The organism is Alteromonas sp. NFXS44, from assembly GCF_040148705.1.
Classification (GTDB): Bacteria; Pseudomonadota; Gammaproteobacteria; order Enterobacterales; family Alteromonadaceae; genus Alteromonas.
In genome coordinates, this window is the sequence record NZ_JAGDEA010000005.1 from 634,386 (window position 1) to 692,056 (window position 57,671).

At 49.6% G+C, this 57,671-nt stretch carries 46 protein-coding genes (2 of these 46 cut by a window edge); 18 read left to right on the top strand and 28 right to left on the bottom strand.

What is annotated here, in order from left to right; translation table 11 throughout:
- The 3 genes from J3369_RS08120 to J3369_RS08130 all read right to left on the bottom strand — a co-directional run.
- Positions 1-443 carry the 5' end (the start) of a hypothetical protein gene (locus J3369_RS08120; RefSeq protein WP_349585645.1) on the bottom strand. 466 nt of this gene lie to the left of the window's left edge, so 443 of the gene's 909 nt are visible here — the first part of the coding sequence; it begins with the start codon at positions 441-443; its stop codon lies off the left edge, out of view.
- 5 nt (positions 444-448) lie between these two features.
- Entirely contained in the window at positions 449-1,777 is a 1,329-nt protein-coding gene (locus tag J3369_RS08125) for a sialidase family protein (RefSeq protein WP_349585647.1), read from the bottom strand.
- 144 nt (positions 1,778-1,921) lie between these two features.
- Positions 1,922-2,368, bottom strand: coding sequence for a DUF3859 domain-containing protein (locus tag J3369_RS08130; RefSeq protein WP_349585649.1), 447 nt, complete (start codon positions 2,366-2,368; stop codon positions 1,922-1,924).
- A 146-nt stretch (positions 2,369-2,514) separates the two neighbouring features.
- Here J3369_RS08130 and J3369_RS08135 point away from each other — a divergent pair, with 146 nt between their 5' ends.
- Positions 2,515-3,372, top strand: coding sequence for an alpha/beta fold hydrolase (locus tag J3369_RS08135; protein WP_349585651.1), 858 nt, complete (start codon positions 2,515-2,517; stop codon positions 3,370-3,372).
- A gap of 112 nt (positions 3,373-3,484) precedes the next feature.
- Entirely contained in the window at positions 3,485-4,135 is a 651-nt protein-coding gene (locus J3369_RS08140) for a sulfotransferase family 2 domain-containing protein (RefSeq protein WP_349585653.1), read from the top strand.
- Between the two features lie 22 nt (positions 4,136-4,157).
- On the opposite strand, the gene nadK is transcribed toward J3369_RS08140, so the two are convergent.
- From nadK to J3369_RS08165, 5 genes are all read right to left on the bottom strand, one after another.
- Complete coding sequence (gene nadK / locus J3369_RS08145; RefSeq protein WP_119500923.1) at positions 4,158-5,033, bottom strand: NAD(+) kinase; 876 nt, start codon at positions 5,031-5,033, stop codon at positions 4,158-4,160.
- A gap of 71 nt (positions 5,034-5,104) precedes the next feature.
- Entirely contained in the window at positions 5,105-5,869 is a 765-nt protein-coding gene (locus J3369_RS08150) for a 3-hydroxybutyrate dehydrogenase (RefSeq protein ID WP_349585655.1), read from the bottom strand.
- Between the two features lie 9 nt (positions 5,870-5,878).
- Positions 5,879-6,877 carry an extracellular catalytic domain type 2 short-chain-length polyhydroxyalkanoate depolymerase gene (locus J3369_RS08155; protein WP_349585657.1) on the bottom strand — a complete coding sequence of 333 codons (999 nt, stop codon included), beginning with the start codon at positions 6,875-6,877 and terminating at the stop codon, positions 5,879-5,881.
- Positions 6,878-6,929: 52 nt separating this feature from the next.
- Positions 6,930-8,156: an E22 family MetX-like putative esterase gene (locus J3369_RS08160; RefSeq protein ID WP_349585659.1), complete on the bottom strand. Its 1,227-nt coding sequence runs from the start codon at positions 8,154-8,156 to the stop codon at positions 6,930-6,932.
- A gap of 20 nt (positions 8,157-8,176) precedes the next feature.
- Entirely contained in the window at positions 8,177-9,472 is a 1,296-nt protein-coding gene (locus tag J3369_RS08165) for a GntP family permease (protein ID WP_349585661.1), read from the bottom strand.
- Between the two features lie 188 nt (positions 9,473-9,660).
- Between J3369_RS08165 and J3369_RS08170 the strand changes: the two genes are divergently transcribed.
- From J3369_RS08170 to J3369_RS08185, 4 genes are all read left to right on the top strand, one after another.
- The gene (locus tag J3369_RS08170; protein WP_349585663.1) at positions 9,661-11,982 is read left to right on the top strand and encodes a TonB-dependent receptor; all 2,322 of its coding nucleotides are present in this window, start codon (positions 9,661-9,663) and stop codon (positions 11,980-11,982) included.
- A 119-nt stretch (positions 11,983-12,101) separates the two neighbouring features.
- Positions 12,102-12,743, top strand: coding sequence for a response regulator (locus tag J3369_RS08175; RefSeq protein WP_349586217.1), 642 nt, complete (start codon positions 12,102-12,104; stop codon positions 12,741-12,743).
- Positions 12,744-12,861: 118 nt separating this feature from the next.
- Positions 12,862-13,842, top strand: a complete 981-nt coding sequence (locus J3369_RS08180; RefSeq protein ID WP_349585665.1) for a DUF1852 domain-containing protein — start codon at positions 12,862-12,864, stop codon at positions 13,840-13,842.
- 20 nt (positions 13,843-13,862) lie between these two features.
- The gene (locus tag J3369_RS08185) at positions 13,863-14,903 is read left to right on the top strand and encodes a methionine synthase (protein ID WP_502877422.1); all 1,041 of its coding nucleotides are present in this window, start codon (positions 13,863-13,865) and stop codon (positions 14,901-14,903) included.
- Positions 14,904-14,928: 25 nt separating this feature from the next.
- On the opposite strand, the gene J3369_RS08190 is transcribed toward J3369_RS08185, so the two are convergent.
- Complete coding sequence (locus J3369_RS08190; RefSeq protein WP_349585667.1) at positions 14,929-18,321, bottom strand: PAS-domain containing protein; 3,393 nt, start codon at positions 18,319-18,321, stop codon at positions 14,929-14,931.
- A gap of 235 nt (positions 18,322-18,556) precedes the next feature.
- Between J3369_RS08190 and grpE the strand changes: the two genes are divergently transcribed.
- The 4 genes from grpE to J3369_RS08210 all read left to right on the top strand — a co-directional run bounded on the left by grpE (position 18,557) and on the right by J3369_RS08210 (position 23,306).
- Entirely contained in the window at positions 18,557-19,171 is a 615-nt protein-coding gene (grpE, locus tag J3369_RS08195; RefSeq protein ID WP_349585669.1) for a nucleotide exchange factor GrpE, read from the top strand.
- A gap of 110 nt (positions 19,172-19,281) precedes the next feature.
- The gene (dnaK, locus tag J3369_RS08200; protein WP_349585671.1) at positions 19,282-21,210 is read left to right on the top strand and encodes a molecular chaperone DnaK; all 1,929 of its coding nucleotides are present in this window, start codon (positions 19,282-19,284) and stop codon (positions 21,208-21,210) included.
- A gap of 181 nt (positions 21,211-21,391) precedes the next feature.
- Positions 21,392-22,522, top strand: a complete 1,131-nt coding sequence (gene dnaJ, locus J3369_RS08205; RefSeq protein ID WP_349585673.1) for a molecular chaperone DnaJ — start codon at positions 21,392-21,394, stop codon at positions 22,520-22,522.
- 151 nt (positions 22,523-22,673) lie between these two features.
- Positions 22,674-23,306 carry a class I SAM-dependent methyltransferase gene (locus tag J3369_RS08210; RefSeq protein WP_349585675.1) on the top strand — a complete coding sequence of 211 codons (633 nt, stop codon included), beginning with the start codon at positions 22,674-22,676 and terminating at the stop codon, positions 23,304-23,306.
- Between the two features lie 75 nt (positions 23,307-23,381).
- Here J3369_RS08210 and J3369_RS08215 read toward each other — a convergent pair whose 3' ends face one another.
- Positions 23,382-24,908 (bottom strand): DUF3369 domain-containing protein, encoded by a 1,527-nt coding sequence (locus J3369_RS08215; protein ID WP_349585677.1) that lies wholly within the window; start codon positions 24,906-24,908, stop codon positions 23,382-23,384.
- Between the two features lie 155 nt (positions 24,909-25,063).
- Positions 25,064-26,452, bottom strand: a complete 1,389-nt coding sequence (locus J3369_RS08220) for a GAF domain-containing sensor histidine kinase (protein ID WP_349585679.1) — start codon at positions 26,450-26,452, stop codon at positions 25,064-25,066.
- Positions 26,453-26,859: 407 nt separating this feature from the next.
- Here J3369_RS08220 and J3369_RS08225 point away from each other — a divergent pair, with 407 nt between their 5' ends.
- The 3 genes from J3369_RS08225 (at position 26,860) to J3369_RS08235 (ending at position 30,862) form a co-directional block, all read left to right on the top strand.
- Positions 26,860-27,195: a DUF3718 domain-containing protein gene (locus J3369_RS08225; RefSeq protein ID WP_119500934.1), complete on the top strand. Its 336-nt coding sequence runs from the start codon at positions 26,860-26,862 to the stop codon at positions 27,193-27,195.
- A 132-nt stretch (positions 27,196-27,327) separates the two neighbouring features.
- Complete coding sequence (locus J3369_RS08230; RefSeq protein WP_349585682.1) at positions 27,328-27,921, top strand: class I SAM-dependent methyltransferase; 594 nt, start codon at positions 27,328-27,330, stop codon at positions 27,919-27,921.
- Between the two features lie 142 nt (positions 27,922-28,063).
- Complete coding sequence (locus tag J3369_RS08235) at positions 28,064-30,862, top strand: rhamnogalacturonan lyase family protein (protein ID WP_349585684.1); 2,799 nt, start codon at positions 28,064-28,066, stop codon at positions 30,860-30,862.
- A gap of 17 nt (positions 30,863-30,879) precedes the next feature.
- On the opposite strand, the gene azu is transcribed toward J3369_RS08235, so the two are convergent.
- From azu to J3369_RS08270, 7 genes are all read right to left on the bottom strand, one after another.
- Positions 30,880-31,359, bottom strand: a complete 480-nt coding sequence (azu, locus tag J3369_RS08240; RefSeq protein ID WP_349585686.1) for an azurin — start codon at positions 31,357-31,359, stop codon at positions 30,880-30,882.
- 74 nt (positions 31,360-31,433) lie between these two features.
- Positions 31,434-32,108: a response regulator gene (locus tag J3369_RS08245; protein ID WP_349585688.1), complete on the bottom strand. Its 675-nt coding sequence runs from the start codon at positions 32,106-32,108 to the stop codon at positions 31,434-31,436.
- 2 nt (positions 32,109-32,110) lie between these two features.
- Entirely contained in the window at positions 32,111-33,718 is a 1,608-nt protein-coding gene (locus J3369_RS08250; RefSeq protein WP_349585690.1) for a sensor histidine kinase, read from the bottom strand.
- 18 nt (positions 33,719-33,736) lie between these two features.
- The gene (locus J3369_RS08255) at positions 33,737-35,254 is read right to left on the bottom strand and encodes a tripartite tricarboxylate transporter permease (RefSeq protein WP_119500938.1); all 1,518 of its coding nucleotides are present in this window, start codon (positions 35,252-35,254) and stop codon (positions 33,737-33,739) included.
- A gap of 3 nt (positions 35,255-35,257) precedes the next feature.
- Entirely contained in the window at positions 35,258-35,728 is a 471-nt protein-coding gene (locus tag J3369_RS08260) for a tripartite tricarboxylate transporter TctB family protein (RefSeq protein ID WP_349585692.1), read from the bottom strand.
- Entirely contained in the window at positions 35,725-36,687 is a 963-nt protein-coding gene (locus J3369_RS08265) for a Bug family tripartite tricarboxylate transporter substrate binding protein (RefSeq protein WP_303574580.1), read from the bottom strand. The genes J3369_RS08260 and J3369_RS08265 overlap by 4 nt, the downstream gene beginning before the upstream one ends.
- 11 nt (positions 36,688-36,698) lie before the next feature.
- Entirely contained in the window at positions 36,699-37,952 is a 1,254-nt protein-coding gene (locus J3369_RS08270) for an OprO/OprP family phosphate-selective porin (RefSeq protein WP_349585695.1), read from the bottom strand.
- A 259-nt stretch (positions 37,953-38,211) separates the two neighbouring features.
- On the opposite strand from J3369_RS08270, the gene J3369_RS08275 reads away from it, so the two are divergent.
- Entirely contained in the window at positions 38,212-39,714 is a 1,503-nt protein-coding gene (locus J3369_RS08275) for a carboxylesterase family protein (RefSeq protein ID WP_349585697.1), read from the top strand.
- Positions 39,715-39,812: 98 nt separating this feature from the next.
- Here the strand turns inward: J3369_RS08275 and J3369_RS08280 are convergent, their stop codons facing one another.
- From J3369_RS08280 to J3369_RS08305, 6 genes are all read right to left on the bottom strand, one after another.
- Positions 39,813-40,943: a ThuA domain-containing protein gene (locus tag J3369_RS08280; protein ID WP_349585699.1), complete on the bottom strand. Its 1,131-nt coding sequence runs from the start codon at positions 40,941-40,943 to the stop codon at positions 39,813-39,815.
- Between the two features lie 11 nt (positions 40,944-40,954).
- Positions 40,955-41,554, bottom strand: coding sequence for a gluconate 2-dehydrogenase subunit 3 family protein (locus tag J3369_RS08285; protein WP_349585701.1), 600 nt, complete (start codon positions 41,552-41,554; stop codon positions 40,955-40,957).
- Entirely contained in the window at positions 41,554-43,245 is a 1,692-nt protein-coding gene (locus tag J3369_RS08290) for a GMC oxidoreductase (RefSeq protein WP_303574575.1), read from the bottom strand. The genes J3369_RS08285 and J3369_RS08290 overlap by 1 nt, the downstream gene beginning before the upstream one ends.
- 348 nt (positions 43,246-43,593) lie before the next feature.
- The gene (locus J3369_RS08295; protein WP_349585703.1) at positions 43,594-44,778 is read right to left on the bottom strand and encodes an AGE family epimerase/isomerase; all 1,185 of its coding nucleotides are present in this window, start codon (positions 44,776-44,778) and stop codon (positions 43,594-43,596) included.
- 83 nt (positions 44,779-44,861) lie between these two features.
- Positions 44,862-46,208: a GGDEF domain-containing protein gene (locus J3369_RS08300; protein ID WP_349585705.1), complete on the bottom strand. Its 1,347-nt coding sequence runs from the start codon at positions 46,206-46,208 to the stop codon at positions 44,862-44,864.
- 123 nt (positions 46,209-46,331) lie between these two features.
- Complete coding sequence (locus tag J3369_RS08305; protein WP_349585707.1) at positions 46,332-47,519, bottom strand: LysR family transcriptional regulator; 1,188 nt, start codon at positions 47,517-47,519, stop codon at positions 46,332-46,334.
- A 132-nt stretch (positions 47,520-47,651) separates the two neighbouring features.
- Between J3369_RS08305 and J3369_RS08310 the strand changes: the two genes are divergently transcribed.
- From J3369_RS08310 to J3369_RS08320, 3 genes are read left to right on the top strand one after another with little or no spacing between them, the layout of a single operon-like run.
- Complete coding sequence (locus J3369_RS08310; RefSeq protein WP_303574571.1) at positions 47,652-48,344, top strand: 4-carboxy-4-hydroxy-2-oxoadipate aldolase/oxaloacetate decarboxylase; 693 nt, start codon at positions 47,652-47,654, stop codon at positions 48,342-48,344.
- Positions 48,341-49,438, top strand: coding sequence for a 4-oxalomesaconate tautomerase (locus tag J3369_RS08315; RefSeq protein ID WP_349585710.1), 1,098 nt, complete (start codon positions 48,341-48,343; stop codon positions 49,436-49,438). The genes J3369_RS08310 and J3369_RS08315 overlap by 4 nt, the downstream gene beginning before the upstream one ends.
- 15 nt (positions 49,439-49,453) lie before the next feature.
- Positions 49,454-50,473 carry an amidohydrolase family protein gene (locus tag J3369_RS08320; RefSeq protein WP_349585712.1) on the top strand — a complete coding sequence of 340 codons (1,020 nt, stop codon included), beginning with the start codon at positions 49,454-49,456 and terminating at the stop codon, positions 50,471-50,473.
- Positions 50,474-50,624: 151 nt separating this feature from the next.
- On the opposite strand, the gene J3369_RS08325 is transcribed toward J3369_RS08320, so the two are convergent.
- The 3 genes from J3369_RS08325 to J3369_RS08335 all read right to left on the bottom strand — a co-directional run bounded on the left by J3369_RS08325 (position 50,625) and on the right by J3369_RS08335 (position 55,958).
- On the bottom strand, positions 50,625-51,617 hold the full coding sequence (locus tag J3369_RS08325) for a patatin-like phospholipase family protein (RefSeq protein ID WP_349585714.1): 993 nt from the start codon (positions 51,615-51,617) through the stop codon (positions 50,625-50,627).
- A gap of 152 nt (positions 51,618-51,769) precedes the next feature.
- Positions 51,770-53,143, bottom strand: a complete 1,374-nt coding sequence (locus J3369_RS08330; protein ID WP_349585716.1) for an alkaline phosphatase PhoX — start codon at positions 53,141-53,143, stop codon at positions 51,770-51,772.
- 106 nt (positions 53,144-53,249) lie between these two features.
- Complete coding sequence (locus tag J3369_RS08335) at positions 53,250-55,958, bottom strand: M14 family zinc carboxypeptidase (protein WP_349585718.1); 2,709 nt, start codon at positions 55,956-55,958, stop codon at positions 53,250-53,252.
- Positions 55,959-56,168: 210 nt separating this feature from the next.
- Between J3369_RS08335 and J3369_RS08340 the strand changes: the two genes are divergently transcribed.
- Positions 56,169-57,473 (top strand): porin, encoded by a 1,305-nt coding sequence (locus J3369_RS08340; protein ID WP_119500953.1) that lies wholly within the window; start codon positions 56,169-56,171, stop codon positions 57,471-57,473.
- Positions 57,474-57,550: 77 nt separating this feature from the next.
- Here the strand turns inward: J3369_RS08340 and J3369_RS08345 are convergent, their stop codons facing one another.
- Positions 57,551-57,671 carry the end of a copper resistance protein B gene (locus tag J3369_RS08345; protein ID WP_349585720.1) on the bottom strand. It continues 632 nt past the right edge of the window, so only the last 121 of its 753 coding nucleotides appear in the window; the start codon falls outside the window, past its right edge; its stop codon occupies positions 57,551-57,553.

A 57,671-nucleotide genomic window follows, 5' to 3' on the forward strand; every position in this document is an offset into this window, starting at 1 on the left:
TGTAAGTAATCTTCCAGGCCTGCCTGTACATCTTCAAGATCCGTTTGCATGGGGGTGAAGCTTTTGATTTTGGCAAAGAATGCATCGCCAAGTATACGCTCGAAATCCCGCACAAAACTCAGGCTGTTTTGCATGCTCATGGGGGCCAGTGCATCCTGCGTGAATACGTTCAGCCGTGCAAGTACATCATCCAGTTCGCCGTTTTTTGCTTTTTCTCCCAGCAAACGGTGAAATGCCTGAGCGCCACGCCCGCCAAGCAGGGCAATGTTAATATCGCCGTCTTTGCCTTCTGCAGTTTTCAGTAATTCTTCCAGCATGGCTTCGCCCACTTCCGCTTCTGATGGCAGAACAACGGGGGAAACACCATAGTCTTTGTAGTTGCTGACGGTCGCTTCGTGCTGACTTAACCAGACGTTAGTTTGTTTATTTGCTTGCTGAGTCACTCATTTCACCTGTTAAAACGATTCGGTTCTGTACTTGCTGTATCGGTACACATAAAATTGCCACCGGTAGCATAGCATTGATCAGGGTTTGTTTCGAGGCTATCCTGAACGCGCAAACTACTCACCGGTATTCTGGTGACGGCTATATCTTCTTTGTTGACGGCATAGCTGATCCAGAGTGCATCACGCCAGACAATACTCTTCGGATAGCTGTAACCGGTGCGTTTATATTCTCCGGCGAATTTCATCGGCGGCAACGTAGATTCATCTCTGGCGAGCAGGGCATGATTAAAGTGTTTGCCGTCACGGCTGAGCGTGACAACCAGCGGCAGCCGGTCTTTTGTGCCGGAGGGATTATTAACCAGATAGGCGGTGCCATCGGGTAAATTACCGGCGCTCTGTTTTGCCCGTGAGTCAGGCATACCGGTAACCGCAGGCAAAGACCAGGTGTCACCGTTATCTTTACTCACCGATGCCAGCACCCGAAAGCTGCCGGCCTGATCGCGAAACGTCATAACAATGTTGTTGTCTGCATCAACAAAAGATGACGGTTCGAGCTCCCGGCTGATGGTGTCTTTGTGGGATAAATTAGTGAAATTGCCCGCTGTCCATCCTGACGTGGCTGAGGGGTCTTCAGTGTAATAAGGTGTCGCATGCAAACCCGGTTGCATGTGAAAAGCCGTAAGAATGCGGCCTGACGGCAAGGCTTTCAAATCCTGCTCAATAATACCTTGTACCGGGCGTCCGCCGGCACCGGTAACCGGTTTAAATGCACTCCAGTTCATGCCATCTGAACTTGTGGCATATTCAGTATGCCCCTGCTTTTGTGGTGTATCGTCAGGCCATACATTAATAAACGCAATTAAAGTATCACCCTGCGTCCACCAACCGCCGCTGGTAACAATGGCGTGCTTTCGGGCCGGTGCTAATACGCGGACCTTAGTCCAGTGTTCTCCGTCCTCACTGAAACTGTAAATGACATGGGTACCGGGTCCGTCTTCATCTTTTCCCGACGTTTGCCACTGGCAGAAAATTTGTCCTTTAAAGCCGGCGAGCACAGCGCCGTGGTTGTAGCCCGCCTGAGTTTGAACACCTTCAAATACGGTAAAGTGCTGTACGTTATCCGGCGATTTAAGAGCAGGGAAAGTGTTGCCGTGCTTCGTAAATAGAGTCGTATTGACGGTAAACGGCGCAGAGGGCTTAGCGGGTTCTTCTGAAAATGCACTGAACGGATAAGTGAGGACAAGTAACGCAAACAGAATACGTAGATCTACATAACGAAAAGCCGTCTGGCGGAATGCAAAGAGGGAAGCTGAGAATGGGGATTGAAACATGGCAGAAACTCATTAAAACATAACAATATACTTGCCGGAGTGTACCAATATGCCCTGCCTGCGTTTTTATTTCTGCCCGGGATGTTCAAATATCAACATTCTCGGGTATGTTCAGACCGGCTGTTGCAGATATCAACGGGCCGGTTACCAGCGCTTCAGTTTAGGTTTGCGGCGTTGCCAGAATTGAGCGCCTTCGTATGGGAGTTCATGTTCTACAGTGAAGGTTTTATCGGCAATAATGCTGCCGTTTAATTCCAGTGTCATGCGCCAGTCACCGGCTTTATCGTCAAGGGGCTCCCAGAGCGTATCCCCTAAATAAAAGTCCCAGTCGTTTGAGCGTACATATTCCTCACCGTCGAAGGGTGCCATGGGCTCTCCGTCTTTACCCGGTATGTCGGGGTGATAAATACAATACCGGACCTTCTGATTTTTCGCCCGCTTAATATTCACAATGAAGCCGAATTCAATATCCAGTTCAAGGGGGATATCAAGGGTAAACGTCTTTATCTTAGGCAACGCTTTGTCTTCAGCATCCCATTTTGAATGGATACCAAAAGTCAGCATTTCTACAACGGGTTCAGGTCTGGCCATGGTCTTATCCGGCTGGGGTAAAATCGCGGGAATGGTATCAAATCCCGTGCCGGTCTCACAGTCTGTTTGAACCCTGTAGAATGCTGGTGGCGATCAACTATACTGTGATAAATGTAGTAAACAGAGTCTGACAGGTGGTTAGCAGTATGAAAATGACAGGCATTGTGGCGGTGTGTGTTTTATTACTGACAGGGTGTGGTGGTTCGGGAGACAGCACCAGCCGCTCTGCGCCGGTTGTCAGTGAACCTGTCATAACAGTGACAGAAAATGTCAGTTACCGTCAGGTCCTGGCTCTGAATGCCACATCTCCTGATGCAAACATGGCTTATGGTCAAGAGCCATTGCAAACAGGCTATTTGTGGATGCCCGCAGACGTGGTATCACCGCCGCTGGTGGTTGTGATCCACGGCGGCTGCTGGTCAAATCAGTACGGACCGGAACAACTCTATCCTCTTGCCTCGGCGCTTCAGGAAGACGGTTTTGCTGTGTGGGTGCCGGGTTTTCGTCGCAGCGGGGATGAGGGCGGCGGCTGGCCGGGTACGCTGGAAGATGTCGTGCAAAGCATCAACTATATTTATCAGCAGAACAAGTTCCGGTTTGACGAAACCAGCGTTACGCTGGCCGGACACTCTTCAGGCGGTCACCTTGCATTGCTGGCCAGTCAGCAAATCACATTACCTGTGGCGCGTATCACAGGGCTTGCGCCCATTACAGACATCGTGGCTTACTCACAGGGCGCAAACAGTTGTCAGCAAGCTGTTAATTCATTCATGGGAAGCCGCCGGGAGGACGCTCCGCAGGCCTGGGCTGTGGCAAATCCTGTCAGTTACAGTTACGGTACACCGCTTTGGATCCTTGCCGGTGAGCAGGATATTACGGTGACCATTGAACAGAATCCCTTACCTGAGGCCACTTTTGTTGTAGTGGAACGCGCCGGACATTTCGACTGGTTACATCCTGACACGCCTGCTTTTCAGGTGTTTACCTCTTTGCTGGCCCGTTAGCCCCTATTACAATTTTCGTGTAATTTGCAGTGAATATGCATAAAGTGGCTTTTTTCTGTCATCTGACAACCGTATTCTGAGCCGTAATAAGAAAAAGAGTAAGGACGCTGTTTTGTTGTTATCCCATAAGCATCAGTTTTTGTTTGTTCATATCGCCAAAACCGGCGGTACCAGTGTAAGAAAAGCCTTATCCTCTCACCGTTGGGATGTTAAATACGGTCTGCCCCAGTTTGTAGTGAACAAGCTGAGTCAGTTCACCGGGCATAAACTGGGATGCCGTTTTCCCCGCCACAGCCGCATTGTGGCAGCCAGTGAAATGTTGCCGGCGGATTATTTTAGTAATCTGTATAAATTTGCTTTTGTGCGCAATCCCTGGGATTTGCAGGTCAGCTCCTTTTATCACATCAAGCGGGAACGCCCTCAGGTTCTGGAAGGGCATGACAACTTTAAAGATTTCATGCGTTTCAAGTTTGATCCGGCGCGGCCTTATCAGTATCACATCGATACTTCGCTGCAATTACAGTCTGACTATCTGGTGGATTTGCACGGCAATGTGCTGGTGAATAAAGTCGGCAAGTACGAAAACCTGCAAGGGGATTTCGATAACATCTGTGAGCATATTGGCCTGAAAAAAATCACGCTGCCCCACAAGCGTAAAGCGGATGACAGAAAACGCTACCGCGCTTATTACGATGATGACCTGGCGGAAAAGGTGGCTAAACATTTCGCCCGGGATATCCAAATGCTGGGGTATGAGTTTTAACCGGGCATAATGCCCGGGAGGATCAGTAAAGCTTGCTGCCCCAGCTCAGTTTATTCCGCAGTACATTGAAATAACTGTAGCCCTTAGGGTGCACAAGGCGCAGGGTATCCTGACTTTTATGCACGCGGATCTCATCCCCGGGCAGAACTGGCAATACGATGTGACTGTCACAGCTCACCTGCAGGCTGTCGCTGTTTACTTTTGACACCCGCATTGAAATTGTGCTTTTTGAGTCCACCACAATCGGACGGCTGCTGAGGGTGTGGGGGAACATGGGCACCAGGGTTAATGCATCCAGGTGGGGCACAATAATCGGGCCGCCGGCAGATAAAGAGTAGGCCGTGGAGCCGGTTGGTGTGGCAACAATCAGTCCGTCAGAGCGCTGACTGAACACAAACTGGCCGTCGATATAAATCTCAAACTCCATCATGTGAGCCACTTTGCCGTGGTGCAATACCACTTCGTTCATCGCGGCATTATTGCTTTTCAGTTTTTCGTGGCGATACACACACACTTCCAGCAGGAAGCGCTCTTCAACCACGGTTTCACCGGAAAAAATAATATCCAGTTGCTCTTCAATCTGGTCCGGGTGGATATCGGTTAAAAAACCCAGGTTTCCACGGTTTACGCCGACAACATGAATGTCAAAACGGGAGAGTACACGCGCTGCGCCCAGCATACTGCCGTCGCCACCTATAACCACGGCAAGATCGGCTTCTTTTCCGATAGTGACTAAGTTGGCGGCAGGGTATTTGTCATTATCCATCTCATCAATGATGGATTCTTCGATGAGTACGCGGCAACCACGCTTATCGAGCCAGGTCGCTATTTGTTTGAGACTGTCCTGAGTGCCGGTATGGTCAGGTTTACCAATCAGGCCAACGGTTTGATAAGTCATAATCTGGCTAATGCCCGCATGCTGCTACATTTTTTTGGACATTAGCACAGAGTTTGATAAAAAAGAAAGGGTTAGCGCGCCACCCAGCCGCCATCAAGTACCATGGTCTGACCGGTGATATTGCGGGCGCCGTCGCTGATGAGAAATTTCGCCGTCGCGCCCAGTTCGTCCATTGAAATAAACGCTTTCTTAGGCATGGGCTTGAGCATAATTTCATTTACCACTTCTTCTTCGCTGATCCCGTTTTCCTTAGCCTGGGCAGCAATCTGCTTGTCTACCAGCGGGGTTTTTACATAAGAAGGACAAATGGTATTGATGGTGACGTTGCAGTCGCCGGTTTCAAGCGCAATGGTTTTGGCAAAGCCAAGCAAGCCGTGCTTTGCTGCGACGTAAGCCGATTTAAAAGGAGAGGCAACCAGCGAGTGTATTGAGCCCACATTAATAATGCGGCCAAAATCATCAGCACGCATACCGGGTAAAAATGCCTGGGTAAGCAGGGCAGGGCCAACCAGCATAATGTTGATAAGCTGTTGCCATTTTTCGGCCGGAAAATCCTCAATTTTAGACACATGCTGGATGCCGGCGTTGTTGATAAGCACATCTACCTTCACGTCTCCCAGTTTGCCGGGAAGTGCTGCGACCTGCTCAGCATCGCATACGTTAACTTCAACGGCCTGCGCGCTGAAGCCGGCGTCTTTTAATTGCTGAGCAGCAGACTCAGCGGCATCAAGATTAATATCTGCAATGATTAAATGATGCCCGTCATTTGCCAGTGATTCAGCAATGCCATACCCGATGCCACTGGCACCGCCAGTGATAAAAATATTCAAAGCCATGATAGAACCTTAATTTGATGATAATCCAAGAACGATATCGCGGACGGCATTAATCTGCTCTCCGCTGCGTGTGGCGTAATCTTCTCCGGTGTAACCCCACCAGTCCCAGCAGCCCTGAGGATTTAAAGGCATGAAAAGCGATTTGCGGGTTTGCGGGTACACCACCACCATATTGTTAGTGTCGGCCCAGTTATTCAAGCCGGTTTGCTCTACGTAAGCTTTGCCTACTGCTTCTGCGTACTGATTACAACCATGAAAACTGACATGCACCCGGCATTGTTCACCTTCACGGCAACTGGCAGGAATATAAGCATAGCCGGTTTCTGCCATGGTAGACGCATTATCGCCGGCGAGTGCCTGCTGACTGAAACTCACCACCTCACCACTCAGCTTGTCGCTGGCGGGTTGTAAACCGTCCAGCAGAAAGTTGAGCATTTCACCTGCTGCATCATAGTCACAGCGGCCGATATAGGGTGAGTCAGAGGACATACACTGTCCGCCGTTGTTCTTTGTAGGGAATAAATGGGCAACCGGTTTACTGTTAACGTAAGTAATTTGTTCAGCCGGCATCAAAGCCGCATACTGTGCGTTCAGTGCGTCACTGACTGCGCTGTTTACCCTTACGTCACGAGTGCCGTGAAATAACCAGACCTTATCGTTTTGCAGTGCTGACAAAGGCGCCAGTTTTCCTTCCTGCGCCAGCGTTTTTACCTTTCCGGTGAGTGCATTCACATCAATAGCTGGTTCGGTTTTATCTACACACTGATTCAGCGCTGTGCTGATATCACCTTTTGCGCAGTAATAAGGGCCTGCCGCCAGAATACCCGCTCCGTCAATCCAGTCACTGTAAGCCAGGTGAAACTGATTGGCCATGTAACCGCCGGAAGACAAGCCTGACACTGTGATGTGAGCCGTATCGAGGTTAAGCGCCGGCACCTGTGCCATTGCGCCGGCGCTAAAAAATGCTGAGAGCAGGGCGGCGGTGGCGTTGTTTTTCAATCCGTGCATAAATCGTGTTTCCGTTTTGAATCGTGAATGTTTGAATGAGGAACCGGGTGCATCATTCAGTTTCGTCGTTTAAAAACCGGCGTAGCAGTTGTGCTTTTTGTTTGATGTCTGCCACTCCTTCAAGATGCCCCAATGCGCCTTTCAGATAACTGAGTTGCGTATTCTTGCCTTGTGATTTCAAAATACTATGGGGAGCTTCAGCCATGTATGGCATCAGCAGAAGATCGGTTTCAGCTGGCAAATACAGCGTTTTCGCCTTAACGTTCTTCAACCCCTCTTGCAAGGATCCCCGGTAGCCGGCAACGAACAATTGATTAGCGCGTACCAGGTAAAGCAGGTGGTTGGCATCCATTAAATCAGCACGGTCTTCTGCCCGGCTTCTGAGCCAGTTAATGATTGAATGGGTGGCATGAATATCCTCAAGCGGGCCTTTTTCCTGTGGTGTATAGCCCAGCGCTTTGCCTTGCTGATTGAAAAAATCCGGATGCAGCGCCTGCAGAGTAATGCTCATGAGTGCTGCGACCAGACCGTCTTTTGGCGGATTGTCACGGGTATAATCACCGTTATTCCAGTGTTTATCCAGCCGGACTGGCAAAGCCCACTGTTCCAGCGCGGCGGTGGTCCAGGCATCAGCCTGAGCCGCAGGGATCACGGCAACCATTCGGGGCACCCAGTCCGGGTAAGTCGCGGCCCATTCCTGTGCCTGCATGGAGCCCATAGACGGACCGGCAACGGCATGCAGCGATGAGATGCCAAGGCTTTCCAGTACGCGTTTTTGTACGTTTACAAAATCACGGATGGTCACCATCGGAAACGACAAACCATAAGGCTTACCGGTTTCCGGATTCATGGTGGCCGGGCCTGTGGTCACCACATTCGGGTCGTAAGCGGACAGGTTTACCAGAGAATCCACACTGATCACAAAGAACTTATTGGTGTCTATGGCCTTGCCGGGGCCGATAATGGCATCCCAGTATCCGGGTTCCGCATCATCTTCGTGATACCGGCCGGCGGCGTGAGAGTTTCCCGAAAAATAATGCGTGATAAGTATGACGTTATCTTTGGCGTCGTTGAGTTTGCCGTAACTTTCCCAGCCAACTTTCACTTCAGGAATAATTTCTCCGCCGTAAGTTTCAAACTGAGTAGTGGTGAAAACCTGCTTTTCTGTCATCAACATGGCTGTACCTGACTGGTTGGGCGGTGTGGCGGCACAGGCCGGTTGGACGGCTACCGCGCATAAGACAATTAACCTTACCAGTATGCTACGAAAATTAGTCATAAATGTAGTCATCATTTTCCTTAAAACAGACTGAACAGCGTAATGGCAATAGCTAAGCCAATAACCGGCACTACCACGGTCAGTGCGGCCATGGCACCGTATGCGGCTTTGTGGGTTTCGCGACAAATAGCACGGATGGTGGTAACAACGTAACCATTATGCGGCAATGAATCCAGCGCGCCGGATGAAATAGACACGATGCGGTGCAATTGTTCGGGCTGTACGCCCTGGTCAATATAATGCGGTGCAACCAGCGGTAAAACAATGGCCTGGCCGCCGGACGCCGAGCCAGTGAGTCCGGCAATGACACTGACCGCAATCGCTGCGCCAATCAGTTCATTGCCCGGAATATGTGTCATAATTTCAACGGTTTGCTGAAAAGCTTCTGTGTGTTTGGCGATGGCACCGAAACCCACCACGGCGGCGGTGTTGCCAATGGCGACCAGAGCACCGGTTGTGCCATCGTTAATGGCGGCGGATAAATTATGAAAGTAGCGGAAATTGATGATCATCAGCGTCAGTACGCCGCCTGCCAGTGCAACGATTAATGCCAGTTGCGCCATGCTGTCGTGGAGTAAAAAGGATAATGCCAGTACGACAAACAGGGGCTGTATGCCGGTAAGCGGACTGGGATATTCTCTGGCTTCAATTTCAGGATCGCCGGTGCGGCTTTCAAACTTTTCGCCGTTAGCGATGGCGCGGTTAATCATGCGCTTCAGCCACCAGTAACCGAATGTGGCCATAAAAACAGCAACCAGTAAGCTGACTTCCCATGCTGCAAAGGGAGATGTTCCCAGATATTTTATCGGGATCCAGTTCTGGATTTCAGGTGAACCTGCTGATGTCATGGTGAAGGTGACAGAGCCGAACGCCAGTGTAGCCGGAATAAAACGGCGGGGCAGATTGGCGTCTTTAAACAGGCTGAGCGCCATGGGGTAAACCGAGAATGCCACGACAAACAGACTTACACCACCGTAGGTTAAAATGGCGCAGGCAATCACCACAGCCAGCACGGCGTGTTTAAAACCCAGCTTATCGACTATCCAGCGGGCCACGGAGTCTGCCGCACCGGTATCTTCCATGAATTTACCGAAAATAGCCCCCAGCAAAAACATAAAAAACCAGGCTGCAATGAAGCCGGAAAAGCCACCCATGTACAAGGTGACAAAATTCTCTTCGCCCTGAAAAAGAGGAATACCGCTGGTAAGCGCAACAATGACGGCGCACAACGGAGCGGCAATAAATAAATTCATGCCGCGGATGGTAAGCACAATAAGGAGGGCAAGCCCGCCTGTAAGGCCAATCATACTGATCATATCGGGTTCCTTAATAACAATCTGTGACCGCAGACGCTTCAGGAACTGAAAAAGATTGTGTCGTTAAATCAGTAAGATGCCCATAGTACGATGGTACTACTTACTGCTACAAAAAATTAACATAGAGTTTACCTCAGACCGCAGCTTCAGTGCCGAACAGTTGAAACAGATAACAAAAGGGACACATCATGATAAACGCACAGAAACCCGTTAGCCGCTTTACCCGCACGCTAAGTGCAGTGGCGGTCACTGCCGCATGCTTAAGCAGTCAGACTGCTTTTGCGCAGCAAAACAACGATGAAAGCAGAGGCAAATTAGAGCGCATTGAGGTGACGGCCCGTAAAACGGTAGAGTCATTACAGGAAACGCCTGTTGCTATCACTTCAATCGGTGCAACTGAATTAACGGAAAAGGGCATCAGCGTGCTGACGGAAATTCAGCAGTTCTCACCGAATACCACTATGCAAACCAGCCGCGGTACCAACTCTACCTTAACAGCATTTATTCGCGGGCTGGGTCAACAGGATCCGCTTTGGGGTTATGAGCCCGGTGTGGGGATTTACATTGATGATGTGTATATGGCACGGCCACAGGGCGCGGTGCTGGATTTACTTGATGTACAGCGAATTGAAGTGCTGCGGGGGCCGCAGGGCACACTGTACGGTAAGAACACCATTGGTGGTGCGGTGAAATATGTCACGAAAGAAATGACCGGTGAACCTCAGTTTAACGCTGAGGTGACACTGGGCAATTACAGCCGCCGCGACATGAAATTAACCGGTCAGATGCCGCTGATTGAAGACAAAGTTTACCTGGGTGTGGGTTATGCAAACCTGAACCGCGATGGTTACGGTGAGTTTCTGATCTCTGCACTGGACGGCCAGGATACAGAAAACTACAACAAAGATCTGTGGGCTGCCAGACTGACACTTGAAATTCATCCGTCTGATAACCTGTTTTTACGTTTCGGCTGGGATAAAACCGAAGATGATTCAAATGCCAAAGGGGGTTACCGGTTACTGCCAAGCTTACGTACCGATGCACCGCAACCGGATTCTGTTTTCGACTCTTACACCAGCATGCCTACAGACAACTATGTTGAACTGGAAGGCTTCAGCTGGCTCGCCAGATACAATGTGAATGAAAATCTGGAACTGAAATATATCGGCTCCCACCGTGAGAGCTTTTCTGATACCAATATCGATTTTGATAATACTCAGCTGGATATTTTTGACGTACCGGCCATCTACGATGATTCTAACGATACCCACGAAATTCAGGCGAACTATACCGGTAGTGCGTTCAGCCTGGTGAGTGGCCTGTATTATTATGACGGTGAATCCTGCGGTGTATTTGATGCGGTACTTGGTGTGCTGGGGCGGGACTACGCGGCGCTTGGCATCTTCCCTGAAGGTACGCCGGGTTTCACCCGTGAAGTGTCCGGTTGTAATAATAGTGAAAGCTGGGCGGCGTATACCCAGTTAAATTACGATATTACCGATAAACTCTCTCTGTCTCTGGGGGCCCGTTATACCGACGAAGAAAAACAGGCAACGGTAAATAACGGCACGGTATTGTTTAATCTGTATCCTGAATCCGGCTGGATTGACGGTTATGTCCGTCCTGATGGTCTGACTATGCCGCAGGTGCTGGGCAGCGATTCCGACGGCGACGGCGTGCTTGATGCGCCGGCAACAGAAAGCTGGTCACGTTTTACGCCGCGGGTCGGGGTAGAATATCAGTACACTAGGGACACCATGTTCTTCGCCAGTTATTCTCAGGGCTTTAAATCCGGTACATTTAACCCCCGCGCGACAATCAATGAACCCGGTGTATCACCGGAAGTGGTGGACTCGTTTGAACTGGGCGTGAAAAGTGATGTAACCAGTCAGTTCCGCGTTAATGCCACGGCTTTCAGCTACAACCATAAAGATCGTCAGTATATTGGTATTGAAGGCAATTCCGATGATCCCACAGCATTGCTTCAGCGTCTGAGAAACGCCGCTGAAACTGCCGCCTCGGGTATTGAGCTGGAGATGACCTACGTGGTGAATGAGGCGCTGAAGTTTGATCTGGCCTACGGGTTTATCGATTTTGAAATTAAAGAGAATAATGCTACGCCGCCGCTAATCGGACTGGCAAGCACACCGGAAAACACCCTGAATTTCGGTGCAAACTATTTATTGCAAACCAGCATGGGTGATTTCATTTTCAACGCAAACTATTACTACCGTGATGACTATCTGCTGTTTGAGACCAGCGACCTTATTGAGCAGGACGCGTACGGCATGGTCAACCTTGGCGTAAGCTGGGAAAGCATGGAGGGCAACTGGTACGGGGGTCTGCATGTGAAAAACCTGACTGACGAAGAATATCTGGTTGGCGGTTATGACTTTGTCACCCGTAATGAGGATGGCAGTTACGGTCCCGGTTTGGGTAACGACACCACGCTGATTGGCTATTACGGCGATCCGCGTACGGCGCAACTTACCGTAGGCTACCGTTTCTGATTCTGATCATGTGTAAACTATGAAAGGCGGCCCGGGCCGCCTTTTTGTGTTTGATGACTTGAACCCGGAGGCAGACTTCGTCAAAGTAATTCATGAATATGACTCAAACGGATTTACCCATGCAGGCCAACGTACTGATAGCTGATGATCACCCGTTATTCCGCGCCGCTATGCGTCAGGCGCTGGCCGGTATTACCGGTGAATCAGTGATTGAAGCCTCAACATTCAGTGAAGCCAGAGACGCCCTGATTCAGGATGACAGCATTGAACTGGTGTTTCTGGACATACACATGCCCGGCAACGACGGACTCACAGGGTTGAGTGAACTTCGCACCACATTTCCCGATGTGCTGGTGGTGATGGTGTCAGCCGAAGACAAACCGGATCTTATTCGTAAAGCCATCGATCTGGGAGCCAGCGGTTATATTCCCAAATCAACGCCATTGCCGTTAATTGCCGGTGCCGTCAGTCAGGTGCTGGATGGTGGTCAGTGGTTGCCGGACGGGCTGGAGGCTGAATTAGCCTCTCATGAAGACGCCGCTCAGGCAGAATTTGCAGAACGGCTGGCTCAGCTCACACCGCATCAGTTTACTGTGCTTAAAATGATGGCAGATGGTTTGCTGAACAAACAGATTGCCTGGGAATTGTCTATTTCCGAATCCACAGTGAAACAACATGCTTCGGCGGTGTTACGTAAACTCAATGTGATAAACCGTACCCGTGCCGGCGTGCTTTTCCGTCAACTCACCGGCACGGAGTAGCTTCAGCAATCTAAGTATGAGCTAAGTTCATGCATCAATGAAATAAAACCATTTTTTTTCATAAAAAGAACCACGTATAACGTTCTCTGTCAGTTAATTCTCACAAGAGACGCCGGATATGAAAACGAATGAATTTACTTTTACCATCAATACACTCAGTTTCGATGAAAATTATCATCCGTCGGACAGTACCCGTATAACGACCAATTTTGCCAACCTGGCGAGAGGGGAAAAGCGCCGCGATAATCTGCGCAATACCCTTAAAATGATCAACAACCGTTTTAATGCGCTTGCAAGCTGGGATAACAGTACCGGCGACCGCTACACCGTTGAACTCGACATTGTGTCTGTTGAAATTGACGTTGAAGGACAGGGCGAGACCTTCCCGACCATCGAAGTGCTGAAGACCAACATTGTAGATCACAAAACCGGCCAGCGGATTGAAGGTCTGGCAGGCAATAACTTTTCTTCTTATGTGCGGGACTATGATTTCAGTGTCCTGCTTCTGGAACATAACCGTGATAAGGAAGGTTTTTCCGTACCGGATAACTTTGGTGACCTGCATGGCAAAATTTTCCGTCAGTTTCTGCGCTCTGAAGCCTATCAGTCACGTTTCCGTAAGCCTCCGGTGATTTGTTTAAGTGTGTCAGACAGCAAGACGTACCGCCGTACTGAAAATCGGCACCCCGTACTGGATGTGGAATACCTGCCCGATACCGCTTCACTGACAGAGCAGTACTTTAAAAAAATGGGACTGGAAGTACGCTATTTCATGCCTCAGGGCAGTGTGGCTCCGCTGGCGTTCTATTCTACCGGCGACTTACTGTGTGACTACACCAACCTGGAACTCATCGGCACCATTGCCACCATGGAAACGTTCCAGAAAATCTACAGGCCGGAAATTTACAATGCCAATGCGGTGGCCGGACAGTGTTTTCAGCCAAGGCTCAGCCATCAGGATCATTCACTGACACAAATTGTCTATGACCGTGAAGAACGCAGTCAACTGGCTGTTAAGCAGGGCAAGTTTGTTGAGCAATATTTTATTAAACCTTATCAGTCTGTACTTGAGCAGTGGTCTGCTAACTGTGCGCTTTAACCTGGAAAATTATTAACATCATGACGATAAAAACACTTTTACCCACGTCTACTGCCGGCAGTTTACCGAAACCTGCATGGCTGGCTGAACCTGAAAAATTGTGGTCTGACTGGAAGGTACAGGGAGATACTCTGGCTGAAGCTAAACACGACGCCTTACTGGTCACGTTGCAGGATCAGTTGCACGCCGGAATTGATATTGTCAGCGATGGTGAGCAAACCCGTCAGCATTTTGTTACCACTTTTATCGAGCATTTAGACGGGGTGGATTTTGAGAACAAACGAACGGTAAAAATCCGCAATCGCTATGACGCCAGTGTACCTGTGGTAAAAGGGGAAGTGAGTGCAAAAGGGCCTGTGTTCGCCGATGATGCAGCTTTTTTGCGTGAACACACATCTCAGCCAATAAAGTGGGCCTTGCCCGGTCCCTTGACCATGGTGGATACCTTATTTGATGCCCACTATCAGAGTCGTGAAAAACTGGCGATGGCCTTTGCGACCATTCTCAACAAAGAGGCGAAAGCGCTGGAAGCTGCAGGGGTAGACATCATTCAGTTCGATGAGCCGGCATTCAATGTGTTCTTTGATGAAGTAAATGACTGGGGCATTGCCGCGCTGGAACAAGCTGCTGCGGGCCTTAAATGTGAAACCGCTGTGCATATTTGTTACGGCTACGGCATTAAAGCCAATACAGACTGGAAGAAAACGCTGGGTAGTGAGTGGCGTCAGTACGAGGAAATCTTTCCGCAACTCCAGCGCTCTTCTATCGACATTATTTCTCTGGAATGCCTGAACTCAAAAGTGCCCATGGATTTGATTGAACTTATCCGCGGCAAAAAGGTGATGGCCGGTGCCATTGATGTGGCAACAAGCCGTATCGAAACGCCGGAAGAGGTGGCTGACACGTTAAGAAAAGCGCTGACTTTTGTGGATGCAGATAAATTGTATCCGTCTACGAATTGCGGAATGACGCCGTTGCCACGGTCCGTGGCGGGCGGAAAGCTTAAAGCCCTCAGTGACGGTGCGGCGATTGTCCGCCGTGAGCTGGAAGGCAGGGGCTGAATGTTTACCCCGGGCTGACTGTGGTTTATCCGTCTGTGACGATAAGCTTTTTCAGCATGCGCTTTAATGTGGCGGGTTTTACCGGCTTAGGTAAATAGCGCAAACCCGCTGCAGCCGCTTCGTCTCTCACACCGTCTTCCCGGTTTGCTGTATTGAGAATACCGGGTACATTTTTTTGCCAGAAGTCTTTTAACGCAACGGCCGATGTTGTGCCTTTTTCGCCGTAATCCAGGTGAAAATCAACCAGCATCACATCCGGCGCCTGAGGACAAACGGCTCTGGCCTGTTGCAATGACTGACTGCCGGTGACAGTCGCGCCCCAACCGGTGAGCAGGGTTTTCATCGCAGTCATGATCTGGTCATCGTTTTCCAGCACTAAAATGTGTTTTTCAGCCAGCCAGTTTGCCGTATTTGCCATGTTTGGATTGATATCTGCTGCAAGCATATTACTACTTTTCTGCAGTGCCCTTACGCCACGGGGTAACGTCACTGTAAATACCGTTCCTTTACCCACTTCCGATTCCAGCGCAACAGGATGACCGAGAAGCTGGCTGATCCGTTCAACGATGGTCAGCCCCAGACCCAGCCCCTGATTACCGGGTAAATGTTCCAGTTGATGAAATTCATTAAAAATAGCTTTTTGCTGACCCGCAGGGATCCCGGTTCCGGTGTCGTAAACCCTGATTTGAATCTGATTGTCTGACCGTCGCCGGACGCCAATCAGCACTTTGCCTTCCGGGGTGTACCGGATCGCGTTTGAAATCAGATTCTGGATAATACGCCGGAGCAGTTTTTTGTCTGAACGCACAACCAGCGCAGAGGGAATATAACGGAGTGACAGCGCTTTTTGTTCTGCAATAACCTTAAACTCATCCACCAACGGTGACAGCATGTCGTCGAGGGCAAATTCGGTGACTTGCGGGACTAATACTCCGGACTCAAGTTTGGTCATATCCAGCAAAGTAGAGAGCAATGATTCGGCACTGTTCAGTGATGTCACCAGTCCCTGTGACAGACTTGCCAGTCCGGTACCTTCGGTTTTCTGCGACAACATGCCGGCAAACAGAGTGGCAGCATTGAAAGGTTGCATCAGATCGTGACCTGCTGCTGCCAGAAAGCGGGTTTTACTTTCGCTGGCCCGGTCGGCTTCCTGCTTCGCCTGTTCAAGCTGAGCCGTACGTTGTGTTACGCGAACCTCAAGATCTTCTTTTGCTGACCGCAGTTCATCCTGAATGCGTATATAGGCCGTGATGTCGCTGTAGGTAGTTACGTAGCCGCCATGTGGCAACGGGCTGCCGTTAAGCTCTATTACCCGCCCGTCGGGTTGCTTGCGGATATACTGGTAACTGCTGCCGTTTTCCATGTAAGCAACACGTTTGCTTATTTCTGTTTCAACATCCGGAAGGTTGCCCAGCAGGCCGCGCTCAGCGTTGTACTGCAGTAAGGACTGGATCGGCATACCAGCCTTCAGGAATCCCGGTGGATAGCCAAACAACTCTGTATAGCGGTCGTTCCAGGCCAGCAGGGAAAGATCCTGATCCAGTACGCTTATCCCTTGCTGTATATTTTGTACCGAAGACTGCAATATGTCGTGATTAAACTGGAATGACTGGGAAGCTTCTTCTACCCATTCTACGATGTCACTGAGTTCGCCGCCGCGCTTTTGCGCAATGGCTGAAAGCAGAATACGGGCACCCGGTGTGCCCATCTGAGCAGCCAGTAATTTTTCTACCCGTGACAACAGGCCAGCACTGGCAAACCCTTCTGCATATGCAGAAGAATGGGACAACTGACTTTTAAGCGTGCGGTGCACCGATGGCTCCAGTACCCGGCCGGTAAGCAGGAACAGATCTCTTAATCTGATTGCCAGATCAGGATGACTGTCGCTGACGATATCGCCTGTATCCGGTGCCTGAACAGACCTGGCGCTGCCCTGACTAAAAAGCAGAGACAATCCTGCGAGGGTGACCAGGTTAATAAACAGGCTGATGATAAAACTCCGGCCCAGCTCCAGTTCAGTCGGCGGACTTTCAAAGTAATAGCTCGACAGAATAGAAGGGTAGAGCAGCCAGGCGCACCAGCAACAAAAGCCGGTGAAAATGGCAATAATGACGGCTGTCTTTGATGTCTTTTTCCAGTACAGACTTAACAACATTGCCGGCAGCAGTTGTCCGAGTAACGCGATAGCAATCACACCACTTTTCACCAGTGGTGCAGACTGACTGACGTTCACGTGATACCAGTACGCCACTGACAGCACAACCAGCACGGTTAAACGTCGTACTGTCAGCAGGGTCGACGGCGTCATGGTGTTATGTGGGTCGTCTTTGAGGCGGATTTTCAGCCATAAAGGCGTGATAAGGTTGTTGGAAATCATGATGCCGAGGGCAAGGGTTGCCACGATAATCATACTGGTGGTGGCTGACAGACCACCTATAAGCGCGGCCAGCGCCACACCGGCATTGCCGGCCTGTAATGGTAATGCCAGTACAAAGGCGTCTGTTTTTACCACTGAGGTGTCCAGTAACACGTGCCCGGCCAGTGCAACCGGCAGAATAAACGTCGTCATGCCAAGCAGGTAGAGAGGAAACAGCCAGCGTGCGGTGCGCATTTCTCCTTCACCGTTACACTCAACAAAATTCATATGAAATTGTCTGGGCAATACAAAGAGTGAGCAAACTCCCAGCAGGACGTGACTGGCATACACAAGCGGTGCGCTGTCTGCGTACAGCACTTCTCTGGCAACGGGGTGACTGGCAGCCTGAGCGATTAAGTCAAAAGGCCCGCTGAACAGGCCATAGCAGACAAAAATACCGACGATGGAAAGCCCCACCAGTTTCACCACCGATTCTACGGCAATGGTCAGCACCAGCCCGGGATGTTTATCGGTAAGGTTTAGTGTGCGTGTACCGAACAAAATGGCAAACAGAGCCATGAGTCCGGCGACATACAAGCCAACCGTGTTGGTTCCCTGTTCCGCATCATAAGCAATCAGGCGGATGCTGGCCGAAATGGCATCGAGTTGAAGTGCAATGTACGGGATAACGCCGGTAAAACACAATACGGTGACTGAGGCAGCCAGAAAATGTGAATGCCTGAAGCGCAGGGCGAAGAAGTCTGCCAGTGAGGTCACATTATTTTTCTGGCAATAACGGGAAATTTTTATCAGCACCGGAAAAAGAAAAGCCATACCGGCAATGATCCCGGCATACGTCGGTACCAGTGCCCAGCCAAATTGTGACGCCTGAGTGGTTGTGCCGAAAAATGCCCAGGAAGTGCAGTGAATGCCTAACCCTAAACTGTACAGCACCGGATGCTGCTGATTGTCGCGCAAACGCTTGTCTCCCCAGAAGGCAACAAGAAACAAAAACGTGAGATAAATCACGGTAATAACGCCGACAGTCCAGATACTAAACATGACCAGAAAGAGATGAAAACAATTAGTTAACAAACTCTACAGCAAACCCGTCGGCAAGCAAATCACAAAAAAATCGCGGTTTAGCCACAAATTTTTCATGGATACCCTTGAAGGGTGGGTAAGTAACCCCATTAATAGCCCCACTGAACGCATTCACGCAGCCTGTGGCACGGACTTTCCTGTGCAGGCTGCTAAGCAAAAATTCACCGCAGATGAGTATTGTTGGGAGGATAGCATGAGCAAAGATCGCGACGTGCAGGATCAAAAACAGCCTGAAGACGCAGAAGTGATTCAGGGTGAAGTAGTTAACGAAGACGCTGCAGAGGCGCAACCGGTTTCTGAGCACGAGCAAAAAGTTTACGAACTGGAAACGGCTTTATCTGACGCTCAGGCGCAGATTAAAGAACAACAGGACAGCGTATTACGTGCCCGTGCCGATATGGAAAATGCCCGCCGTCGTGCTGAAGCTGAAGTAGAAAAAGCCCGTAAATTCGCGTTAGAGCGGTTTGCCGGTGAACTGCTTCCGGTACTTGATAATCTGGAACGTGCTATCCAGGCCGGTGACGGTGAAAACGATGCGGTTAAGCCATTACTTGAAGGCGTGGATATGACGCTGAAATCATTCGTCAGCACAATTGAAAAATTCGGTTTAACACCTATTGATCCGCAGGGTGAAGGTTTTAACCCGGAACTGCATCAGGCGATGTCTATGCAGGAAAGTGCAGAGCATGCGCCGAACACCGTAATGGCCGTGATGCAGAAAGGGTATCAAATTAACGGTCGCCTGCTTCGTCCGGCCATGGTGATGGTGTCCCGTGCACCTGAAGGTGGCGTTGATACGCAGGCTTAACCGGGGCGGAAGCCAAAAGCGACAGATTTTTTCTGGCGACTATTGAAATGGTGCGGGAATAACCCCACTAATAATGCAGAAATTAAAGATTCTTATTTTGGAGACACGTAATGGGTAAAATCATTGGTATCGACTTAGGTACAACGAATTCATGTGTCGCAGTTCTAGACGGCGACAAACCTCGCGTAATTGAAAACGCCGAAGGCGATCGCACAACCCCCTCAATCATCGCTTACACAAACGATGGTGAGACGCTGGTAGGTCAGTCTGCGAAGCGTCAGGCAGTAACCAACCCGACTAATACTTTATTCGCTATCAAGCGTCTGATCGGTCGCCGCTTCGAAGATAAAGAAGTACAGCGCGATATTGACATCATGCCTTACAAAATTGTTAAAGCTGACAATGGTGATGCATGGGTTGAGACCAAAGGCGAAAAAATGGCGCCTCCTCAGATTTCAGCTGAAGTGCTGAAGAAAATGAAGAAGACGGCTGAAGACTTCTTGGGCGAAGAAGTAACCGGTGCTGTTATCACAGTGCCTGCATACTTCAACGACTCTCAGCGTCAGGCGACTAAAGACGCCGGCCGTATCGCTGGTCTGGAAGTAAAACGTATTATCAACGAGCCGACTGCTGCTGCCCTTGCTTACGGCATGGACAAGAAGAAAGGCGATAACGTCGTTGCGGTTTACGACTTAGGTGGTGGTACGTTCGATATCTCTATCATCGAAATCGATGAAGTTGACGGCGAGCACACCTTCGAAGTTCTGGCAACCAACGGTGATACTCACTTAGGTGGTGAAGACTTCGATAACCGCGTAATTACTTACCTGGTAGACGAATTCAAGAAAGATCAGGGCATTGACCTGCGTAAAGATCCGCTGGCCATGCAACGTCTGAAAGAAGCCGGTGAAAAAGCGAAAATTGAACTGTCTTCTTCACAGCAAACAGAAGTTAACCTGCCATACATCACTGCTGATGCGACAGGTCCTAAGCACTTAGCGATTAAACTGACCCGTGCGAAACTGGAATCTCTGGTTGAAGACATGGTGAAGGATTCACTGAAGCCGGTTAAACAGGCGCTGGAAGATGCTGATCTGTCTGTTTCTGACATTCAGGACATCATTCTGGTGGGTGGTCAGACGCGTATGCCTCTGGTTCAGAAGTACGTAACTGATTTCTTCGGTAAAGAGCCACGTAAAGACGTGAACCCTGACGAAGCAGTTGCTGTTGGTGCGGCAATCCAGGGCGGTGTATTGTCCGGTGACGTGAAAGACGTACTGCTGCTTGACGTAACGCCTCTGTCTCTGGGTATTGAAACCATGGGTGGCGTAATGACGTCACTGATTGAGAAGAACACTACGATTCCTACTAAGAAATCGCAAACCTTCTCAACGGCGGAAGATAACCAGTCTGCGGTAACAGTACACGTACTGCAAGGTGAGCGTAAGCAAGCTGCCGGTAACAAGTCGTTAGGTCAGTTCAACCTTGAAGGTATCCGTCCTGCGTCACGCGGCACTCCGCAAATCGAAGTAACTTTCGACCTCGATGCTGACGGTATTCTGCATGTGTCTGCGAAAGACAAAGATACTGGTAAAGAGCAGAAGATCACCATCAAAGCATCTTCTGGTCTGAGCGATGATGAAATCGAAAAAATGGTTGCTGATGCGGAAGCAAACAAAGAGTCTGATGCGAAGTTCGAAGAACTGATTCAGGCCCGTAACCAGGCTGACGGTATGATTCACGCTACCCGTAAGCAGCTTGATGAAGTTGGCGATGCATTAAGTGCCGACGACAAAGCACCAATTGAAGCCGCTATTTCAGCGCTGGAAACCGCCACTAAAGGCGAAGACAAAGCTGATATCGAAGCGAAAACGCAGGAGCTTATCCAGGCGTCTTCTAAACTGATGGAAGCAGCTCAGGCGCAAGCCGGTGCAGCGGGCGGTGCAGATGCCGGTGCTGAACAGCAATCTTCCGGTAAGAAAGCGGAAGACGACGTTGTTGACGCTGAATTCGAAGAAGTGAAAGACGACAAAAAATAAGCTGTAGTCAGTGTGTCTCCGGTACTTTGTGCCGGAGTGCTGTACAAGCCGGGCGCAGCAGGAAGTTCTTGTTGCGCCTTTGTCGTGTAAAGACCGGCTCAGTGCCGGATGATTTAAAAGTGTGTGGTTTAAGACAACTTGAACCGGGTGCTTGATGTAACGAGTAGGAAAAGTAAGCGATATGTCGAAACGTGACTACTACGAAGTGCTGGGTGTAGATAAAAGTGCTGGCGAACGCGATATTAAGAAAGCGTATAAAAAGCTGGCCATGAAATATCACCCCGATCGCACACAGGGCGATAAAGCACTGGAAGAAAAATTTAAGGAAATCCAGGAAGCCTATGAGGTTCTGACCGATTCGCAGAAACGCGCTGCGTATGATCAGTACGGTCATGCCGGTGTGGATCCGAATCGTGGTGGTGCAGGCTTCGGCGGTGGCGCAGACTTTGGTGACATCTTCGGTGATGTATTCGGTGATATCTTTGGTGGTGGCCGCGGTGGACGTCAGTCCCGTGCCCGTCAGGGAGCTGATTTACGTTACAACCTGGAGTTATCGCTGGAAGAAGCGGTACGAGGGAAGGATGTCGAAATTCGCGTACCTACACTGGTAGAGTGTGATGTTTGTCACGGCTCCGGTGCGAAAAAAGGCACTTCGCCAACTACGTGTCCAACCTGTCATGGTAATGGTCAGGTACAAATGCGTCAGGGTTTCTTTGCTGTTCAGCAAACCTGTCCAACGTGTTCCGGGCGGGGCAAAATTATTTCCGACCCTTGTAATGCCTGTCATGGTCATGGTCGCAAAGAAAAAACAAAAACCTTGTCGGTTAAAATTCCGGCGGGCGTTGATACCGGTGACCGCATCCGCTTAACCGGCGAAGGCGAAGCAGGAGAGAACGGTGCACCGGCAGGTGATCTGTATGTTCAGGTTCATGTGCGCGTGCATGATATCTTCCAGCGTGACGGCAATAACCTGTACTGCGAAGTACCACTGAGTTTCACAACCGCTGCCCTGGGCGGCGAGCTGCAAGTACCGACCCTTGACGGTAAAGTGAAGCTGAAAGTGAGCCCGGAAACCCAAACCGGCCGTATGTTCCGTCTGCGCGGAAAAGGCGTGAAGTCGGTAAGAAGCGGCGTAACCGGCGACCTGATGTGTAAGGTAGTGGTTGAGACCCCGGTTAACCTGTCTGCAAGACAAAAAGAATTGCTGCAGGAACTGGACGACTCCATGGGCGGCGATTCTGCGAAGCACCGACCGAAGGAAAAAGGTTTCTTTGACGGCGTGAAGAAATTCTTCGACGACCTGACTAACTAATCAAATCCAAAGCATTATAAAAGCCCTCGTATGAGGGCTTTTTTGTGCCTTTAAAACCTGGCTGGCACATTCACATTTCGTATCAGCTTTTGTCTGCTATAGTATTCTGATAAAAATTGATAAATAACAACAGCATTTGGCGGGAAAAACTATGCCTGATATAGAGTGGAACAAATCCTGGATTGGCAATTTAAAAGAGTTTTCACGGGGACAACTGTCAGGTGATAATTATGGTGATCAGTGGGGAAACCCCCATGAGAACAAGCTTCTTATTGAGCTTGTAGAAAAGCATATAGTACCTTTTTTAAATAGTGATACCTGTGTTCTCGAAATCGGCTGCGGTGGCGGCAGGTGGACCCAGTTTTTCCTGGATTGCAAAGAGGTCTACTGCGTAGATCTCAACCACGAAATGCTGGATTACACTAAGGAACGTTTTCCTGGTGCCAGTAATCTTAATTTTATTAAAACAAATGGTTCTGATATTGCGGGGGTGAGAAATGAGTCAGTCGATTTCTTATTTACCTTCGGAACCTTCGTTCATTTGGATTTCGCAATTATCCAATCCTATATGGAGAATATTAAGCCGTTAATGAAAGACGGTGGCTTTTTTTCTATCCAGTTTTCAAATAAAAGTAAGCCTATGGCAAAGACTAACCCTGATTTTTCAGAAAACAGCCCCGAAAAAATGAGCAAGTTACTTTCCGGACTCGGGTTTGTTCCCCAAAATATCGATGATGAGCTTTTGCCGCACTCCACCGTCATATCAGGGCAGTATCGTAAGTAAGGCGGTAGTTCAGGAATGAACAGCAAATATGAGGAATGACAGGACAAATTGCCTGTTCAGCTGCAATGTCTGAGGCTATTCCTCATCCGGTGCCTGAGCGCGGATTTCCTGGATCTGGTCAAAATGCTCCAGCATGACATGTGTGATGATAGGGTCGAATTGCTTACCGGCATTTTCAGTCAGGTAAGCTTTGACATCTTCTGCGCTCCAGGGCGGCTTGTAGCAGCGTTTTGATAACAGTGCATCGACAACATCAACTATAGCCATGATACGTCCTTCAATAGGAATATCGTCACCGGCCAGTCCTTCCGGATAGCCTTCACCATCCCAACGTTCATGGTGGGTTTTGGCAATGATAGCGCCCATTTTCGCGACAATTTTGTCGGAGCCAGCCAGTAATTCGTAGCCTTTCGCAGCGTGGGTTTTCATGATTTCCCATTCATCCGGAGTCAGTTTACCGGGCTTGTGCAGAATAGTTTCCGGAATACTGATTTTACCCACATCATGGAGGGCAGAAGCATAGCGGATGGTTTCAATAAACTCGTCACTCATGAACAGTTTTTCAGCCAAAAACTCTGACATCAGCATGACACGCTTAACATGGCCGCCGGTTTCTTTACTGCGCATTTCTATGGCGTCACTGAGCACCATAATCAGCTCTTTCTGGGTATGCTGAATATCTTCTTTGTGCATCAGGTTCTGGAAAATGACGGACACATTTGAGGCAAACATTTCCAGCGTTTTCAACTGAAACTTATTCAGCGGCTCGCTTAGTTCCACATACAGAATATTATGGCTGTCTTTGCCCGTGGGGTAGTAGCCGATGAACAGCTCTTCAGATTGGAAATGAGATTTCTTCTCCAGTACTTCTTTCACTTTCTCCGCAATTTCGTCCGGGATCTCTGCTGAAACGCCTTCTTTACTCAATCCCACCAGATCACCGCTGGCACCGAGTACGGTCATTTTAGTGTGGCCGTACAAGTCCGTGTGCTGGGCAGATAAATACAGTACAGAGTTATTCAGATTAAGCAGGGTCAGGGTTTGTTTTAACACTGCTGTGCCGAATTGCCCCAACGACTGGCTTTCCAGAATTGAAGATGAAGACTGTAACACGCCTTCGATGCCCCGTTTACCTTCCTCAATAGTCTGGATATCACGGTAGGAGCGGATAGCCGTGTACACACAGGATTTCAGTTTTGAAGAGGTCAGTTCGGTTTTCGACTTGTAATCGTTGATATCATAGCGGCTGATCACTTCTTCTTCCGGTGCCTGACCAGGCTGCCCGGTGCGTAAAACTAAACGTGTCGTACGGTTCTTAAGTGTATTGCGAATGGTGTCGATAAGGTTCAGACCAGCTTCATCTGTCTCCATGACCACGTCGACAAAAGCCAGCGCGATGTCTGGCGTATTTTTGAAGAGTTCAAGTCCTTCCTTAGCGCTGTATGCCGACAATAATTCGAGATTGCGGTTCTCAAAGGTAAATTTTTGCAGCGTGAGTTTCGTGACCTTATGCACATCACGTTCATCGTCAATAATGACTACTTTCCAGGGGGGGAGCTTAGATTTCTTGACTGCAATCTCTGACTTTTTAAATAACGGCATATACGACTAAAAAAGTTTGCGTTACTTAAACTTAATTCACAATCTGCGATACCGCAAATGTGAACAGGCAGATAATTTCAAATTATTAAAAAGCCAGCCTCAGCCTGAAGGTGGCTCATGGTGCCGGAGCGGTAATATTCATTCGAAATGGTCATCTATGACTCAAGTTCACCGGACACCGGGCGAATTTTCAGGCGGAATGTGGTGCCTTCGTCAGGTGCTGAGATGAGTTCAACTTCACCCTGAAGTTTTTGGATAACAAGGTTGTATAAAATGTTCAGACCAAGACCAGTGCCGCCCTGATCCCGCGCAGTGGTGTAGAAAGGCTCGAACACTTTTTTGTGCAGTGAGGCGGGAATGCCTTTGCCGTTGTCACTGACACTGATGATGACGCCGTCATCCACACCATAGCAGCCCACAGTGATGAGATTGCCCCCGTTATCTTTATAGCCGTGAAATCCGTGTCGTTGTGCGTTTGAAAGTAAATTAGTAAGTAGCTGGGCAATAATACCCGGACTGGTAATAATGGTAGTGTCAGGGTGAATATCCAGCTTAAGTTGGATGTTGTCTTTTTTAAGCATAGGCCGCAGGGGATTGCATACTCTGGGAATGTAATCATCGAGAGACAAACGTTCCACGTCCATGGATGTCTGGTCGGCAGAGGTACGTTTGAAGTCCTGTACGAGGTCGGCAGCCCGGAAGAGGCTGGATTCAGCCAGATTGAGTCCTTCGTTGCATATATCATTAAAATCTCTGAAGCCTTCTTCCGACAGTTCCTCGGATTCAAAATCCTTATAAATCCCGGCAAGTTCTTCCTTACAGTTACTGACAGAAGTAAGCGCAATGCCAAGTGGTGTATTAATTTCGTGCGCAATGCCGGCCACCAGATTCCCCAGTGCTGCCATTTTTTCTGACTGAACCAGTTTCTCCCGTGCTGATTCCAGAGATCGCAGAGTATCTTCAAGCTCTGCGGTACGATCCTTAACTTTTTGTTCCAGCGTCTGATTAGCTTCAATGAGCTTATTCTCATAATCAGCCCGCTCCTTGGCACTCACTGCCCGGCCGTATAAGTCGGCCAGTGCTGCAGCAAACACGATTTCATCGGGATCCCACTGTCCCGGGTTTCCGCGATGTTCGCAGCATATTATTCCAATCATACTGCCACGATGACGTATAGGTACATCGAGCATGGCGTTAATATTCAAGGGAGTCAGGTAGCATTCAGCAAATTCGAAGGTTGCAGGGTCTGTCATTGCATTATCAGCGGCAATGGTCCGCTCTGAATCCAGTGCAGCAAAATAGTGAGGGAAGTCCGTTCTGCTTAATACAATCGCTTCCTGATCGAGTGTTTCTCCCCTGTCTATGAGCAATGCACATTCAATATGTGATTGAGTTGTGTCGTAAAGCCAGATCCCCGCACGTTCGATATTCAGGCCCTTACAAACAGAGTGAATAATAAGTTGGGAAGCGACGGCGAGTTCACCCTTATCGATGTCTTCACTTTGGCTGACTGTAAGAAGAATTGACTCAAGCGCTTCTTTCATTTTGATATACCGGCGTTAATTCAAAGGAGCTTTAGTTGATGGCATATCCGTATGAGAAGCCGGCTTCATAAACAGAAAACCGGGATCCTGAACTTCAGCATAGTTAAACCTTAACAATTTTAAAGGTGCTTCACACCGGCGTATTCAGCAAACCGTGCATGTCGGTTCTAGCCTAAAGTTCAATCGAGGCATCACATCCGGTCTTCTATCCGAATGAATGTAAATAGCACTAGTTATTAGTCAATACGGCCACTTGAGCTGGCTAAAACAATCACTCATTTTGCTTTCATCAGAGTATTGAAAATTAAGTTATTGATTTTAAATAGATAAAAAAGTTGGCACTTCCATTGCGATAGTAAGAGCAAGCATAACGCTTAAATCTCTTAATAATTGAAAAGGAAATAATTATGAAAGCATTTACGAAAACTCTGGCTGTTGTTGGTTTGTCTTTTGGTGCAATGGGTATGGCAAACGCAAGTCCTGAACTGACGCCTGCAGATACAGCAGTGACGTCAAAAATTTGTGTCACCGCAGCAACCGGTAGCAAACTGAAGCTTCGAAATGCGCTGGAAGATGCTGGTCTGACTAAGCACTATGTTGAAAATAATGTTACCTGTAATGGCCTGCCTATTGTTGAATTTGTTGCACAATACAGCGACAACCCTGACAGCATTAACGCCTTTATCACCAGTGGTAAATATGTGGCTGACAACTACATCGCGAGTGTAAAACCCCGTCATTAATCCGGTTTTGCGTTATGTTTACTTACCCCGCAGGGATGTCGGCGTTGCCGGAGCGGGGTGAGGTAAACATCTGGACTTCCTTCCCTATATTCTGTTTACTCTCCCTATCATTCTTTTTATTCCGTCACTTTTATGGAACCCCGTCAGACCGGTGAAAAGTACGACCGTATCGCTCGCTGGTGGCATGAACGTCATCAACATTCTCAATATGGTGTAGCTGCTGTAACCCGTGCACTGGATTACCTTGGTGAGGGAGCCATTGCACTGGATGCAGGTTGCGGTGCAGGCGGCAGAATGGTGAGGTTGATGGAAGACCGGGGGCTTGCTGTAACCGGTGTGGATGTGTCTGCTGAAATGATAGCGCTGGCGAAAGCGCATCACCCTGAGCATACGTTTATTCATCAGGATATCTGCAGCTTTAAGCCTGAGGTGCAATATGATTTTATTCTTGCCTGGGACAGCCTTTTCCATCTTCCTCTTAGTGCGCAGGAGCAGATCATTGCTAAGCTGAGCAAACATGTCGCTGAAGGCGGGATCTTGCTGCTGACTTGCGGCAATGATTTCGGTGAACACACCGACAGCTGGATGGACGATACATTCTATTACAGTTCAATTGGGATTAACCGGAATCTTCAACTCATGATGTCAGCCGGACTGACCATCGTGCACACTGAACTTGATCAGTATCCGCAAAAACACGTGCTGATTGTTGCCAGAAGGCAATAATAGAAACAGTTCCGATGACAGCGAATTTTCGCATTTGAACCAAACTGACAGAAGTTGACAGGTTTGGCTTGAGTCCTTGCGTGTAATTTTCTAGTTTACGAAAAATTAACATTTGTGTTGATATTTCGGACAAGGAAAATACATGATATTCCAGACTAAGCATCGCGCACTAAAATCCGGCCGCCTTATCACCGGCGCCTTAATCTCTCCCGTCCTTATGCTCAGTGCCGCATGCGCTGATGCCAGCGACAGACACAGACAAAATCAAAGTGATCCCGCTACCGGTATCATCATGGAATCCCTCGACCGGGGACTGGTTGTCATTCCCGCTGAGCAGGGCAATGTGGTGAGCTGGCGGTTGCTGGGCACCGATCCGCTCGATATTTCCTTTGATATTTACAGGAACGGCCACAAGCTGAACGGTAAAAAGCTATCCGGTGCGACGTTCTTCACCGACCCGCAGGGAGACAAAGATGATGTGTATGAAATAAAAGCGACCGGCCTGAACAACAAAAATAAACGCAAAAAAGATCGCAGTGCTGCCATGGCCACAGCCTGGCAGGATGTGATGCTGCAGATCCCGCTGAATAAGCCTGCGGACGGCTGGGTAAACGGACAATCCTTCACGTATTCGGCCAATGACGGCTCGGTGGCGGATTTAACGGGTGATGGCCGGTACGAAGTCATTGTTAAATGGTATCCGTCAAATGCCAAAGACAATTCACAGGCCGGTCATACCGGAAACACGTATCTGGATGCTTACACGCTGGAAGGACAGCAACTTTGGCGTATCGACCTTGGCAGGAATATTCGCTCCGGTGCCCATTATACTCAGTTTATTGCCTATGATTTCGATCAGGATGGGCGGGCAGAAGTCGCCATGAAAACGGCGGATGGCACTGTGGACGGAGAGGGGACGGTAATGGGTGATGCCAATGCTGATTACCGTAACAGTCAGGGGTACGTGCTGGAAGGGCCTGAATTTCTGACCATGTTCGATGGTTTGTCTGGAAAGGCACTGGATATCATTGATTATGTCCCTGAGCGGGGTAGTGTAAGCAGTTGGGGGGATGGTTACGGAAACCGGGTGGATCGCTTTCTCGCCGGCGTGGGCTACTTTGACGGCTCCACACCCACCGCTTTTTTCGCCAGAGGGTATTACACCAGAGCAGTTGTCAGTGCCTTTGACTGGGTTGACTGTCAGTTTGTCAGCCGCTGGGTATATGACAGTAATAACGGCGGTGCAGATGCCGGTGGATATGGTCAGGGAGCCCACAGCATTTCTGTGGGAGATGTTGACGGCGATGGCAAAGACGAGATCGTGTACGGCGCCGCCACCATCGATGACGATGGCCATTTGCTGTACAGCACGGATTTAGGTCACGGTGATGCTTTGCATATGTCGGATATCGATCCTGAACGTCCCGGTCTTGAAATTCATATGGTGCATGAGTCACCGTCTGCTTATACCAAAGACGGCACAGAGTATGGCGTTGAATTACATGATGCCGCCACCGGTGAAATCTTATGGCACCGCCCGGGCAACGGCACGGATGTGGGACGTGGCGTAAGTGCCGATATTGACCCTGCATATGCTGGTAATGAGAACTGGGCAACACGGGGCGGACTCGTCGCTGCCAACGGAACGGTTATTTCGGATACCCGGCCGTCTCAGGTAAATTTTTTATCCTGGTGGGATGGTGATTTGAATCGCGAGTTACTGGATGGCAACCGGATCTATAAGTGGCATCCGGCTACGGAAACATCTGAAGTCGTACTCGATGGAAGCGAATGGGGAGCCGTGTCGAATAACGGCACGAAAGCAACGCCGGTTCTGTCGGCAGATATATTGGGTGACTGGCGGGAAGAAGTCATCTGGGCCAACAGTGACAGCAGTGCTTTACTTCTCTTTTCTACCACTGAAGACACGGAATACCGTATTCCGGCATTGATGCACAATCCGCAATACCGTACAGCTATTGCGTGGCAAAACGTGGGTTATAACCAGCCGCCTCATCCTTCCTTTTACCTGGGAAGTGATATGAAAGCTATGCCGGTGTATGACATTCAGACTCTAAAAAGTCAGTTGTGGCTGAAGCCTGTTGCCCGCGGAAATGCAGAGTCGGTTGAAATCAGCGTTCATTCAAACGGCTATCCTTACAAGGAAATGACATTGTATAAGAGTTTATCTGACGACCCTGAAACCCGTGAACTGCTCACTACACTGGGCAGCGGTGAAAGCCGCTTTGTGGACACTGACGTCGAACCGGACACCCGGTATTACTACTGGGGCAGTGTAAAAAGTAAGCATGGTGAGCCTGAGTTATTGCCTGTGACAACTGCAACATTAACCTCAAGCGACATACCGGACATCCGCACTTTTCATCAAAGTTCTGCCAGCCCGGTAACCCTGAGCTGGTTCACTGCGAATATTGAAGTGAGTAGTATATTTGTGTTCCGTGCAGAGCGTGTAGAAGGTGAAGCTGATCCCGTTTTTGAACAGGCATCAGGAGTCGCTTCACTTGCAGCGGATTCAACACAGTGGACAGATGAATCATCAGTGCCCGGTACGGCGTACATTTACTGGCTGGTGTTTGATACTGCGTCAAAAGGCCAGATAACCAGTGATCCGGTGAATGCTGAACGTCTGCTGGAGCCCAAAACACATTTATCTGCAGTGCAAAACGGTGACGGTATTGTGGTCAGCTGGCAACTGGAAGATTTCCCGCAAGCTATTCGTGGTGTACAACTTTACCGGAACACCAAAGCAGAACTGAGCGGGCGCACGCGTATCAGTCCGTCAGCGCCGGTCAGCGGCAGCCTGACCGACACCCTGTCACTGGTAAATGGTACAACCTACTGGTATATGTTCAAACTGACCATGGAAGACGGTACAACCTACAACACCGAACCGGAAGCTGCGGTTACTTTTGTGCAGTAGCTGCCGGGCGGGCACGGTTAAATAACTTTAACCGTGCCTTGCATACCGGCAAAGTGTCCCGGGACAGCGCAGAAAAACACATAAGATTTGTCTTTTTCAAACTGAAGCGGGTTGATTGAAATAGTTACACTTTCCCCGCCACCTGCAACCGCAGAAGCGGCAATGATGCTTGCATTGTCACTATCGATATAATTATTGTTAAGACCCATTTTTGCACTTTGGGAAACCACACTTTGCATCGCTGATTGTTCCGTGATGACAATATTGTGACCCATGATTGTTTTCGGTAATGCGCCGGTATGATTAAGCGTTATGGTCACCTTGTCACATTTCCGTGAAATCTGTATTTGATCAGTGGAATATTGCATCCTGTCATTAGCATCCAGAGATACCGAACAGTTATCTTCTGCAAAAGCAGGCAATGTGAACGAAAATAAAACGAATAAAAGGGAGGTGAAAGTTTTCATAGTTGTGTCGTAAAGTTTTAACAGAACCACACTTCAACACATTGACCAGGGCAACGCTAAACGGTAATTAAAATCAGCACGATTGGTTTTTATAATTTTTCATTTTATCTCAACCGGTAGCAGCGCTCGGGGCGGCCCACGTTGCCGTAGACCTGCTCAGCAATGAGCTCTTCGGTTTCCAGTAAGTATTCGAGATAGCGACGGGCGGTGGAGCGGCTTACGCCGACAGTATCGCCAACCTGCTGTGCACTCAGGCTGTCTTTGGGCGCTGCAGTAAAGACCTGCTGTATTTTTTGAAGTGTTAAGCCATCTACGCCTTTGGGTAAGCGCTGCGCCTTTCCGTCGCTCTGCCGGCTGAAGAATTGATCCACGACAGTTTGCGTGAGCTCTGAAGCACCGGATAACTGCTTGTGGCGGTTCTCAAAGTTCTGCAGGGCCTGTTCCAGACGACTTTGCAGAATCGGTTTTACCAGAAAGTCAGACACGCCTAATTTCATTGCCTGTTCCAGTACCTGTACTTCTTTCGCTGCCGTTAGCAGAAATACCTCTGTCTTCTGCAATTTATCGTGATGGCTTTTCATCAGTTCAAGGCCATTGCCGTCGGGCAGATAAACATCAAGCAGAAGTAAGTCAGGTTGCATGGCGCTGAGCAAAGCTTCGGCTGCCGCCACGTTATTTGCCATGCCCATCACCATGTAGCGACCGGTTTGAATGAGGTACTGCGCCAGATACTGGGCTACATGGGGCTGATCTTCAACAATAATACAAGAGTAGGGCATAACTATTTTGACACTTCTGTTCTCGGAATATACACAGAGAAGCGGGCTCCGCCTGATTCCGACTCGCCAATCTCGATACTGCCGTTGCAGCCTTCAAGATGCGTTTTCACTAAATACATGCCCACTCCGTGACGGGCATCAGATTTTGAGCTGAACGACGGTGCGAAAATACGTTCATATTCAGCAGCGGGAATACCGTCACCACTGTCTTCAACATCGAAAACGATATTATTGCCCATTTCTTCCAGGCTCACACTGACTTTTGCCGGCCGGTGACTGCTCGCACGCTGGGACGCTTCGATGGCATTATCGATCAGGTTACCGAAGATAGAAACCAGACATTCGAGTAAGTGTTTATCGTTAATCACAGAAAGCTGCGTATCCGGACTGATGTCCAGCGCCACATTGCCTTCCTGTGCTTTGTGATATTTGCCGAACAACAGTGCGGCGAGCACCGGCGTTTGTACCCGGCCGACCAGACTGTGTACCTGAGTCTGCACTTCCTGACTTTCATTACTGATCAGTTCAAGGGCTTTTTCCACATTCCCCATCTGCAACAAAGCAGCCAGGGTATTCAGTTTGTTCGAGTAATCATGAGTCTGAACCCGCAGCAGCTCCGCAAACGCTTCTACCCGTGCAAGTTGTTGTGACAAATGTTCCACTTCATCAGCAGGACGCATCGTCAGCATCAGGCCTGCCATCTGACCCTGAACCTGCAGAGGTACGCGGGATAACACCAGCCATTGCTGATTGGCAAACAGTTCGAAACCACGGATGTGTTTATCGGTGTTTTTCAGCAGAAATTCTGCATGCTGGGGCAGGATGTTGTTTATCGTCCCGCCGTGTTCGTTCTCAGCGAATAACAATACTCTGGCACGCTGGTTCATGCGCTGTATTTTACCGTCCAGTGTCATGGCAATGATACCGGTCCGCACGGTGTTAAAGATAGCTTCCTGCTCGGCATACAAGCGGCCAATTTCATCCGGTTGCAGACCAAATAAACGACTACGCACACGGTTACCAATCCAGCGCGCGGCAATCACAGCCAACGCCAGAATCACAAAAATAACGCCCAGGATCAGCCAGGTTTGTTCCTCAATGGCGAGGCTTACTGATTTTTCCAAAAATCCCACAGACACCAATCCGATGACATCGCCACTGGCATTGATAACCGGCGCTTTACCACGGATTGACGGACCCATAGAACCTGTTGAAGAGGAGATGTAATAGTTGCCTTCCAGCGCAGCCTGGCTGTCGCCCCCTTGCATAGGCTGGCCGACACGATCTGTTACCGGGTGAAATAAACGGATTTTACTTTCGTTACCAATGACTACATAACTGGCACCGTAACCGTGTTGCAGCAGGGCGAGTTCCCGCTGAAGCGGTTCAGGAACGGATTCCGCTTCTACAGCATGAATAATATCGGGACGACTGGCGAGGGAACGGGCAATGGCAAGGGCCTGTTGCCCGGTTTTTTCTTCAATGACAGAAGCCAGCAGGTGCTGACTGGCAAAGCCTAATACAGCAAGCTGTAGCAGGCTCATAACAACGATGGCGGCAACTAACCAGGATTCCAGTTTGTTACGAATGAAATAACGTCTTGTTGCCACCAGTTATTTTGCCCCTTTTTAGTCCGGCGTTGCCGTTGTATTTGCCCGGCGGTTTTTGACAAAACCTAACAGCGGTACCAGTAAAACAACAATTGCCACGATCAGAATCGACAGGGTAAGCGGCCGCTCCCAGATGAAACTGAATGAACCGTCTGAAATCAGCATGGCACGACGGAAGTTACGCTCAATCATGTCGCCCAGAATAAAGCCCAGTAACAGCGGGGCCATAGGGAATTGTAATATGCGCAGGACAACCGCCACGAAGGCAAACCCGATCATCATGAATAAATCGAATGTGTTAAAGGATACCAGATACACACCAATTAAACTGAAGAACAGGATAAAAATGGTCAGCAGTGATTTGGGCAATACCAGCACTTTAGCCAGATACGGGATCAATGGCAGGTTCAGAATGAGCAGTACCACGTTACCAAAATACATGGACACAATAACAGACCAGAATACGTCAGGATTTTCCTGCATAAGAAGTGGTCCGGGTTGCAAGCCGTAAGCAATCAGTGCACCCAGCATAATTGCCGTCGTACCTGATCCCGGGATCCCCAGCGTTAACAAAGGGACAAATGAACCTGTACACGCTGCGTTGTTCGCTGCCTCAGGAGCAGCAAGACCACGCTTGGCACCCTGGCCAAACTCTTTCTTGAAACGGGCGGGGGCCAGGTTTCTTTCTGCGGCATAGGCCATAAAGCTGGCGATGGTTGCGCCGGCACCGGGCAAAACACCAATCAAAAAGCCAAGGATGGATGAACGGCCTACTGATGGCGCGATTTCTTTTACTTCGTCTTTGCTCAGCTTAAAGCTGCCCAATTGATTACCACCCATGCTGGTGTCTTTAGCACTGTCTGGTTTGATCACATTCATCAGTGCTTCAGACAAGGCAAAAGTGGCCATAGCAATCAGCAGAAAGCTCAACCCGTCCAGCAAATCGGGCTGGCCGAAAGTAAAGCGCTCAGTACCGGATGACGGGTCGATACCAATGGTGGACAGGGCAAGACCAAATACGGTCATCATCATGGCTTTTAAAAATTCGCCGTTGCTGGAGAACGCTGCAATAGCGGTTAAACCTACCAGCATTAACATCACGTAGTCGCCGGAATGGAAACTCAGCGAGACTTCTGCCAGCGTAGGAGCTGCTACCATCAGCATTACTGCGCCAATGGTACCGCCGGTGAACGAGGCCCAGGCCGCGATGGCCAGTGCTTTACCGGCCTGTCCCTTCATTGCCAGCGGATAACCGTCGAAGGATGAGGCGACGGTGCCGGCAATGCCCGGAGCGTTAATCAAAATGGAGCTGGTTGAGCCACCAAAGATGGCACCGTAATAAACCCCGGCCATCAGGATCATGCCTGAACTCGGGCCGATACTGTATGTGATCGGGATCATTAATGCGATGGCAGTAATGGGCCCTAAGCCCGGGAGCATACCGATAAAGGTACCGACCAGACAGCCAATCACAACATACATCAAATTGTGCCATTGGAATGCGGCATCCAGGCCTATCATCATTGCATCAAACATGGGTTAACTCCAAAGGCTGCCGGGGGCCAGGTAAATATCAAGAAGTTGGGTCATGAGGAGCCAGAAAAACACCACCATAGGGACTGAGGCGAACAGCACTATGCGGGCGCGTCTTTCTCCCATAACCCAAAAGCCGGAAATCAGAAAAATAAGTGTTGCCACAATGAACCCTAACGGATCGAGCAGCGCGCTGTAGATCACCATCAGCAGCACAACAATCGCGGTCTGACGAACCGTATGCTTAGTGATCCCCAGCGGCTTTTGTTCGCCCTGTGGTTCCTTGCTTTTAATAACATGGCTGAGGATAGCTAAAAAACTGAACAGGGCGCCTGCCATGGCGTAAAGTTTTGGCATAGTGGATGAATCCACCACTTCATATTGTTCAAACGGTAGCAGAGGGATTTGCCAGGCATAAATACCGTAGAACGTGAAAAAAACGAGAAACAGGGCAGGGCCGGTTAACTGACGTGTCATGGTTGTTGCTCCTGTTGAATAAAGCCAAGTTGAATCATCAGGGTTTTAATTTGTGCTTCCTGTGCTGCCAGGTCCGCGGCAAAGTCGTCCGTAGTGCGGAACAAATCCATCCAACCGTTTCTATCGCGAACTGCCGCCCACTCAGGGGTTTTCAGCAGCGCGGCGTATTTATCGATGTATTCCTGTACTTTTTCATCAGATGTATCAGGCGCCGCAAACAGTCCACGCCAGTTTACGAACGTGGCGTCGTAACCCAGCGATTTTAAGGTGGGAATATCCGGATATGCGGGCACGGTTTCAGGGGCTGTGATGGCTAAAATGCGTGCCTGGCCACCTTCTGCAATTTCCAGTGCTTCGCTTAATCCGGTAGAAAGCATTTGTACTTCACCTGAGAGCAGTCCGGCTTTTGCCTGACCGCCTGCGTCGTAAGGGATGTAGCGGATGCGGGCACCGTCAAGGCCGGCTGCATTGACTGCCAGTGAAGCCACCAGATGATCCATACTGCCCCGTGCAGAACCGCCTGCGATGGTCAGTTCACGGACGTTTTTGGACAGGATTGCAATGGCTTCATCCCAACTTTTGATGGGCGAGTCTTCTCTCACCACAAAGGCGCCGTAGTCGGCAATTATGCTGGCAACGGGCTTCACGTCACGGTAGCTGAAGGGTACCTGACCGGTTAACGCACGGATTACAATAGGCGTAGAGTTAACCATTAACATATCGCCGTGTTTGTTACCCGATTCAATCAGATAAGCGATAGCGCGACCACCACCACCACCGGACATATTCTGAAACGAGGCATTATCTGAAATACCTGACTTCATCAACGCTTCCCCGATACCACGACCGGTAGTGTCCCAGCCGCCGCCGGGACCGCCCGGGATCAGAAAGTGATCCTTGGCGAAGGCACTGGCACTCACCAGCCACAATATTGCAGCACTAATCAAAACAGAACGCATGAATCCCTCCGTTAAAAGTCGTAATGGAAACGCATGGTGATGGCGTTGCCGCTGGTTTCATCACCCACAAGCGCTTCTGTGCCGGGGCCTGACACTTTGCTGTGCACGCCGTTCAGCATAATTTTTGTATTTTCATCGATGTAGTAAGACACACCCGCCGTGAAGGATTTGGTCCGGGTGCCCTGAAATTCGCTGGTGGCATCCATAGACGAAACGCGGGCGGCTATTTCCCACGCGTCTTCAACGCCTTTAGGCTGATTGAAACGTGCGCTGCCTTTGGAATATGACTTACTCTCGCCGGTTAGCATGTAGCTGGTCTGAAAGTAATAGCCGTCGTAGTTTTCATCGTCGAGCAGGGATGCAGGGTCGCTGGTGGCGATATTACGACGGGCTACTTCACCCTGAACCAGTAAGCTGTTGTACTGGTAGGCGGCTTCAATACCGAACTGACTCAGGTGGTCAAGGGGCACGGTGTCGCCGCCTGCGGCATAATTTACCAGTCTCACGTTCGGCTCTCTGACTTCCGCACGGGCAAAAGAAGCTGACAACTGGCTGTTATCCATTTTGCGGTACGAGCCCCATGAGCCCAGGTGGATCAGATTGTTTTCTTTAAATTCGTGCGCCCAGGTGAGGCGTCCTGTGGTTGCCAGTGAAATGGCAGAGTCATCATCGGTACCTTCTGCGCCGAATGCATCGTTTTTATGTACGCCCACAGCGTAACGTAAACCTGTTGACGGGAAGTATTGATACGCAGCCACACCCCAACGGAAATAGGGCGACATAGTATTTGCCATGCTGGCACGCTCGATTAATGCCATGTGCTTAGAGCTGGTAAGAGCGTCCAGAGTAATGTCTTCACGGATTTTACCGAACTTAATCGTCGGGCCGTTTTCAAAACCGGTATATTCAAAACGAAGTAATAAAATTTCGATGGTTTCTTCGGCGAATTCCAGAATCATCTTGTATTCCAGATCGCTGCGTTCGCCTTCTGCCGACAACCGCGCACGGCGGGGAAAAATAGTAGAACCTGTGTTGCCTTCGTTGTCTGCATTGTAGGCGCCGTCAAAGATGTTAGCGTCTATCTGAAGTCGCCCGCCTAACGTCACCCATTTATCGTCACTGGCGTCTTTCGCTTCCATTGATGCGAGCTGTTGCTCTAACTGAGAAAGCCTGTTTTCAAGAGACTGATTACCGGCTGATTCTGTTTGTGCCGAAGCCTGATAAGTGGCTGCCAGACACAGCAAACCGATTGTTGTTTTATGCATCACAAAGTACCTCAATGTTTCGTGACGCAAGAATATTGTTAGTCCTTTGTTAAGGCTATGTAATGGATGTTTTTGTGCTTGAAAATATAACTGTCTGTTTAGTTTGTTTTGTCCATGAACAGAATGAACAAAATAGATCAGGTTACAGGAATAAAAGAAGCTTTACCGGTAACAATTACTGTCTGACGATGTTAAGTTAATGTTATTGTTGCATAAACTTTAACGGTGCCTGTCACCGGTTTCTATGATGAGGACCAGGATGTTATTCACTTTATTTTCCCGCCAGCGCTTTCGCGGGTGTTTCTCTGTACTGTTTTTAACTATTTCGTCGCTATCCTGCGGGTATGCTGCCGGCCATGACACGCCTGAGGTGACTCTCGCCTCCGGTACAGTAACCGGACAGCATGCAGACGGAATAAACTTTTACCGCGGTATGCCTTATGCCAAAGCGCCGGTGGGTAACTTGCGCTGGCAGCCGCCTCAGGCACCGGATGCCATTGCATCGTCCTATGCAGCAAATTCGTTTTTTCCTCCCTGTCCGCAGCGGGGTAAAGACAATGGCAGCGAAGACTGTCTGGGAATTAATGTATTCTCCCCGTCAGCGGATGACGGCCAGACTGCCCGGCCAGTGTTAGTGTGGATCCATGGCGGCGGGTATGTAGGCGGTTCAGGAGATTTAGATCCCAAAATCGTTTCACTCTGGGTAAGTCAGGGACTCGTACTGGTATCGTTTAACTACCGGCTTGGTGCACTGGGTATTTTTGCACATCCGGCTTTATCTCAACCTGATGGTGTCAACTATAGCGTCATGGATATGGTCGCTGCGCTGTCCTGGGTTCGGGACAATATCGCTGAATTCGGTGGCGATCCCGCCAGGGTGACGATTGCCGGCGGCTCTGCAGGTGGCATGGCTGTGCAGATGCTAATGGTAACACCCAAAGCTGAAGGTTTGTTCTCCGGCGCGATTTCTCAAAGTGGCTACGGCACCTGGCCGTTGCCACGCACTTCAGGTGCACCGGCCCTTCAGGGCACCCCGGATGCAGTAACCCTGTCCTCTGCCATTGCACAGCGGGCAACGGAAACAGACAAAGTCAGCAGAGAGCAACTTTATCAGACCAGTCCGGAAGCATTCGTCAATGCGATAAACGGCTTTCATCTGCCGGTTGCTGACGGTATCACGTTGCCCGACGAACCGGCGCGATTGTTTGCTCAGGGGAAACAGCACGCCGTACCTTATATTAGCGGCGGAAACAGTTACGACGGCAATGTTTATCCCTATGCCGGTGTGTCACCCCAGCGCTTGCTCACCTTAACGGCATCTGCTGCTGACAGTGTGCAAAAGGCGTATGGACTGGGCGAGCAGGCGCTGACGGCCTTACCTTTTCAACATTTGTTCGGTGATTTGCGTTATGTTCTGGCCGGTATGGTGACAACCGGCGCAATGCAAACCGTTCAGCAACCGGGTTACCGTTACTTTTACAACGTTGCGGATGAGAGTACGCCGGGGGCAGGGCATGCCTCAGAAACCTTTGCTCTTTTTAAACCTGCCGGGGATGATGCTGTTAAAGCGATGCAGGCATACTGGCGGAATTTCATAAGAACCGGCAACCCGAACGGGGAAGGCTTACCTGAGTGGCAGCCAGTGGATAAGCAGGACAAGAACTGGATGGTTTTTGATAAGACTGCCCATACTGAAAAAGAGGTCAGAGCCGGAAAGCTTGGCATACTGCGACAGGTTTATCAGACGCGGGTGAATCCTTAACCCCGTTTGTTATTATCAATAACAAGGCATATCTGCCGTAAAACGAAAAAAGGCCCGGACTGACCGGGCCTTATCATTTCAATTGTTCAGCGAAAATATCACTGCTTGCAGGTATCGTTACCTTGTCCCGCCGTCCACTTCATACCGTTCTTTAATAACTTAATGTTGTATTCAGCGTTGTAAACTTCTTTGCGGTGACCGATAGCGCTGTACATCGCCCGGCCTTCGCCGATGCAATGCGTCCAGACCAGCGGATGATCTTCACCCATTTCCAGTTCTTTCCCCGGCACATACGTGGTTTCATCTATGGCCATTACGATGTCGTAGCCTTTAGAAGACACGCTGTCTGAGAACGAATACCACTCATCATTTAATTCCCAGCGGTCAGGGATCCCTTCTGCTACACCGGTGCCGTGACGGGTAACATCCAGCGATGCATCCTGGAACCAGTTGTCATCGCCGGGATGGCCGATAAACTGTGCACCAATCAGCACATCACGATACCAGTCCCAGAAATACACGGAGTCGCCGGCTGATGCATGTATGCCCAGGAAGCCACCACCGTTATTCATGTAGTCTTCAAACGCTTTACGCTGAGAGAGGGTGAGGGTGTCACCGCTGACATTATTCCAGATCACCACATCAAATTCAGACAGGTTTTCCGGTGTAAATGCACTTCCTTTGGCGCTGACAGAAACACCATAGCCCATTTCTTTTGCCAGCTTGCTCAGGTTTTCTGTGGCAGCAGTTACTGATTCGCCGTGGTCATAGCCATTGATTTTCTGATAGATCAGCACCTGAACAGGTTCTTCTCCCAACTCGAATTCCACCGGTTCTGAATCGAACCTTGCACAACGTGCAATCTTATCTTCACGGGTGACCGGCAGTGCTGCCAGTTCTTTACGCATAGCCGCAGCGTTTGCATCGTCTTCAACACCCACACGGGCCAGTAACTGGTCCAGTGTGATCAATGTACTGAAAGAAGGCATAGATTCACTTAAGATCCACGCCGGAATTTTAGCCAGTACGCCGGGGTAGTGTTTTTCAACAATGGCTCTGGCTTTCGGACGCATTACTACATCGTAAGCAGGCATAGAGCTGGAAAAAGGCACATCCCGTAAGGAACAGTCGGTTAATGCCTCTGCGGCAGACGCGTTGCCCGTCGCTACCAGACTGCCCATTGCCATGCTGCCGGCAATAATGGCTTTAAGCATATTTTTCTTCATCATCAGGAGTCTCCTTACACCGGCCAAACGGTCATCCAGGCTTTGTCCCCTTTCTTATAAGGGATATCTTTGTAGTCGCCCGGTATGTCTACGTGACGGAGCACCTGAGTGCCGCCTGTTTTCGACGTAAAGAAACCAAAGATCATCAGCTGCTTGTAGAGGGTAAAGTAATGGGGCAGGCCATCTTCTTTTCCATCCCAGGGCGAGTCTTCACCGCGGTTAAACGCCAGCGCCTCACTGTCCAGCTTTGAAGCCAGTGCGGTTTTCTGTTTCTGGCTTAAGCCAATGAAAGGCTTACCATATTCTTCCTGACTGCGTGCATCCACATCTTTAAATCCGGCTTCCATCAAAGCCTGCTGTTCCGGTGTGTAGCATTCGCGGATCATGCCGATAAAGAACGCCGGCAAACCTGCATCTTTCGCTCCCGGCGTATCGGTTCTCGGTAATACTGTTTCGCACAGTTCTGTAATCAGCGCGACGGTGTTATCGTCCAGTCCTGAGTCTTTTACAGAGGTCAGGGCCGGTTGCTCCTGCCAGACGGCCATGGCCGGAGAACAGATAAAGCTTGTGCCGGTGGCGGTTGCGATAAGTTTTAGTAAATCACGACGATCCATTACAGATTACCCCGCTTGAGTTCTTCTACTGCAAAATCTGCGGCACGGGCTGTCAGTGCCATGTAAGTAAGTGAAGGATTAACACACGAAGACGATGTCATACAGGCTCCGTCGGTAACAAATACGTTAGGCGCATCCCACACCTGGTTGTGCTTGTTAAGCACGGAAGTCTTAGGATCCCGGCCCATGCGGGCAGTGCCCATTTCATGAATACCTTTACCCATGTGGTAAGTGGTTTCCCAGGCGGTGGCATTTTTAAGACCGATGCTGTCAAACATTTCTACAATGTCTTCTTTCATGGCTTTACGCATTTTCAGTTCGTTGTCACGGATTTTGGCATCCATTTCCAGCACCGGCAGTCCCCATGCGTCTTTCACATCATGGTTCAGACTCACTTTATTGCGGTGGTCCGGCAGAATTTCACCAAAACCAACTGTACTGATGCTCCACGGACCCGGCTCACTGAGACCGTCTTTCAATCCGGCTCCGATACCTAAGTCGTCAGCGCTGCGGCTGAAGCCTGAACGGGATGCGTTACCCTGGAAGCCGAAGCCACGGAGGAAGTCACGCTTATCATCCCCCCAGTTTGCAAAGCGGGGAATATAGAAGCCTGTTGGTCTGCGGCCATAGACATATTTGTCGAGATGGCCTTCAATTTCTGCCATACCGCCCAGCATGTAGTGGTGATCCATGACGTTATGACCCAGTTCACCTGAGCTTGAGCCAAGACCGTTATCCCACACATCACGTGCTGAGTTCATCAGTAACCAGGCAGAGTTCAGTGCCGAGGCATTCAGGAATACAATTTTGCTGTGGAAAACTTCAGTTAATCCGGTTTCTGAATCAATTATTTCAACCCCGGTAACCCGTTTGGTGTCTTTATCGTAAATCAGCTCTTTTACGATGGAGAGCGGGCGCAGAGTAAGATTGCCGGTTTTAAGTGCCGCGGGCAGGGTTGCAGACTGGGTACTGAAATAGCCGCCGAAAGGACAGCCAGTCCAGCACTTATCACGGTGCTGACACTTCACTCGACCCTGTTCGGGACGTTGCTCGGTAATGTGGGCGGTACGGCCCATAATTAATTGTCGCTTGCCCTTGTACTGTTTTTTAAGACGGGCTTGAACGTCTTTTTCTACAGCATTAAAAGCAAATGCCGGCAGGAATTCACCGTCTGGCAATACATCCAGACCGTCACGGTTACCGGAAATTCCGGCAAACTTTTCAACATACGAATACCATGGTGCGACATCTTCATAGCGAATTGGCCAGTCAACACCCACACCTTCTTTACCATTGGCTTCGAAGTCTTCAGGGTTTAAACGGTAAGACTGACGACCCCACAACAAAGAGCGTCCACCCACCTGATAGGCACGAAACCACTGGAAAGGTTCTTTTTCCACATAGGGAGATGTTTGCGCAGAAGCCCAGGCGCCCATTGTGGGTTCATTAAAAGGATAACCCTTACCACGGGCCATATTGGGTTCAGAGGCCAGTGCTTCCAGGCTGGGACGACCGTGGTGTGGATAGTCCCATAAATTTTTACTCATGTTGGTGTAGTCTTTGATGTGCTCGACGTTTTCGCCGCGCTCAAGCATAAGTACCTTCAGGCCCTTTTCGGTAAGCTCTTTAGCAGCCCAGCCCCCGCTGATACCAGAGCCAACTACGATGGCATCATATGTATTTTTTGACATTTTCGCCCCTGTTTAAGTTGAAAACGATCTGCGCCTGTTTTTGTCCCTACAAGCAGATCACACAGTGAATCCTGACCTTAACCTGATTGATTTTATTTGTAATCAATATGGTTAACAAAAAGTAAATTTAGTAACACTATAATGTATTTATGTCATCGATGTCATTATAAAATTGTCGTGTTTTGTAACAGGCGTACAGGTGTATTTGTAAGCGCTTTCTTGCTTTGTAGCTATACGTATGGGCTGTACGGGGTTTTTGAGAAATTAATGTCAGAAGGAAATTGTGAGATTTTGTTTCAATGGCTCACGGTGTCAAAACGCCGTGAGCCGGAAAGTCCATCCGAAACGTTAACCGGAAACAGCAGGGCTTTCAGCGAATGCTGCGGCAAAACGGGAGGCTTCATTATGTGCCATGCACAGGTGATATAAGGTACTGGCAGCCATTTTCGGGTCCACGGGTTGTCCGTTGCTGTCTATAACATACGTGTAATGGGCTTCTAGTTGCGGATGGGAGAAGCCGTCAATCAACTGGTGGATGGCAAATGTGGCACTGGCAATGTCCTGTTCACGGTTTGCATTGTCAGGCAAAGTGCTGTGAACCAGCGCAGCTTTGATCCACTCCGTCATCGGCCAGCTTTTAAAAGTGGACGACACAACTGTTCCTTCGGGTGTAACCGTATCGTGCAACCAGCGGTTACCGGGCGTCAAACCGTAGTCTCTGGCATGGCGGTATAATACCGACTGATAACGTGTGGTATCTGTGCCACTGACAGTCTGAAATTCATGCAGCAGCCATACCCACTCCATCATGTGGCCGGGTTCTACACTCCGGCTGCCGGTGGGGCAAGGCTGCCAGTCTGTGGTGAAAAACTCCAGCAATACTCCGTGCTGTGCATCGAAAAAATGCTGCTTAAACAGTGCATACACTTGATTACAGCGTTCAAGCCAGAACGTGTCGTTACTGACCCGGTACAAATGAATAAAGGCTTCGAATAAATGCATGTGCGGATTTTGACGCCGCGTGGTGTGGGCATATGTCCCTTCAAGCCACCCGCCATGATCACTTTTCAGAACAGTATCCACGTGCAGTGCAAGGTTTTTCGCTTTCAGCAGAGCATGATCATCATTCAGCGCGTCTTTTTGCCAACTGTATGCCAGCAGAAAAAATGCCACATCATACAAATCGGTAGCGGCATTTTTTACTTTATCGGATGCATCAAGGGTCATCGGGTAAAAGCCGGGAAGGGCGTCAGGACAGGCATTGCTGATAAATTTTTCCGTTGCCTGCGCCAGGGCTTTACCTTCAGGCAGGAACCCTTTTTTATAGCCGTAGCACATTGAAAATATTTGTCTTGATTGCACCCGCATACGCTTGTCGGCTTGCCAGTCGGGCTTGCCTTCACCATCAAAACATTCCAGTGCGGCGCCGTTTTCAGAAAAACCCTGTGCAGCCCATTTCGGAAACAATGATGTCGTCAGCCAGTGGTCGAAACGCTGCCAGGCGTCGATAAAATCGCGATGTATCGTTTCCATGAAATTTCCTTGCACTACAGATGAATGGACAACGGACACGCATTGTAATCGTCAGTACATGGGTTTGACAGTGTTTTTGCAGTCTAAAAAGCCAGCTGGCGGACTGTCTGGTTGCTTCGTCTGCAGTAAACATTGTGCCGGGGGGGGGCCAGAACGTGAACAGATACCCTGTTGCGACCCCTTTCCTTTGACTGATAGAGTGCTGTATCAGCGCGTATCATAGCTTCTTCAATCCGGTTTTCAGCGAGTTGTGTCAGCCCGAATGAAGCGGTAACTTTGATACTCTGTTCTGGTGACGGAACAATGTCTGTTTCTTCAATCACTTTTCGCAAAGCATGGCTTACTGTCAACCCACCTTCGGGACTCGTGTCAGATAACAATATGGCAAATTCTTCACCGCCGAAACGGCAGGCACTGTCTGTATCTCTGATATTATCCCTAATCGTTGCTGCAATTGTTTTGAGAACCTCGTCACCGGCAGGATGACCGTAGGTGTCATTTACCCCTTTGAAATGGTCGATATCCATGAGGATCAGAACTGCCTTCGTTCCGTAGCGGTTGGTCCGGCCTGCTTCGTATTTTAAAACTTCGTTAAACGCTCTGCGGTTCATCAGACTTGTTAACGGGTCAGTTCTTGCTGAATTCGCTAATTGATTTTCTATCCTCCGTCGAATTTTATCGCTTCGTTCAAACAAAGCAGCACTAATAGTGACAAGGATTATTATCAACCAGCACACAGCAACAGCGTAAGCACCGACTACTCCGGAATATTGGATAGATGCAATTGATTTGACGACAAGATATCCAAGGAAGAAAGCAAAAATACAACCGGTAGCGAATTGAAAGCGGGCTATTTGACCACCAATGTACGGTGACAAGATTGCCCTTACTACTCCGTGGTTTGCAGTACTCCAAAGTGCGGCGCAACTAAGCAGAAGTAAATTCGCGGTGCTTAATAAAGACATTTCTCCGTGGAAAGGTGTAATTGTGTACGCATAACCAAAAAGAGAAAGTGACGGAAAAGATAATGCTGCGAACGCAGCAGACTGTGAACCCAAATTATAGTTAAATGCTTTCATAGCCACGGAAAACCAAATAAGCAGAAAGGTGATAAAGGTATTTATACCGACATGATTGATTTTTCCCGCATTGTGTTCTGACAGTGCTACATCGGTAAAAGGAATGATCGTATTAACGATATTACTCCCTAGTATCTCGTCTGCGAGCCACGAAAGTGACAGTAATAAACTCACTGTCAGAATCCATTTAATATGTTGTCTTCTTCCGGGCCTGTTCAAAACTATGCACAAGCCGATCATAAAAGCCTGGATAGCGGTGTAGGGGTGGGTTGCTACCTGATCCTCAGCAGGACGATACAAAAAACCAACATCATAGAAGTAACCGGCAAGTGACATAATACTCATTGCCATAATAAGCACCGACAACTTTTTGCTGAGATCTATTTCTCTCTTTTGTGACCGGTGACATGGTTGTTTTCCTTAAAAAGTCAGACTGATTTTGAGGATTAACATTAAATATTTTTATACTTTAGTCTAATGTCCGGATTTTGCTTCCAGATGGCACAAAAATTCTTTTTGCAACCGGGTGGGGTGCCAGTTTTTTCTTAATGTATAGCCAATCTGTCTCGGTGCATCGCTCAGGGGCGTAGGGTTGACCGCCAGCAATCCTGCGGCAACATCAATTTCAACCTGGCGGGCAGGCAGGATGGCGGCGCGGTCGCTGTTGATTAGCAATCCGCGAATTGCCATCAGTGAGCTGCATTCAATCACTTCGTAAGCGTGATCGGGACAAATGGCTTGTAGCAGATCGCCAAAGGCCTTACGTGCAGGTGTACCTTCTTTTGCCGCAATCCACTTCAGTGATTGCCAGTCTTGTGTCGTGAGGGGGCATCTGGCGGCCAGCGGATGGTGACTGCCGGTCACAATTGACAGGTAATCATCAAACAAAGGGATTTGCTCAATATCGTCAGACAGGGCAGGGAAGCGCAGAGCGCCTACCAGTATATCAATATGTCCGTGCAGCAAGGCATGCAACTGCTCTTCATAAGGACCGTCGACAATGCTTATATTGGCGCCCGGCGCCTCTTCAAGCAGAGCGAGTACAGCTTTGGGAACAATCTCTGACCGTGCCAGCGGTAAGCTGCCAATACGCACGCTACCCAGCTTTTCACCATTTAATTCTGCGACTTCGTCCAGCCCCTGGCTGAGTTCTGAAAAATACAATGAGGCAATACGGGAAAACTGTCTGGCCCGCCAGGTGGCCTCGACGCCGGTGGGGGAGCGGTTGAACAGGGTTTGCTGGCACAGGGTTTCCAGATCACGGATAGTTCTGTGGAGCGTAGGCTGAGACAAGCCCAACTTTACTGATGCAGCCGTGTAACTTTGCAATTCAACAATATGTACCAGAGCATCAAGTTGCCTTGCAGTGACCCCCCGCAGAAACGACGTTCTGCCATGCTTGTCGGCACTGAATAAGGTGGTGGCAAAGTTTTCCAGCAAACTGAAGGCGCGACCAAACCGGTTCAGAAAAACATCTCCCTCAGGGGTAACGAACATACCAGAGGAGGAACGGGTAAACAGCGTCCAGCCAATGCTCTCTTCCAGTTTTTTAATGCTTTGAGTAAGGGCAGATTGAGTGAGGTGCACTTGTCTGGCTGCTTCTGACAGATTGCAGTACTTTTTAATTTCAAGTGCACAGTGCAGGTGCCGGATATTCAACATGGCATGGCAAACCAGTAGAGAGTTTTTGCCATTATAGAAAAAAGTAATGATGCTGCACAGGTTTCTAAACGGCTTTTTAACATTTACCGGCGCATACTGAGCCACATCAAAAAGTCAGAAGGGTTTAAGGTTATGGCAGTATGCGTTACGAATTGTCCACGTGCATCTGAGGACACGTTGAAAAAATATGAAGGCGCGGAAGTGGCTACCGTCCACGAAGCTCAGGGCCGCAAAGGTTTGCTGGCTGATTACATGCGTCCAATTTATCGTCCGGCCAGTATTTCCGGTACGGCCGTAACCTGTCAGGTTGCCCCGGGTGATAACTGGATGATCCATGTTGCTGTTGAGCAATGTCAGCCCGGAGATGTATTAGTTGTATCGCCCACCAGCCACTGCATTGACGGTTTTTTTGGCGATTTGCTGGCTACCTCCTTAAAAGCCCGTGGCGTGAAAGGGTTAATTATCGACGGCGGTGTGCGTGATACCGCAACGCTGCAGGAAATGGAATTTCCCGTCTGGTCTAAAGCTATTTTTGCCCAGGGCACAGTGAAAGAAACCATTGCCAGCGTAAACGTGCCGGTGGTTTGTGCCGGCGCACTGATTCATCCGGGCGACATTATTGTTGCCGATGATGATGGAGTCGTGGTTGTGCAGCGTAGCGAAGCAGATGCAGTGCATGAAAAAGTACAGAAGCGTCTCGATAACGAAGCATCCAAACGGGATCGCCTGGCCGCCGGTGAACTGGGGCTGGATATTTACAATATGCGTGAGCGTCTGGCTGAAAAAGGCCTGAAATATGTGTCTTACGAGGAGTACAGCAAGTGAAGGCCATTCCCTGCCATCTGATGCGCGGCGGAACGTCTAAAGGCTTGTATTTTCTGGCATCTTCGTTACCGGAAGATACCTCATTGCGGGACCAGGTTTTGCTGGCTGCAATGGGCTCTCCGGATGACAGACAAATCGACGGTGTGGGCGGTGCCCATCCCTTAACCAGCAAGGTGGCAGTGGTCAGTCCGTCCACCAGAGACGATGCCGACGTGGATTATCTTTTCCTGCAGGTTGTGGTGGATAAAGCCGTGGTCAGTGATGGCCAGAATTGCGGAAATATTCTTGCAGGCGTGGGTCCTTTCGCGATTGAACAAGGCTTAATTGACGCACAGGAAGGTACCACCAGTGTGCGTATTCACATGGTTAATACCGGTGGCCTTGCGGTAGCACAGGTCGAAGTTAAAGACGGTGCGCCGGTATATGAAGGTGATGCCCGTATTGACGGCGTACCGGGCACGGCAGCGCCGGTTCTGATTGATTTCCTCGATGTTGCCGGAGCCAGTTGCGGCGCACTGTTTCCCACCGGCAACGCCAAAGATGTGATTGATGGTGTGGACGTTACCTGTATCGATAACGGCATGCCTGTTGTGCTGTTAAATGCCGCTGACTTTGGCTTAACAGGCGATGAGTCTCCTGCGGAAATTGAAAAAAATACTGGCGTTAAAGAACGCATTGAAAGCATCAGGTTACAAGCGGGCCGGCAAATGAACCTTGGTGATGTAAGCGATAAAACTGTCCCTAAAATGTCGCTTATATCGGCCCCTGTCCGGGGTGGATTGCTGAATACCCGCACCTTTATTCCACACCGTGTGCATGATGCCATAGGTGTACTGGGTTCGGTGAGTGTTGCTACAGCCTGCGTGGTGGACGGTTCCATCGCCTACGGCTACCTCAAAGGTTGTAGCGACTACTCCCGTCTTGAAATAGAACATCCGACCGGCAGTTTCACTGTGGCAATGGATGTGGAGGGCAGCGGTTCGCTGTCGACTTTAAAAATTAACCGTTCTGCGCTGTTGCGCACAGCCCGTTTGCTCATGCGGGGAGAAGTGCTGGTCGCAGACTCAGCTTTCTCTGCGCCCGGGAAACAATAAGTTACAGGATTGATTATGATTATTGATTGTCACGGCCACTACACAACGGCACCGGAACCACTTCAATTATTCCGTGATGCGCAACTGGCGGCGTTTAAGGCAGGTAAAGCGTTACCTGAAGTTCCTCATATCAGTGATGAGCAAATTCAGGAAAGTATTGAGAAAAACCAGCTTCGTTTGCTGATTGAGCGCGGTTCAGATATGACCATTTTTTCTCCCCGCGCGTCAGCCATGGCACACCACCTGGGGGACGAAGCCGTTTCTAAACAGTGGACCAGCGCATGTAATGATTTGATCAAGCGTGTGGTGGATTTATATCCGAAGCAATTTATCGGTGTTTGCCAGCTGCCACAATCACCGGGCGTGCCGATTAAAAATTCAGTGGACGAACTGGAGCGTTGTGTGAATGAACTGGGTTTTGTCGGGTGTAACCTGAACCCGGATCCTTCAGGCGGACACTGGACATCAAAGCCGCTGACAGATGAAAGCTGGTATCCCTTCTATGAAAAAATGGTAGAACTGGATGTACCGGCGATGATCCACGTGTCCGGCTCCTGTAATGCAAACTTCCATGCTACCGGCGCTCACTATATGAACGCAGACACCACGGCATTCATGCAGTTCCTGCAGGGAAATCTGTTTAAAGAGTTTCCGGATCTGCGCTTTATCATTCCTCATGGTGGTGGCGCAGTGCCTTATCACTGGGGACGTTACCGTGGTCTTGCCGATATGCTTGAGCAGCCCCCGTTACGTGAGCACGTGATGAAAAATGTGTATTTTGATACATGTGTGTATCACCAGCCTGGTATAGATTTATTGTTTGATGTTATCGATCTGGACAACATTTTGTTTGGTTCAGAAATGATTGGCGCTGTGCGCGGCATCGACCCGGAAACCGGTTACTACTTCGACGACACGAAACGTTATGTCGATGCGCTGGATTTAACTGAGAAACAACGAACTCAGGTTTACTCAGGGAATGCCCGCCGTGTTTATCCCCGTCTGGATGCAAAACTGAAGTCCATGGGGCTGTAATTCAGGCAAAAAAATACCGCCGGGATGAGCTCCGGCGGTCTAAGGGTCCTGCCTTTTGGCTGGAGGAGTAGTACCAGGTTGAAAATTAACAGGCTCAATTCTCAAAAGGTGAAATTATCTTAATGCAAATGAGAATGTTTATCAATAAGATTTAGCCAAAAAGTCCGGGTAAATCGCAACTGTCTCTTTTCCCCAGATCTCCGGTGCTGGTTTCCAGCCATTGCCCAGCGGTTTTTATGCCTTCCTCCTTCAGTTTCAGAAGGAACGCCCGTGAATTGTCGTACTTACTCATCTGGTCAAGGGCAGACATTAATTCACTGTTTTCTATGATGTGGGTGCGGGTGGCTCGTATACGTTTCTCAAAATCGCCGGAAACCCAGCCCCACCGTTGAGACGAGTTTTTAATGTCCAGCATTGAGCGCATCTCCCGTAAAAAAGCACAGTGAAATGTGAGTTCACTGATGCGGTCACTGATTTCTTCCGAACGGACGGGCAGTGCTCCCCGTTGTAACGGTTGCAGCAGTACAATCAGAACATCCTGAGCGTCACAACTGTGGATCAACGGAAAGATAGCCGGATTGGCCGCGTAGCCACCGTCCCAGTAGTGCTTATTATTTATCGTCACCGCTTTGTATACGTTGGGCAAACAGGCGGAAGCCAGAACGTGATTGACGGTCAGTTCCTGTTCATTAAAGAGTTCCAGTTTTCCCGTCGTCACTTCAGTTGCGGCAATGAATAAGCGAAAAGGGGAGTGGTGCTGCAATACTTTGAAATCAGTGATTTCATCGAGCACATCCCGCAGCGGGTTGATGTCCATCGTATTGATGTCGTAGGGGGAAAAATGTTGAAACATGCTCATCCACCATTTGTTCAGTGATTGTTCCAATATTTTCGGCATGGGCATCTGTATACCTTTGTCAGCGATGGCTTCCCAGAATGCATCTAGTTGCGCCGCTGCCCCCCGGCGACCGTCTTTACGCCAGCCTTCAGCCAGCATTACTGCATTCATTGCACCGGCACTGGTGCCGCTGATGCCGTCAAACTCAAGCCACTCTTCTTCCAGCAGCCTGATTAGCACCCCCCAGGTGAAAGCACCGTGGGCCCCGCCACCCTGTAAAGCGAGATTAATTTTCAGTGGTTTCATCGCCTGTTCCTTAAGTTATGCTGCTATGCAGCATTTTCAGGATAGCATACGGTTCTGCCCGGGGTTTAGTGCAAAATTGAATAAAAAATAAACATTACACGTGGGAGGGGGAAACGGACAGCCTTATCCGGCTGTCCGGTAAACAGGTATTATCAGCTTCTGGCTGACCAGGGACCAGTAATTGCGACGGTTCTGGCCGGTGAATACAAATTAACAAACAGGGTATTGCCGTCCGGTGAGAAGCATGCGCCGGCCAGTTCAGTTTGATCACGTAAGCGGGCAAAAGCATACACACTGCCATCCGGGGTTACACCCCGCAGGTGGTTGTCGACGACGTCTGTGTACTGATCTTCACAAACGATTAAGTCACCAAAAGGTGCAACAGTGAGATTGTCACCAAAGTTAAACAGAGATTTATCTGTACTTTCCAGGAACAATTGCAGCCGGCCCGGCTTAGCTGCTTCGTGTTCTGTGCCTTCAGACGCAGAAGGCTGATAGCGCATAATTTGTCCCAGTTGCTTTTTGCCGCCATTGGTACAGCAAAAATAGAGTTCACCGTCTCCCCAGTGAATCCCCTCACCACGGGCGAACAGGGCTGCGCCGTCTGCATATCCCCGTTTACGGAGATCATCTTCCGGACTCTCCGGGTCGGTCAAATCTATCCAGCTGGCGTCGAGCCATTGTTGCAGCGGCATTGCCGGGTTAACCCAGTTGCGGCTGTCGTAACCCGGACTGGCTTTTATTGCCAGTGCCTGAAGTCTGCCACCCTTGATAAGATCGCCCCGGACATCGGGAATAAAGCGGTAGAACAGGCTGTCTCCCCGGTCTTCCGTCATGTAAACAATACCGGTACGGGGATCTACCGCTGCAGCTTCATGGTTAAACCGGCCCATGGCTTTAAGCGGCTGAGGTGAGACAAGGGTTTGTGCTGTTGAGGGGACTTCAAAAACCCAGCCGTGGTCTTTACTGTTATAAGCCGACGGCTTATCAATACTCTCTTCGCAAGTGAGCCAGCTTCCCCAGGGAGTAATGCCACCGGAACAGTTCCGGATTGTGCCGCATAAACTTACATGCTGGCTTTCTGTTTCACCGGTGATTAAATTATACACCATGGTAGTCGTGCCACCGGGCAGTGCATTCCCGTCGGGGGCGGTGTCGTAGGCGTTTGCAGTTTTGTGCGAGGCAACCGATGCAGGCTGTAAGATCCGGTCTTTCGGGGTAAGTTCATGGTTTCTTACCAGAGCCACACGTTGTTCATCCAGTTTGAAACAGCCCATTCCGTCAGCTTTATCCGGCACATTCAGGCCGTCAGACATGGCCTGGCCCAGCGCTGAAATAACTTTATAAGTAAAGCCTTCCGGTAAATCCAGCAGGGAAGCCGGATCCTGTTTCAGCGGGCCAAACCCGGTCGCAGCACGCAGTCCGCCTGCGGCATGCTGAGTTGCTGCATTTGCGAGCCCGCCGAATGCACAGCTGCCTGCAGACAGAGCCGCCAGGCCAAAGGTGAATTGTCGTCTTGTTATCATTATTGTGTTCTCATAAAAAAAGGTATTGTTACAATATAACAATACCTTAATTCTTCATGCCAGTCTGTTACGTTAAGATGAAACCGTAACAGGATTAACTGTCAGATCAGCGTCGTGGTGATGCATGCGCTGCGCCACGGAATATGGCATTTAATAGCATGACGTTCAGACCATCCAAATATGCGCGGCTTGAAGGGTCCTGGGTAAAACCTATCACCATGCCTTCGCCGGACGGTTGCACCATCAGAAATGGTTTATAAGCCAGCTGTTCGCGGTTCTCGTCCCATAAATATCCGGATGCGAGCAGCTCATCAGCACCTTTATACCAGGCAACATTTTTACCGGCATCCAGTTTCATGGGCGCAAAAATAGTATTGCCTGTTACCAGCGAAACCACTTCAGGATTGACCCCTGCGGTAAGCCAGTGTTCCTGGTCCACTTCAACCTTCGCAAGGATACCTGCAACGTAATCCGGTGAACGCTGGTTGTTTTCAATGCGACGTATAAGTTGCGATTTATCAGTAATATGTGAACCGGCCACATGACCACGGTGATCTGCCTGCTCATCTGCTTCCACCGTTTCATCATTAAAGCTGTATTCCGGGTCTGCATCCAGCAGGCCGTTATCCGGTGAGGCTGCAAAAGCGGTTGCCTGTGCAAAGGTAATTAACACACCTCCCTGTTTTACCCAGGTCTTGAGGTTTTCAGCGCCCCGCTGGCCTAAGGCTCCGTCGTACCAGCCTGCGGGCAAAATGATCACCTGATAGTGGTTCAAGTTTCTGCTTGCCAGCATGTCTGTCCGGATTGCGGTGACCGGATAGTTAAACTGCCGCTCAATAACAAAGCGGGTGCTGCCGGCGCTCAGTGAGCTGGTGGGAGAATCCCAGGCCATAGCAATATTGGGTGCTGACATCACCGGTGTACTGCGGCTGCCGAAGCTGGGACCGTCAGTTACCCAGCTGCTGTCAGTGCCTGTTACCAGCGCGCCGGTTTGTGCTGCCAGAGTGGCAATTTTTTCACCGGTACCTTTGCAGTTGGCTTTCACTTCAATAATTAATGTGCCGGCCGGAAACCGGCGCTTATCGTCGAGAGTGAAGGCTTCATCTGCACTTTTCAAATGGATCCCCTGTTGCAGCGCGGCTGTCAGAAAACGGCCGGCTGCGGCATCACCCCAGGGCACCAGCCAGGCCACACTGGCGTCCGGTTTATCCACATTCCCTTTCAGGGGCAAGTCAGGTGTCACGTAGCTGCCTTTTACAGATAAACCATCATCACAACTGTCGGTTTTGACATTGAATAACAGTGGCAGAGACCAGGCTGTCACATCATAAATTTCATCGTTCAGCTTGCGGGCGCGACGCCGTTCCTGCTCTTTGATGAATGATTCCGCCATATCGACCTGGCGGGTAAAGGTAGTTTTCACAAACCGGCCACGGGGCTGGGCAGTATCAATGATATAGGCCCCTTTGTTATACCGGGTGCCACATGCTTTAAATGATTCGCCAGCCTGTTTTACTTCGACACCGTGGGTCGCCATTAATGTAGCCAGACGGTGGCTGCCGGCACGATCGGTGGTTGCCGGAATAATAAAGGTACGCTCGTCATCTTTTTTACCGGCTTCAATAGCATTAACCTGATACTGATAAAAATCAGTGAGGATTTTCTCACGGTTATCCGCGGCTGCCTCGAGGGTAGAAAGGGAGGCAACAAAGTGCTTTTGCACAGGATCCCGATAGTGATTCACTTTGCCGTCTTTATTTCTGAATGTCATTCCACGGGTAGAAGCCACTTCATAGGTGGCAGCAGACGCCCCGTAAAAAGTAGGCCAGCTGTCACCATAGCCCGGATAAAATGCGTCATAGACTTCGCGGGTAAAATAGTCAAAACCCATGCGGTCAAAATGTTTACCGTTGTTTCTGCCTATTAAATCGTTATTGTCGAGTTGTGCCTGCTGCATATGCGGGTTGATCGGGCTCGCTGCCGGCACGAAAAAGTAGGTGGAGTCACTGCCCATTTCGTGTAAATCAATGACTACCGTTGGCTTGAAGTGGTTCAGGCCATTCACCCGGCCCAGCGTTTCAGGCTGGGTAATGGCAAGCCAGTCGCGGTTCATGTCGAACAGATAGTGGTTACTTCTGCCCCTGGGCCATGGTTCATTCTGATCGACGCTCAGGCGATCATCGCTGTCCTGTAAACCGATGGAGGAATAGAAGTTGTGCGTAAACCTGGTGCGGCCATCGGGGTTCTGCAACGGGTCGATAAAGACCAGTGTGTTTTTTAGCACCTTCGCCGTTAACGGGTCATTCTGTGCTGCCAGCAAGTGATAAGCCGTCATCATTGCGGCATCGGTACTGCTGATTTCGTTACCGTGAACACCGTGCTGAAGCCATACCGACGAGGGCAGGGAAGCGATGAGCTTATTAGCTTCATCACGGGAAGTTTTTCGCGGGTCGGCCAGGCGGTTCATATTTGCTGCGAACTGCTCCAGGTCTTTAATATGCTCAGGCGAACCGATAGCGACATAAATAAGCGCACGGCCCTCCCAGCTTTCTGCGTATTTAACCAGATGGACCCGCTCCGGAGCAGCCTCTGCCAGTGCTTCGAAATAGGTCAGCATATCACTGTGGGTCGTGATGCGTTCGCCGGTGTTATACCCGAGCACTGATTTTACCGTGGGGATGGACGGGCTGTACTGTGCGCCCGGCCACATTTCAAAACTGTCTGTTTGCTGGGGCGTGCTTGCAATAGCTTTTCCTGCACTGAAGCACAAAGAGGCTGTGAGTGCAGAAATGGTGAATAAGTGTCTGAGTGTCATGATTTTCCCGGTCAGATATTTTTATTATGCAAAGTGAATCATAGCAATTAAAAGCACCCCGCAACATTTCCCTTATCAGTGGTTTTCAGGGCTTTATCGAATCGTTTTACTGTAATTCGTCTTAAAAATAAGCATTTACATTTGTTTTACTTGAAGGTAACCGGTCGTACCAGTAGGATGCGGCCCTTTTTCAATAATCATAGAGTTTTTATGAAGCATCCTTTATTCGTCCGTACAGCGCTTGCGCTTTCTGTAGCCGGACTGTTCTCTTCTTCTGCTTTCTCTGCAGGTTTTCAGGTCAATGAACACAGTGCGAACGGACTGGGTCGCGCTATGGCGGGTCAGGCTGCAAAGCCGGAAAACGCTTCTGTGCTGGCAACCAACCCGGCTGCTATCACCGCGTTTGATAAAGCACAATTCAGTGCACAGGTCAGCTATCTTGACCCCGAAGTGGATATCCGAGGTGACATGACCACCTCAGTAGGCGGCGCAACCATTACCAGCGATGCCAGCGCTGAAGACATTGCTGAATCAGCCGTCATTCCTTCAATTTTTTACGCTGCGCCGGTTAACGATAAGTTCTCCTGGGGTATTGGTTTGTTTACCAGCTACGGCCTGTCGACAGATTACAGCGATGATTACAATGCGCTGCATTATGCAGATGAAGCTGAGATCATCTCTTTTACGGTAAATCCGGCTGTCGCCTGGAAAGCAACGGACACATTAAGTCTGGGGCTTGGCCTGAATGTTACTTATGCCGATGCGAAAATCAGTACCTCTATTCCTCAGGTCTTTGGCCAGGTGATGGGCAATCCGGCACTGGGCAACCTGACTATTGTCGAAATGGCCGGTGATGATATCGGCTATGGCTGGAACGCCGGTGTATTCTGGCAACCGGCTGACGGTACTAATGTGGCGTTAAGTTACCGGGCAGAAACACAGCTGGAACTGGCCGGTGAAATTAAGTCAGATCTGGGTGTGCTGATCCCTGAAGTTGCTGAGCTGTATAATCAGGGCGGTAGTCTGGATTTGAATTTCGCTGCAGTCACTGAGCTGGCCATCGATCAAGAAATTGATGAGCAATGGTCTGTACAGGCAAGTGTAAATTACACAGACTGGAGCACCTTTGACAAGCTGGAAGCGAATCTGGACAGTGGCTATGATTTGCTGCTCAAAGAAGAAGATTTTGAAGATACCTGGCGCTGGAGTGCAGGTGTTACTTATCAGTATGATGAGAAGCTGACGCTGCGTGCCGGTTATGCTTATGATGAAGGTGCTGTGAGTTTTGCACACCGTTCACTGAGCATTCCTGACACAGATCGTCACTGGGTAAGTGCCGGAGCAACCTGGGCGCTGACTGACGACACCAGTGTGGATATGGCCTACGTGTATATCAAAGGACGTGAAGCGGCGGTATCTCAGCAACGTGCAATCGGCTCTATTGTCAGCGATCTTACCGCTACAGAGCATGCGAAAGCGCAAATTCTGAGCGTACAGATTAATACCGCATTTTAACAGGCCGCGGCATCAGCCCCGGTGGCATATTCAGACACTAAAAGCACAGCAGCAACGGCCGCTGTGCTTTTTTATTGTCAGAACCAGATCCGCGCGCCGGCAATAAAGCCGAATTCGGACGTGTCTTCACCGTTTGCAGCGGTAGTGTTCGCAGTTTGTCCTAACTGCTTTTGCCAGTAAATACCAAAGTATGGTGCA

Excerpts from the sequence above, each read along its gene's own strand:
- J3369_RS08125 (WP_349585647.1), bottom strand. The coding sequence starts at position 1,777 with ATGTTTCAATCCCCATTCTCAGCTTCCCTCTTTGCATTCCGCCAGACG.
- J3369_RS08300 (WP_349585705.1), bottom strand. The coding sequence starts at position 46,208 with ATGGCAATGAGTATTATGTCACTTGCCGGTTACTTCTATGATGTTGGT.
- J3369_RS08320 (WP_349585712.1), top strand. The coding sequence starts at position 49,454 with ATGATTATTGATTGTCACGGCCACTACACAACGGCACCGGAACCACTT.
- J3369_RS08210 (WP_349585675.1), top strand. The coding sequence starts at position 22,674 with ATGCCTGATATAGAGTGGAACAAATCCTGGATTGGCAATTTAAAAGAG.
- J3369_RS08340 (WP_119500953.1), top strand. The coding sequence starts at position 56,169 with ATGAAGCATCCTTTATTCGTCCGTACAGCGCTTGCGCTTTCTGTAGCC.
- J3369_RS08330 (WP_349585716.1), bottom strand. The coding sequence starts at position 53,143 with ATGATAACAAGACGACAATTCACCTTTGGCCTGGCGGCTCTGTCTGCA.
- J3369_RS08275 (WP_349585697.1), top strand. The coding sequence starts at position 38,212 with ATGTTATTCACTTTATTTTCCCGCCAGCGCTTTCGCGGGTGTTTCTCT.
- J3369_RS08215 (WP_349585677.1), bottom strand. The coding sequence starts at position 24,908 with ATGCCGTTATTTAAAAAGTCAGAGATTGCAGTCAAGAAATCTAAGCTC.
- J3369_RS08255 (WP_119500938.1), bottom strand. The coding sequence starts at position 35,254 with ATGTTTGATGCAATGATGATAGGCCTGGATGCCGCATTCCAATGGCAC.
- J3369_RS08160 (WP_349585659.1), bottom strand. The coding sequence starts at position 8,156 with ATGACTAATTTTCGTAGCATACTGGTAAGGTTAATTGTCTTATGCGCG.
- dnaK (WP_349585671.1), top strand. The coding sequence starts at position 19,282 with ATGGGTAAAATCATTGGTATCGACTTAGGTACAACGAATTCATGTGTC.
- J3369_RS08235 (WP_349585684.1), top strand. The coding sequence starts at position 28,064 with ATGATATTCCAGACTAAGCATCGCGCACTAAAATCCGGCCGCCTTATC.
- J3369_RS08280 (WP_349585699.1), bottom strand. The coding sequence starts at position 40,943 with ATGATGAAGAAAAATATGCTTAAAGCCATTATTGCCGGCAGCATGGCA.
- J3369_RS08225 (WP_119500934.1), top strand. The coding sequence starts at position 26,860 with ATGAAAGCATTTACGAAAACTCTGGCTGTTGTTGGTTTGTCTTTTGGT.
- J3369_RS08305 (WP_349585707.1), bottom strand. The coding sequence starts at position 47,519 with ATGTTGAATATCCGGCACCTGCACTGTGCACTTGAAATTAAAAAGTAC.
- J3369_RS08290 (WP_303574575.1), bottom strand. The coding sequence starts at position 43,245 with ATGTCAAAAAATACATATGATGCCATCGTAGTTGGCTCTGGTATCAGC.
- J3369_RS08180 (WP_349585665.1), top strand. The coding sequence starts at position 12,862 with ATGAAAACGAATGAATTTACTTTTACCATCAATACACTCAGTTTCGAT.
- J3369_RS08150 (WP_349585655.1), bottom strand. The coding sequence starts at position 5,869 with ATGGCTTTGAATATTTTTATCACTGGCGGTGCCAGTGGCATCGGGTAT.
- J3369_RS08135 (WP_349585651.1), top strand. The coding sequence starts at position 2,515 with ATGAAAATGACAGGCATTGTGGCGGTGTGTGTTTTATTACTGACAGGG.
- J3369_RS08310 (WP_303574571.1), top strand. The coding sequence starts at position 47,652 with ATGGCAGTATGCGTTACGAATTGTCCACGTGCATCTGAGGACACGTTG.
- J3369_RS08295 (WP_349585703.1), bottom strand. The coding sequence starts at position 44,778 with ATGGAAACGATACATCGCGATTTTATCGACGCCTGGCAGCGTTTCGAC.
- J3369_RS08190 (WP_349585667.1), bottom strand. The coding sequence starts at position 18,321 with ATGTTTAGTATCTGGACTGTCGGCGTTATTACCGTGATTTATCTCACG.
- dnaJ (WP_349585673.1), top strand. The coding sequence starts at position 21,392 with ATGTCGAAACGTGACTACTACGAAGTGCTGGGTGTAGATAAAAGTGCT.
- J3369_RS08130 (WP_349585649.1), bottom strand. The coding sequence starts at position 2,368 with ATGGCCAGACCTGAACCCGTTGTAGAAATGCTGACTTTTGGTATCCAT.
- J3369_RS08170 (WP_349585663.1), top strand. The coding sequence starts at position 9,661 with ATGATAAACGCACAGAAACCCGTTAGCCGCTTTACCCGCACGCTAAGT.
- J3369_RS08325 (WP_349585714.1), bottom strand. The coding sequence starts at position 51,617 with ATGAAACCACTGAAAATTAATCTCGCTTTACAGGGTGGCGGGGCCCAC.
- J3369_RS08155 (WP_349585657.1), bottom strand. The coding sequence starts at position 6,877 with ATGCACGGATTGAAAAACAACGCCACCGCCGCCCTGCTCTCAGCATTT.
- J3369_RS08185 (WP_502877422.1), top strand. The coding sequence starts at position 13,863 with ATGACGATAAAAACACTTTTACCCACGTCTACTGCCGGCAGTTTACCG.
- J3369_RS08230 (WP_349585682.1), top strand. The coding sequence starts at position 27,328 with ATGGAACCCCGTCAGACCGGTGAAAAGTACGACCGTATCGCTCGCTGG.
- J3369_RS08220 (WP_349585679.1), bottom strand. The coding sequence starts at position 26,452 with ATGAAAGAAGCGCTTGAGTCAATTCTTCTTACAGTCAGCCAAAGTGAA.
- J3369_RS08335 (WP_349585718.1), bottom strand. The coding sequence starts at position 55,958 with ATGACACTCAGACACTTATTCACCATTTCTGCACTCACAGCCTCTTTG.
- J3369_RS08285 (WP_349585701.1), bottom strand. The coding sequence starts at position 41,554 with ATGGATCGTCGTGATTTACTAAAACTTATCGCAACCGCCACCGGCACA.
- J3369_RS08245 (WP_349585688.1), bottom strand. The coding sequence starts at position 32,108 with ATGCCCTACTCTTGTATTATTGTTGAAGATCAGCCCCATGTAGCCCAG.
- J3369_RS08270 (WP_349585695.1), bottom strand. The coding sequence starts at position 37,952 with ATGCATAAAACAACAATCGGTTTGCTGTGTCTGGCAGCCACTTATCAG.
- J3369_RS08265 (WP_303574580.1), bottom strand. The coding sequence starts at position 36,687 with ATGCGTTCTGTTTTGATTAGTGCTGCAATATTGTGGCTGGTGAGTGCC.
- grpE (WP_349585669.1), top strand. The coding sequence starts at position 18,557 with ATGAGCAAAGATCGCGACGTGCAGGATCAAAAACAGCCTGAAGACGCA.
- J3369_RS08175 (WP_349586217.1), top strand. The coding sequence starts at position 12,102 with ATGCAGGCCAACGTACTGATAGCTGATGATCACCCGTTATTCCGCGCC.
- nadK (WP_119500923.1), bottom strand. The coding sequence starts at position 5,033 with ATGACTTATCAAACCGTTGGCCTGATTGGTAAACCTGACCATACCGGC.
- J3369_RS08165 (WP_349585661.1), bottom strand. The coding sequence starts at position 9,472 with ATGATCAGTATGATTGGCCTTACAGGCGGGCTTGCCCTCCTTATTGTG.
- J3369_RS08260 (WP_349585692.1), bottom strand. The coding sequence starts at position 35,728 with ATGACACGTCAGTTAACCGGCCCTGCCCTGTTTCTCGTTTTTTTCACG.